58 protein-coding genes are annotated in these 55,564 nt (G+C 57.7%); 20 read left to right on the forward strand and 38 right to left on the reverse strand.

Features of this window, described 5'->3' with window-relative positions:
• From ACR6AS_RS17905 to fkpA, 9 genes are all read right to left on the reverse strand, one after another.
• Positions 1-751, reverse strand: a 751-nt coding sequence (locus ACR6AS_RS17905; RefSeq protein WP_434163355.1) for an elongation factor Tu, incomplete at its 3' end; no start/stop codon positions are given.
• A 67-nt stretch (positions 752-818) separates the two neighbouring features.
• Entirely contained in the window at positions 819-2,933 is a 2,115-nt protein-coding gene (gene fusA / locus ACR6AS_RS17910) for an elongation factor G (protein ID WP_111139691.1), read from the reverse strand.
• 90 nt (positions 2,934-3,023) lie between these two features.
• Complete coding sequence (gene rpsG, locus ACR6AS_RS17915; RefSeq protein ID WP_009087603.1) at positions 3,024-3,494, reverse strand: 30S ribosomal protein S7; 471 nt, start codon at positions 3,492-3,494, stop codon at positions 3,024-3,026.
• Between the two features lie 96 nt (positions 3,495-3,590).
• On the reverse strand, positions 3,591-3,965 hold the full coding sequence (rpsL, locus tag ACR6AS_RS17920; RefSeq protein WP_003852912.1) for a 30S ribosomal protein S12: 375 nt from the start codon (positions 3,963-3,965) through the stop codon (positions 3,591-3,593).
• Positions 3,966-4,089: 124 nt separating this feature from the next.
• Positions 4,090-4,377, reverse strand: a complete 288-nt coding sequence (gene tusB / locus ACR6AS_RS17925; protein WP_111139692.1) for a sulfurtransferase complex subunit TusB — start codon at positions 4,375-4,377, stop codon at positions 4,090-4,092.
• Between the two features lie 9 nt (positions 4,378-4,386).
• Complete coding sequence (gene tusC, locus ACR6AS_RS17930; protein WP_434163358.1) at positions 4,387-4,746, reverse strand: sulfurtransferase complex subunit TusC; 360 nt, start codon at positions 4,744-4,746, stop codon at positions 4,387-4,389.
• Entirely contained in the window at positions 4,746-5,132 is a 387-nt protein-coding gene (gene tusD / locus ACR6AS_RS17935; protein ID WP_111139694.1) for a sulfurtransferase complex subunit TusD, read from the reverse strand. Before tusD ends, tusC begins: the two co-directional genes overlap by 1 nt.
• Positions 5,132-5,854: a helix-turn-helix transcriptional regulator gene (locus ACR6AS_RS17940; RefSeq protein ID WP_111139695.1), complete on the reverse strand. Its 723-nt coding sequence runs from the start codon at positions 5,852-5,854 to the stop codon at positions 5,132-5,134. Before ACR6AS_RS17940 ends, tusD begins: the two co-directional genes overlap by 1 nt.
• A gap of 166 nt (positions 5,855-6,020) precedes the next feature.
• The gene (fkpA, locus tag ACR6AS_RS17945) at positions 6,021-6,869 is read right to left on the reverse strand and encodes an FKBP-type peptidyl-prolyl cis-trans isomerase (protein ID WP_111139696.1); all 849 of its coding nucleotides are present in this window, start codon (positions 6,867-6,869) and stop codon (positions 6,021-6,023) included.
• Between the two features lie 269 nt (positions 6,870-7,138).
• Here fkpA and ACR6AS_RS17950 point away from each other — a divergent pair, with 269 nt between their 5' ends.
• On the forward strand, positions 7,139-7,357 hold the full coding sequence (locus tag ACR6AS_RS17950) for a SlyX family protein (protein WP_111139697.1): 219 nt from the start codon (positions 7,139-7,141) through the stop codon (positions 7,355-7,357).
• 93 nt (positions 7,358-7,450) lie between these two features.
• On the opposite strand, the gene slyD is transcribed toward ACR6AS_RS17950, so the two are convergent.
• The 4 genes from slyD to kefG all read right to left on the reverse strand — a co-directional run bounded on the left by slyD (position 7,451) and on the right by kefG (position 10,784).
• Positions 7,451-8,011 carry a peptidylprolyl isomerase gene (gene slyD / locus ACR6AS_RS17955; protein ID WP_111139698.1) on the reverse strand — a complete coding sequence of 187 codons (561 nt, stop codon included), beginning with the start codon at positions 8,009-8,011 and terminating at the stop codon, positions 7,451-7,453.
• Between the two features lie 197 nt (positions 8,012-8,208).
• Positions 8,209-8,403, reverse strand: a complete 195-nt coding sequence (locus ACR6AS_RS17960; RefSeq protein ID WP_010253033.1) for a YheV family putative zinc ribbon protein — start codon at positions 8,401-8,403, stop codon at positions 8,209-8,211.
• A gap of 23 nt (positions 8,404-8,426) precedes the next feature.
• Positions 8,427-10,232 carry a glutathione-regulated potassium-efflux system protein KefB gene (kefB, locus tag ACR6AS_RS17965; protein ID WP_111139699.1) on the reverse strand — a complete coding sequence of 602 codons (1,806 nt, stop codon included), beginning with the start codon at positions 10,230-10,232 and terminating at the stop codon, positions 8,427-8,429.
• Entirely contained in the window at positions 10,233-10,784 is a 552-nt protein-coding gene (gene kefG / locus ACR6AS_RS17970; protein ID WP_111139700.1) for a glutathione-regulated potassium-efflux system ancillary protein KefG, read from the reverse strand.
• Positions 10,785-10,896: 112 nt separating this feature from the next.
• Here kefG and ACR6AS_RS17975 point away from each other — a divergent pair, with 112 nt between their 5' ends.
• Positions 10,897-12,801, forward strand: a complete 1,905-nt coding sequence (locus tag ACR6AS_RS17975) for an ABC transporter ATP-binding protein (protein ID WP_111139701.1) — start codon at positions 10,897-10,899, stop codon at positions 12,799-12,801.
• A 42-nt stretch (positions 12,802-12,843) separates the two neighbouring features.
• Here the strand turns inward: ACR6AS_RS17975 and tauD are convergent, their stop codons facing one another.
• The 4 genes from tauD to tauA are packed head-to-tail and all read right to left on the reverse strand — an operon-like array spanning position 12,844 to position 16,258.
• Entirely contained in the window at positions 12,844-13,683 is an 840-nt protein-coding gene (gene tauD / locus ACR6AS_RS17980) for a taurine dioxygenase (RefSeq protein WP_111139702.1), read from the reverse strand.
• Positions 13,680-14,507 (reverse strand): taurine ABC transporter permease TauC, encoded by an 828-nt coding sequence (tauC, locus tag ACR6AS_RS17985; RefSeq protein WP_293773439.1) that lies wholly within the window; start codon positions 14,505-14,507, stop codon positions 13,680-13,682. Before tauC ends, tauD begins: the two co-directional genes overlap by 4 nt.
• Entirely contained in the window at positions 14,504-15,271 is a 768-nt protein-coding gene (gene tauB, locus ACR6AS_RS17990; protein ID WP_111139704.1) for a taurine ABC transporter ATP-binding subunit, read from the reverse strand. The genes tauC and tauB overlap by 4 nt, the downstream gene beginning before the upstream one ends.
• A 9-nt stretch (positions 15,272-15,280) precedes the next feature.
• On the reverse strand, positions 15,281-16,258 hold the full coding sequence (tauA, locus tag ACR6AS_RS17995) for a taurine ABC transporter substrate-binding protein (protein ID WP_434163362.1): 978 nt from the start codon (positions 16,256-16,258) through the stop codon (positions 15,281-15,283).
• Positions 16,259-16,493: 235 nt separating this feature from the next.
• Between tauA and ACR6AS_RS18000 the strand changes: the two genes are divergently transcribed.
• Entirely contained in the window at positions 16,494-17,474 is a 981-nt protein-coding gene (locus ACR6AS_RS18000; RefSeq protein WP_111139706.1) for a LacI family DNA-binding transcriptional regulator, read from the forward strand.
• 1 nt (position 17,475) lies between these two features.
• On the opposite strand, the gene ACR6AS_RS18005 is transcribed toward ACR6AS_RS18000, so the two are convergent.
• Positions 17,476-18,078 carry a LysE family translocator gene (locus tag ACR6AS_RS18005; RefSeq protein WP_418804118.1) on the reverse strand — a complete coding sequence of 201 codons (603 nt, stop codon included), beginning with the start codon at positions 18,076-18,078 and terminating at the stop codon, positions 17,476-17,478.
• Positions 18,079-18,136: 58 nt separating this feature from the next.
• On the opposite strand from ACR6AS_RS18005, the gene ACR6AS_RS18010 reads away from it, so the two are divergent.
• From ACR6AS_RS18010 to ACR6AS_RS18020, 3 genes are all read left to right on the forward strand, one after another.
• Positions 18,137-19,153 carry a hydrolase gene (locus tag ACR6AS_RS18010; protein ID WP_111139708.1) on the forward strand — a complete coding sequence of 339 codons (1,017 nt, stop codon included), beginning with the start codon at positions 18,137-18,139 and terminating at the stop codon, positions 19,151-19,153.
• A 4-nt stretch (positions 19,154-19,157) separates the two neighbouring features.
• Positions 19,158-19,376 carry a YheU family protein gene (locus ACR6AS_RS18015; protein ID WP_111139709.1) on the forward strand — a complete coding sequence of 73 codons (219 nt, stop codon included), beginning with the start codon at positions 19,158-19,160 and terminating at the stop codon, positions 19,374-19,376.
• Between the two features lie 61 nt (positions 19,377-19,437).
• Positions 19,438-20,307, forward strand: coding sequence for a phosphoribulokinase (locus ACR6AS_RS18020; RefSeq protein ID WP_111139710.1), 870 nt, complete (start codon positions 19,438-19,440; stop codon positions 20,305-20,307).
• A gap of 243 nt (positions 20,308-20,550) precedes the next feature.
• Here the strand turns inward: ACR6AS_RS18020 and ACR6AS_RS18025 are convergent, their stop codons facing one another.
• Positions 20,551-20,955, reverse strand: a complete 405-nt coding sequence (locus ACR6AS_RS18025) for an OsmC family protein (RefSeq protein ID WP_003852949.1) — start codon at positions 20,953-20,955, stop codon at positions 20,551-20,553.
• A 304-nt stretch (positions 20,956-21,259) separates the two neighbouring features.
• On the opposite strand from ACR6AS_RS18025, the gene crp reads away from it, so the two are divergent.
• Complete coding sequence (gene crp, locus ACR6AS_RS18030) at positions 21,260-21,892, forward strand: cAMP-activated global transcriptional regulator CRP (protein WP_003852956.1); 633 nt, start codon at positions 21,260-21,262, stop codon at positions 21,890-21,892.
• A gap of 57 nt (positions 21,893-21,949) precedes the next feature.
• On the forward strand, positions 21,950-24,025 hold the full coding sequence (locus ACR6AS_RS18035; RefSeq protein ID WP_111139711.1) for a YccS/YhfK family putative transporter: 2,076 nt from the start codon (positions 21,950-21,952) through the stop codon (positions 24,023-24,025).
• Between the two features lies 1 nt (position 24,026).
• Here the strand turns inward: ACR6AS_RS18035 and argD are convergent, their stop codons facing one another.
• The 5 genes from argD to ppiA form a co-directional block, all read right to left on the reverse strand.
• Positions 24,027-25,247 carry a bifunctional acetylornithine/succinyldiaminopimelate transaminase gene (gene argD / locus ACR6AS_RS18040; protein ID WP_293773422.1) on the reverse strand — a complete coding sequence of 407 codons (1,221 nt, stop codon included), beginning with the start codon at positions 25,245-25,247 and terminating at the stop codon, positions 24,027-24,029.
• Positions 25,248-25,328: 81 nt separating this feature from the next.
• A complete protein-coding gene (locus tag ACR6AS_RS18045) occupies positions 25,329-25,904 on the reverse strand; it encodes an aminodeoxychorismate/anthranilate synthase component II (protein ID WP_434163365.1) in 576 nt (191 codons plus the stop codon).
• Between the two features lie 41 nt (positions 25,905-25,945).
• Positions 25,946-26,539: a putative adenosine monophosphate-protein transferase Fic gene (locus ACR6AS_RS18050; RefSeq protein ID WP_111139714.1), complete on the reverse strand. Its 594-nt coding sequence runs from the start codon at positions 26,537-26,539 to the stop codon at positions 25,946-25,948.
• Positions 26,529-26,699 (reverse strand): YhfG family protein, encoded by a 171-nt coding sequence (locus tag ACR6AS_RS18055; protein WP_111139715.1) that lies wholly within the window; start codon positions 26,697-26,699, stop codon positions 26,529-26,531. The genes ACR6AS_RS18050 and ACR6AS_RS18055 overlap by 11 nt, the downstream gene beginning before the upstream one ends.
• A gap of 100 nt (positions 26,700-26,799) precedes the next feature.
• Positions 26,800-27,372: a peptidylprolyl isomerase A gene (ppiA, locus tag ACR6AS_RS18060; protein WP_111139716.1), complete on the reverse strand. Its 573-nt coding sequence runs from the start codon at positions 27,370-27,372 to the stop codon at positions 26,800-26,802.
• A 261-nt stretch (positions 27,373-27,633) separates the two neighbouring features.
• Here ppiA and tsgA point away from each other — a divergent pair, with 261 nt between their 5' ends.
• A complete protein-coding gene (tsgA, locus tag ACR6AS_RS18065; RefSeq protein WP_111139717.1) occupies positions 27,634-28,812 on the forward strand; it encodes an MFS transporter TsgA in 1,179 nt (392 codons plus the stop codon).
• A gap of 35 nt (positions 28,813-28,847) precedes the next feature.
• Here tsgA and ACR6AS_RS18070 read toward each other — a convergent pair whose 3' ends face one another.
• The gene (locus tag ACR6AS_RS18070) at positions 28,848-30,125 is read right to left on the reverse strand and encodes a cytosine deaminase (RefSeq protein ID WP_111139718.1); all 1,278 of its coding nucleotides are present in this window, start codon (positions 30,123-30,125) and stop codon (positions 28,848-28,850) included.
• 221 nt (positions 30,126-30,346) lie between these two features.
• Between ACR6AS_RS18070 and nirB the strand changes: the two genes are divergently transcribed.
• The 3 genes from nirB to cysG are packed head-to-tail and all read left to right on the forward strand — an operon-like array spanning position 30,347 to position 34,622.
• Complete coding sequence (gene nirB, locus ACR6AS_RS18075) at positions 30,347-32,887, forward strand: nitrite reductase large subunit NirB (RefSeq protein WP_111139719.1); 2,541 nt, start codon at positions 30,347-30,349, stop codon at positions 32,885-32,887.
• Positions 32,884-33,210, forward strand: a complete 327-nt coding sequence (gene nirD, locus ACR6AS_RS18080; RefSeq protein WP_111139720.1) for a nitrite reductase small subunit NirD — start codon at positions 32,884-32,886, stop codon at positions 33,208-33,210. Before nirB ends, nirD begins: the two co-directional genes overlap by 4 nt.
• Positions 33,211-33,257: 47 nt before the next feature.
• Positions 33,258-34,622 carry a siroheme synthase CysG gene (cysG, locus tag ACR6AS_RS18085; RefSeq protein ID WP_434163368.1) on the forward strand — a complete coding sequence of 455 codons (1,365 nt, stop codon included), beginning with the start codon at positions 33,258-33,260 and terminating at the stop codon, positions 34,620-34,622.
• Positions 34,623-34,679: 57 nt separating this feature from the next.
• Here the strand turns inward: cysG and trpS are convergent, their stop codons facing one another.
• The 12 genes from trpS to pilM form a co-directional block, all read right to left on the reverse strand.
• Positions 34,680-35,681, reverse strand: coding sequence for a tryptophan--tRNA ligase (trpS, locus tag ACR6AS_RS18090; protein ID WP_111139722.1), 1,002 nt, complete (start codon positions 35,679-35,681; stop codon positions 34,680-34,682).
• 16 nt (positions 35,682-35,697) lie between these two features.
• Entirely contained in the window at positions 35,698-36,375 is a 678-nt protein-coding gene (locus ACR6AS_RS18095; protein ID WP_111139723.1) for a phosphoglycolate phosphatase, read from the reverse strand.
• Complete coding sequence (gene rpe / locus ACR6AS_RS18100; RefSeq protein ID WP_111139724.1) at positions 36,359-37,042, reverse strand: ribulose-phosphate 3-epimerase; 684 nt, start codon at positions 37,040-37,042, stop codon at positions 36,359-36,361. Before rpe ends, ACR6AS_RS18095 begins: the two co-directional genes overlap by 17 nt.
• Before the next feature lie 67 nt (positions 37,043-37,109).
• The gene (dam, locus tag ACR6AS_RS18105; protein WP_111139733.1) at positions 37,110-37,925 is read right to left on the reverse strand and encodes an adenine-specific DNA-methyltransferase; all 816 of its coding nucleotides are present in this window, start codon (positions 37,923-37,925) and stop codon (positions 37,110-37,112) included.
• 93 nt (positions 37,926-38,018) lie between these two features.
• A complete protein-coding gene (locus tag ACR6AS_RS18110) occupies positions 38,019-39,053 on the reverse strand; it encodes an SPOR domain-containing protein (protein ID WP_434163369.1) in 1,035 nt (344 codons plus the stop codon).
• A gap of 72 nt (positions 39,054-39,125) precedes the next feature.
• Complete coding sequence (aroB, locus tag ACR6AS_RS18115; RefSeq protein ID WP_434163372.1) at positions 39,126-40,214, reverse strand: 3-dehydroquinate synthase; 1,089 nt, start codon at positions 40,212-40,214, stop codon at positions 39,126-39,128.
• Positions 40,215-40,252: 38 nt separating this feature from the next.
• Positions 40,253-40,774 (reverse strand): shikimate kinase AroK, encoded by a 522-nt coding sequence (gene aroK / locus ACR6AS_RS18120; protein WP_003852989.1) that lies wholly within the window; start codon positions 40,772-40,774, stop codon positions 40,253-40,255.
• A 362-nt stretch (positions 40,775-41,136) separates the two neighbouring features.
• Complete coding sequence (gene hofQ / locus ACR6AS_RS18125) at positions 41,137-42,408, reverse strand: DNA uptake porin HofQ (protein ID WP_111139728.1); 1,272 nt, start codon at positions 42,406-42,408, stop codon at positions 41,137-41,139.
• Complete coding sequence (locus ACR6AS_RS18130; RefSeq protein WP_111139729.1) at positions 42,344-42,730, reverse strand: DNA utilization family protein; 387 nt, start codon at positions 42,728-42,730, stop codon at positions 42,344-42,346. The genes hofQ and ACR6AS_RS18130 overlap by 65 nt, the downstream gene beginning before the upstream one ends.
• On the reverse strand, positions 42,720-43,211 hold the full coding sequence (locus ACR6AS_RS18135; RefSeq protein WP_434163376.1) for a HofO family protein: 492 nt from the start codon (positions 43,209-43,211) through the stop codon (positions 42,720-42,722). The genes ACR6AS_RS18130 and ACR6AS_RS18135 overlap by 11 nt, the downstream gene beginning before the upstream one ends.
• Complete coding sequence (locus ACR6AS_RS18140; protein WP_293773391.1) at positions 43,201-43,746, reverse strand: PilN domain-containing protein; 546 nt, start codon at positions 43,744-43,746, stop codon at positions 43,201-43,203. The genes ACR6AS_RS18135 and ACR6AS_RS18140 overlap by 11 nt, the downstream gene beginning before the upstream one ends.
• On the reverse strand, positions 43,746-44,546 hold the full coding sequence (pilM, locus tag ACR6AS_RS18145) for a type IV pilus biogenesis protein PilM (protein WP_293773388.1): 801 nt from the start codon (positions 44,544-44,546) through the stop codon (positions 43,746-43,748). The genes ACR6AS_RS18140 and pilM overlap by 1 nt, the downstream gene beginning before the upstream one ends.
• Positions 44,547-44,662: 116 nt before the next feature.
• On the opposite strand from pilM, the gene mrcA reads away from it, so the two are divergent.
• The 4 genes from mrcA to ACR6AS_RS18165 all read left to right on the forward strand — a co-directional run bounded on the left by mrcA (position 44,663) and on the right by ACR6AS_RS18165 (position 50,197).
• Complete coding sequence (gene mrcA / locus ACR6AS_RS18150) at positions 44,663-47,212, forward strand: peptidoglycan glycosyltransferase/peptidoglycan DD-transpeptidase MrcA (RefSeq protein ID WP_434163378.1); 2,550 nt, start codon at positions 44,663-44,665, stop codon at positions 47,210-47,212.
• Between the two features lie 541 nt (positions 47,213-47,753).
• Positions 47,754-48,164 carry a GNAT family N-acetyltransferase gene (locus ACR6AS_RS18155; RefSeq protein WP_111140881.1) on the forward strand — a complete coding sequence of 137 codons (411 nt, stop codon included), beginning with the start codon at positions 47,754-47,756 and terminating at the stop codon, positions 48,162-48,164.
• A gap of 24 nt (positions 48,165-48,188) precedes the next feature.
• Positions 48,189-48,878, forward strand: coding sequence for a helix-turn-helix transcriptional regulator (locus ACR6AS_RS18160; protein ID WP_111140880.1), 690 nt, complete (start codon positions 48,189-48,191; stop codon positions 48,876-48,878).
• Positions 48,879-48,898: 20 nt separating this feature from the next.
• On the forward strand, positions 48,899-50,197 hold the full coding sequence (locus ACR6AS_RS18165) for a cytosine permease (protein ID WP_367395881.1): 1,299 nt from the start codon (positions 48,899-48,901) through the stop codon (positions 50,195-50,197).
• 41 nt (positions 50,198-50,238) lie between these two features.
• Here the strand turns inward: ACR6AS_RS18165 and nudE are convergent, their stop codons facing one another.
• Complete coding sequence (nudE, locus tag ACR6AS_RS18170) at positions 50,239-50,802, reverse strand: ADP compounds hydrolase NudE (RefSeq protein ID WP_111140878.1); 564 nt, start codon at positions 50,800-50,802, stop codon at positions 50,239-50,241.
• A gap of 391 nt (positions 50,803-51,193) precedes the next feature.
• Here nudE and ACR6AS_RS18175 point away from each other — a divergent pair, with 391 nt between their 5' ends.
• The 4 genes from ACR6AS_RS18175 to hslO are packed head-to-tail and all read left to right on the forward strand — an operon-like array spanning position 51,194 to position 55,365.
• Positions 51,194-53,329, forward strand: coding sequence for an intracellular growth attenuator family protein (locus tag ACR6AS_RS18175; RefSeq protein WP_434163383.1), 2,136 nt, complete (start codon positions 51,194-51,196; stop codon positions 53,327-53,329).
• 57 nt (positions 53,330-53,386) lie between these two features.
• The gene (yrfG, locus tag ACR6AS_RS18180) at positions 53,387-54,034 is read left to right on the forward strand and encodes a GMP/IMP nucleotidase (RefSeq protein WP_111140876.1); all 648 of its coding nucleotides are present in this window, start codon (positions 53,387-53,389) and stop codon (positions 54,032-54,034) included.
• A 13-nt stretch (positions 54,035-54,047) separates the two neighbouring features.
• On the forward strand, positions 54,048-54,449 hold the full coding sequence (gene hslR / locus ACR6AS_RS18185) for a ribosome-associated heat shock protein Hsp15 (protein ID WP_111140875.1): 402 nt from the start codon (positions 54,048-54,050) through the stop codon (positions 54,447-54,449).
• A gap of 49 nt (positions 54,450-54,498) precedes the next feature.
• On the forward strand, positions 54,499-55,365 hold the full coding sequence (hslO, locus tag ACR6AS_RS18190) for an Hsp33 family molecular chaperone HslO (protein WP_111140874.1): 867 nt from the start codon (positions 54,499-54,501) through the stop codon (positions 55,363-55,365).
• Positions 55,366-55,564 lie beyond the last annotated feature (199 nt).

Below are 55,564 nucleotides of genomic sequence, written 5' to 3' on the forward strand. Positions count from 1 at the left end.
TATCTTTGATACCAACGATTTCAACTTCGTCGCCGACTTTAACGATGCCGCGCTCAACACGACCGGTAACAACGGTACCACGGCCAGAGATTGAGAATACGTCTTCGATTGGCAGCAGGAACGGCATATCGATTGCACGCTGTGGTTCCGGGATGTAGTTGTCCAGGTGTTCAGCCAGCTCGATGATTTTTGCTTCCCACTCAGCGTCGCCTTCCAGCGCTTTCAGCGCAGAACCACGAACGATTGGGGTGTCGTCGCCTGGGAAGTCATAAGCTGACAGCAGGTCACGCACTTCCATCTCAACCAGTTCCAGCAGCTCTTCATCATCAACCATGTCACACTTGTTCAGGAACACGATGATGTAAGGAACGCCAACCTGACGGCCCAGCAGGATGTGCTCACGGGTCTGTGGCATCGGGCCATCAGTCGCAGCAACAACCAGGATCGCGCCGTCCATCTGCGCAGCACCGGTGATCATGTTTTTCACATAGTCGGCGTGGCCTGGGCAGTCAACGTGTGCGTAGTGACGAGTCGGGGTTTCATACTCAACGTGTGAAGTGTTGATGGTGATACCACGAGCTTTCTCTTCTGGTGCGTTATCGATCTGATCGAATGCACGCGCCTGGCCGCCGTAAGTTTTAGACAGTACGGTGGTGATAGCTGCAGTCAGGGTGGTTTTACCGTGGTCAACGTGACCGATGGTGCCCACGTTTACGTGCAGTTTGTTACGCTGAAATTGCTCTTTCGCCATGGCGATAATTCCTTACGTTGTGCCTTCACCCTCGGGTGAAGGCATCAGTTCAAATTTAAACCGTAGCTTATTTGCTACGAGCTTCAATAACGGCCTGCGCTACGTTGTTCGGCGCATCGTCATACTTCAGGAACTCCATGGAGTAAGAAGCACGACCTTTGGTCAGAGAACGCAGCTGAGTTGCGTATCCGAACATTTCAGACAACGGAACTTCAGCGTGAATCTGAACGCCAGTAGCGTTAGATTCCTGCCCTTTAAGCATACCACGACGACGGCTAAGGTCACCGATGACATCACCTGTGTTCTCTTCCGGCGTTTCAACTTCAACCTTCATGATAGGCTCAAGCAGAACAGGTTGCGCTTGTTTAAAGCCCTGTTTGAAGGCGATAGACGCGGCCAGTTTAAACGCCAGTTCTGAGGAGTCGACATCATGGTAAGAACCAAAGTGCAGACGAATACCCAGATCCACAACCGGATAACCAGCCAGTGGGCCTGATTTCAGCTGCTCCTGGATACCTTTATCAACCGCAGGGATGTATTCACCAGGAATCACACCACCTTTGATGTCGTTGATAAATTCGTAACCTTTCGGGTTCGAACCTGGCTCCAGTGGGTACATGTCGATAACAACATGACCATACTGACCACGACCACCAGACTGCTTGGCGTGTTTACCTTCAACATCGGTAACTTTGGTGCGAATTGCTTCACGGTAAGCAACCTGTGGTTTACCCACGTTTGCTTCAACGTTGAACTCACGCTTCATGCGGTCAACGATGATGTCGAGGTGCAATTCACCCATACCGGCGATGATGGTCTGGTTAGATTCTTCATCAGTCCATACGCGGAATGATGGGTCTTCTTTTGCCAGACGGCCCAGAGCCAGACCCATTTTTTCCTGGTCAGCTTTGGTTTTTGGTTCCACGGCGATAGAGATTACCGGCTCCGGGAACTCCATGCGCTCAAGGATGATGACGTTGTCTGGGTCACACAGGGTATCACCAGTGGTCACATCTTTCAGGCCGATCGCAGCTGCGATATCACCTGCACGAACTTCTTTGATTTCTTCACGCTTGTTAGCGTGCATCTGAACGATACGGCCCAGACGCTCACGGTTTGACTTAACCGGGTTGAACACGGTGTCACCAGTGTTAACCACACCAGAGTAAACGCGGAAGAAGGTCAGGTTACCCACAAACGGGTCGGTAGCGATTTTGAACGCCAGTGCAGCAAACGGCTCGTTGTCGTCAGAGTGACGAACAGCCGGCGTGTCTTTACCGTCGTCCAGCATACCGTTGATCGCGGTAACGTCAGTTGGTGCTGGCAGATATTCAACCACTGCATCCAGCATCGCCTGAACACCTTTGTTCTTAAATGCAGAACCACAGGTTACCAGGATGATTTCGTTGTTCAGAACACGCTTACGCAGAGATGTTTTGATCTCTTCTTCAGTCAGTTCTTCACCACCGAAGAATTTCTCCATCAGCTCATCAGAGCCTTCAGCAGCGGCTTCAACCAGCTTCGCACGCCATTCTTCAGCCAGTTCCTGCATATCAGCTGGAATATCTTCGTAGTCGAAGGTTACGCCCTGATCGGCGTCGTTCCAGTTGATTGCTTTCATTTTCACCAGGTCAACAACACCGGTGAATTTCTCTTCTGCGCCGATAGCCAGCTGCAGAGGAACTGGAGTTGCACCCAGACGAACTTCCATCTGGTTAACAACTTTCAGGAAGTTAGCACCCATGCGGTCCATTTTGTTAACGAACGCAATGCGTGGAACTTTATATTTGTTAGCCTGACGCCATACGGTCTCAGACTGTGGCTGAACGCCACCAACTGCACAGTAAACCATTACCGCGCCATCAAGCACACGCATAGAACGTTCTACTTCGATGGTGAAGTCAACGTGTCCTGGGGTGTCGATGATGTTGATGTGGTGTGGTTCAAACTGCTTAGCCATACCAGACCAGTAACAGGTGGTCGCAGCGGACGTGATGGTAATACCACGTTCCTGTTCCTGCTCCATCCAGTCCATGGTTGCTGCGCCGTCGTGTACTTCACCGATTTTGTGGTTTACACCGGTGTAGAACAGAACGCGTTCGGTAGTGGTAGTCTTACCGGCGTCGATGTGCGCACTGATACCGATGTTACGGTAGCGAGCAATGGGTGTTTTACGAGCCATTTGATTCCTCTGATTCTCGGACGTTCAAGGTAAGTCGACCCCAGCGGGTTGGCTATCTGAGCGCCCGCTGGTTTAACAACTACGTGGTTATTACCAACGGTAGTGAGCGAACGCCTTGTTGGCTTCTGCCATGCGGTGAACGTCTTCACGTTTCTTAACTGCAGTACCTTTGTTCTCTGCAGCATCAGAAAGTTCGTTCGCCAGGCGAAGAGCCATTGATTTATCACCGCGTTTACGAGCAGCATCTACGATCCAGCGCATTGCCAGGGCATTACGACGAACCGGACGGACTTCAACAGGAACCTGATAAGTAGAACCACCAACGCGACGTGACTTAACTTCGACAGTCGGACGCACGTTTTCCAGTGCTACTTCAAAAGCTTCCAGAGAGTTTTTACCTGAACGCTGAGCCAGGGTCTCAAGCGCGGTATAAACGATAGATTCTGCAGTAGATTTTTTACCATCTACCATCAGGATATTTACAAATTTGGCCAGCAGCTCTGATCCGAACTTAGGATCTGGCAGAATTTTACGCTGACCAATGACGCGACGACGTGGCATGGAAATACTCCGTTGTTAATTCAGGATTGTCCAAAACTCTATGAGTTTATTTTGACATTTAATTTAAAACGTTTGGCCTTACTTAACGGAGAACCATTAAGCCTTTGGCTTCTTCACGCCGTACTTGGAGCGAGCCTGCTTACGGTCTTTAACACCTGAGCAGTCCAGCGCGCCACGAACGGTGTGGTAACGCACACCTGGCAGGTCTTTTACACGACCGCCACGGATCAGGATCACGGAGTGTTCCTGCAGGTTGTGACCTTCACCACCGATGTAGGAGGTGACTTCGAAACCGTTGGTCAGACGCACACGGCAGACTTTACGCAGTGCGGAGTTTGGTTTCTTAGGAGTGGTGGTGTACACACGAGTACAAACGCCACGTTTTTGCGGGCAAGCTTCCAGCGCCGGCACGTTGCTCTTTGCAACTTTGCGGACGCGTGGTTTGCGAACCAGCTGGTTAACTGTTGCCATTAAATAGCTCCTGGATTTGCTTTTGCTTCGTAAACACGTAATAAATCGCCTCGTAGAATTACGAGGAGGCAGAATTTTAGGGCTGCGTCAAAGGGGTGTCAAGAAATAACCAGGTTTTAGCCGATCACCAGACCATTTGTTGCGGATGCCTGATCGTTAGCGTGACAAACCCATTATAGTCTACGGATTGCACGCTGGTCGAAATTTGTCCAGCGAGACCGCGCGCCTGGACGTCCTCCTCCAGCACCCACAGCGTTGCAGGGCTGGCGGCCAGCCGCTGCAGCGCGCGACTGCCCGCCACGGCTGCCAGTACCCCATCCTGCAGTAGCAGCAGGTCATCTCCGGCTTCTGTCATGGATATCAGCGTTTCAAGATCGCTGTGTGACGGAGAGTGCAGTAAAGTGTGCAGCATTCGCGCCTCTTAAAAAGTCAGGATACGGTCGTAACGGGCCAGAGTCTGGCGCAACGCAGGCGCATCCAGCAGCGTAACGTCCAGCAACCGTTTTGCCTCAGCATCCAGCCCCCGCGCCAGCAGCGATGTCCGGCAGAGATAGCACTGATCAATGTCATACAAAGCCAGTACGCCAAAGGTCGCCGCGTAGTGACGGCTCTTAATTGCCTCGGGTTGTTGATGCAGATTGAGCTGCAGTACGCCATCGCCGATAAAGAACAGGCCAATATCTTCACTGAGCGCGCCCGTTGCCAGTGCCGCGTCCAGCCCTTCGCGTCCGGCACTGCTGCCGTGCGGTGCCTGCGTAAAAACAAATGCGATGCGATTCATCAGAACTGCACCAGACGTTCGCAGCGCAGCGCCGCCTCGGCCAGCGCCCCCAGCCCGCTCAGGGTAAAGCCCGGCTGCAGGTTACTCCCAGCCAGCTGAAGCCGTGCCGACTCCTGCGCATCGCTTATGCCACGCCGCAGCGCGGCCGCCACACAGATATTCAGTGCCACGCCCTGCTCCTGATGTAATGTCTGCCACGCCCGGACCAGATCGAACTCATCGCTGGCTGGCGCAGTCAACTGATTCGCGTTCAGTACGCCTTCCCGGTAGAAGAACACGCTCTCCAGCTGATGGCCTGCCGCTAACAGCGCACGGGCAAAGAGCCACGCGCTGGTCGCCTGTTGCGTACCATAGGCCGGGCCGGTGACCAGCAGGGTGTAACGCATTACCGCTCCTGCCCCTGAAAGTCGCCATTTTTAAACTGGCGGATATAGAGATAGACCGTGTGCTTCGAGATGTTCAGGCGATCCGCCACCTGGTTTATCGCATCCTTGATGTCGAAGATCCCCTTCTCATAGAGATTCAGCACAATCTGACGGTTCTTGGCGTTGTTCGAGACATTGCGGTCCGCACTCACCTCTTCGATGGTGAACTCCAGCGTCTGCATCACCAGATCATCTACCGAGCTGGCGAAGTTAACGCTGGAATCGACCTGCTGCATCTCCGGTGGCATAAAGGTCGACATGATCTGCGAGAACGGCACATCAAGGTTCATGTTGATACAGAGCAGGCCAATCACCCGCTGCTGACGGTTACGGATAGCGATAGTGACCGACTTCATCAGCACACCGCTTTTGGCCCGGGTGAAATAGGCGCGCGACACATTACTGTCCGCCCCATGCATATCGTGCAGCATCCGCAGGGCTAAATCGGTAATCGGCGAACCGACTTTACGCCCCGTGTGCTCGCCATTGGCGATGCGCACAGCCGAACACTTAAGGTCTTCAAGCGAATGCAGGACAATCTCGCAATGGGAGCCAATCAGCATGGCAAGGCCATCCACGACAGCCTCGTACGATTTCAGAATATCGTAATCAGTTTGTTCGAACGGGCGCTGCTCAAGCAGATCGAAGTCGCTCAGTTCACCCGGATTGAATGGATTAGACATTGAAGAGTTTCACCCTGAATGGCTGGAGCCTGTCACAGCGGCTTATGGGCAGACTCAATATTGGGATAATTCGGCAGGCATTAGTCTGGCAAATGTCACCGGCTTATGCCAGAGGTTTGTCGTGAAGCGGAAATGAAACCGCCGCCCGGAGGCGGCGGCTGGCAGATTACTGCGCTTTCGGTGCAGCGGCAGCAGGCGCTGGCGCCTGTGCTTTTTCATCGGCCTTTGGTGCCGGTTTGATATCCAGCAGTTCGACATCGAACACCAGAGTGGAGTTAGCCGGGATGCCCGGAACGCCATTTTTACCGTAGGCCAGCTGTGGTGGGATCACCAGCTTGATCTTGCCGCCTTTCTTCACATGCTTCAGACCTTCAGTCCAGCCCGGGATTACGCCATCCAGACGGAACGAAAGTGGCTCGCCACGGGTGTAAGAGTTGTCGAACTCCGTACCGTCGATCAGCGTACCTTTATAGTTCACGACTACGGTGTCGCTGTCTTTAGGTGCGTCGCCGGTGCCCTCTTTCTCGACTTTATAGAGCAGGCCGGTTTCAGATTTCTTCACGCCGCTCTCTTTAGCAAATTTGGTTGCGTAAGCTGCGCCCTTATCGGCGTTCTCTTTCGCATCTTTTTCCATTTTCGCTGAGGCTGCGCCTTTCACGCGACCTTCGAAGGATTGCAGGGTCTGCTCGATCTCTTCATCAGAGAGTTTGCTCTTGCCACCGAATGCATCCTGAACACCTGCGATCAGCTGCTGCTTGTCCAGCTTAATGCCCAGTTTTTCCTGCTCCTTCAGGGAGTTGTCCATGTAGCGACCCAGTGAAGCACCCAGTGCGTAAGCAGACTGCTGGTCTTCATCTTTGAAGGCTGCATTTTTCGGTGCCTGCGGCGCAGACTGGGGTGCCGCGGCTGGTGCAGCCTGTGGCGCCGCAGCCGTCTCTGCCGCCATTGCCAGCGGAGCATTCAGCGCAACAGCCATTGTGGTAGCTAACAATGTGACTTTAAACAGTGATTTCATCCTTTCTCCAAAACCGAAGCGTCTAACCTCGGGAAACATTGCGGACCTGGGAGTCCACACTATAACTTTACGTGGCAGTGTCGAACACTCCCACAATGTAATTACCCGGTCTACCTCCGACCTTTATAACATCGGGAAGTTTCATCAGAGATGATGGCGCGCCCCGTTTTTTCAAGCGCAACGCCGGAGATCGTGAAAAAAACAGGTGATTCCTGGCAGTCAGGTCGTAGAATCACGCCCCGAGTCGCACCTTAACAGAGGAACAGGTCATGCAACAATCTGAGTGGGAACAGCGTCTGGAGACGTTAGAGAGCAAACTGGCCTTTCAGGAGATGACGATTGATCAGCTGAACAATGCGGTCGTCGAGCACGAACTGCAGATGAGCAAGCTGCGGGAGCAGATGCGGATTTTAACCGACAAGCTCAAGGCGAATGCGCCCTCTATGGTCGCCTCGCAATCGGAAGAGACACCCCCGCCGCACTATTAAGCGCAGCCTGTCTGGCGTTTCTCAGATGCGCCGGACCCGATGAGCGCCAAAAGAAAGGCCACCCGGAGGTGGCCTTGAACGGTCTGTTGAGACTTAGTGGCTGCAGCCACAGCCGCCTGTGCCACAACCGCCTTTGCCGTGATCGTGGTCGTGATCATGGCCGTGATCGTGGTCATGATGATGGCCATCAGCACCGTGAACATGGCCATGAGCCAGTTCTTCCGGGGTGGCTTCACGGATAGCAACCACTTCAACGTTGAAGTTCAGGTTCTGACCCGCCAGCATGTGGTTACCATCAACCACAACGTGATCATCTTCCACTTCGGTAATTTCTACCGGTACCGGACCCTGATCGGTTTCTGCCAGGAAGCGCATGCCGACCTGCAGTTCGTCAACGCCCATGAACACGTCTTTAGGAACGCGCTGCACCAGGTTGTCGTCATACTGACCGTAGGCATCGTTTGCCGGGATATGCACGTCAAACTTGTCGCCGGCAATGTGGTTTTCCAGCGCATTTTCCAGACCAGAAATCAGGGAACCATGACCGTGCAGGTAGTCCAACGGTGCACTCACCGGTGACTCGTCAACTAACACGCCGTCTTCTGTACGTACCTGATAGGCCAGGCTTACCACCAGGTCTTTTGCTACTTTCATGATATCTCCTAACCGTTGAGAGCTGAGATCCCGTCTCATTGGTCTATTCTTGCGTGCAATAACACCAACCAGAAAGGTTCGGGGCTGAGTACAAGAGGGGTTTCACTTTCTCTTGCGACTCCAGCCTTAATGGCGTCAATTGTAACGGAATTCAATGCCGCTGTAAGTTTAAGCGTAAAAAAAGCTGGTCGTTTACGCTATTCCGGGTGGAAAATGCCGATCACCTGCTCATTCGTGCGAACCTGATCGCGGGCCTGTTTATCGGCCTCACGCATCTGGTGACCACATTTCACGCACTCCACCACATCGACATTATTTTCACGCCACATCGCCAGCGTGTCCTTCTCCTGGCAGTGCGGGCATGTCGCACCTGCAATAAAACGTTTACGCATCAGCTTCTGCCTGTTTAAAGAGATTATTGATCATCGTCCCAGCCGTCGATCTGCCGCTTCTCGCGCTGCATTTCGCGCTGGAAGATATCTTCCAGTTCACGCCGCGCTTCACGGACGCGTGAAGCCTGGGCGCTTTCAGCCGGATTGGGCATCAGCTCGCGCAGCATCCGCATGTCCAGCCGGCGGAAATGCTGCTGGGCGCGGTGCGCCTGATGCGGATGCATCCCCAGCGACATCAATGTCTTGCGCCCCAGCTCCAGCGCACTGGAGAAGGTTTCGCGCGAGAACTGTGTGACGCCCGCCTGTAACAGCTCATGCGCTTCCACACGACCACGGGCGCGCGCCTGAATCTGCAACTGCGGAAAGTGCTGCTGGCAGAGATGCACGATGGTCATCACATCTTCCGGCTCGCTACAGGTAATCACTATCGACTGGGCGCTGGCCGCACCGGCGGCCCGCAGCAGCTCCAGCTCGGTCGCGTCGCCGTAATAGACCTTATAGCCATATTTCCGCATCAGATTGACCGCACTGATGTCGCGCTCCAGCACGGTGATGCGTTTGTTGTTCGCCATCAGCAGACGACCCACCACCTGCCCGAAGCGGCCAAAGCCCACCACAATCACCTGCGGCTGATCGTCCTCAACGAAGTGCTTTTCCGCCTCGTCATCCGGCTCATTGAAGCGTCGCGCCAGCAGACGGTCGATCCCCTGCATCAGCAGCGGCGTGGTCATCATCGACAGCGTGACGGTGACCAGCAGCATTGGCAACTGATCGCCAGCGAACAGTTTTGCCGACGACGCGGCGGAAAAGAGCACAAAGGCGAACTCGCCGCCCTGACTCAGCACCCCTGCAAACTGCTGCCGCTCGGAGCTGCGCAGACCATAAATGCGGGCCAGCAGATAGAGCACCACCGTTTTCACCGCCACCAGCGTGATCACGCCCAGCAGGATGGTCACAATATGGGTATAGAGCACCCCGAGGTTAAGCGCCATGCCTACCGAGATAAAGAACAGCCCCAGCAGTAACCCCTTAAACGGCTCGATCGCGACTTCCAGCTCGTGACGATATTCGCTTTCCGCCAGCAGGATACCGGCGATAAAGGTGCCCAGCGCCATCGACAGCCCCAGCGCATCCATAAAGAGCGCCGAGCCAAGAACCAGCAGCAGTGACGCCGCCGTAAAGACCTCGCGCACGCCCGATGCGGCGATATAGCGGAAGATGGGCCGCAGCAGATAGCGTCCGCCCACCAGCATCCCGGCGAACGCCACGACCTTCATGCCGACTTTCATCCAGTCGATATGGCCGCTGTCGGTGCCCGCCAGCAGCGGGATCAGCGCCAGCGCAGGGATGACCGCGATATCCTGAAACAGCAGAACCGAAAAGCCCAGCTGCCCCGCTTCGCTGCGGTTCATCCCCTTGTCCATCATCAGCTGCAGCGCCATCGCGGTCGAAGACATCGCCAGCCCGATGCCGCCGATGATCGCCGCCTGCCAGCTAAAGTCTGTCAGCCACAACAACCCGCCGAGGATCGCGGCGGAGAAGATAACCTGCGCCGCGCCGACCCCAAAAATGGAGCGGCGCAGCGCCCACAGCTTTGCCGGGTTCAGCTCCAGCCCGATGATAAACATCAGGAAGACCACGCCCAGCTCCGAGAAATGAAGAATCTCTTCGACGTCACTGATAAAGCCCAATCCCCACGGGCCGATAGCGATACCCGCAACCAGATAGCCCAGCACGGCACCAATCCCGAGACGAGCGGCCACCGGAACCAGCAAGACCGCCGCGACCAGATAGATCACCCCGGCGGTCAGCAGCGTTTGTCCTTCCATCTATACTCCTCCGTTCGGCAGCGGTGCTGCCAGCCAGTCGCCATAGGCGCGGGCGTAGTTTTTCATTAATTCCGGCCCCTGACGACGCGCCCAGTAGACGATCATCGGCGGCATCCAGTGCATCCGGCACATCTGCGCGGTCAGCTCAAAAGGACGCATAATGTCATTGAGCGAGTAGCGGTTCAGCCCCTGCTGTTTAAAGGCACTTTCCGGTTCGCCAGTGGTGACGACGCTGCGCCAGTACTTTCCTTCCAGCGCATTGCCATCCACGCCGTTGGCGAAGCCGCGCGACAATACGCGATCCAGCCACTCTTTCAGCAGGGCCGGACAGCTATAGGTATAGAGCGGATGTTGAAAAATGATGACATCGTGCTCACGCAGCAGCTGCTGTTCGTGATGAATATCGATAAAAAAATCCGGATAGGTCGCGTACAGATCGTGCACGGTGACATGTTCCAGCGCCTGAGCCGGCTGCAGCAGAATCCGGTTAGCCACCGAATCCTGTAATTCCGGATGAGCAAAAAGCAGTAATACCCTGGGTGGCTGCGACATCCTTTCCCTCCAAAGCGTCGTCATTGAGGCGGATTTCCGCTACCATGCACGACGCAGCAAAATCTCATTATGTTGCCAGTAAATTAACATATTCTGACGATACGGCGCTTACATGATTGTCTTCTCTGCCTTACAAATTCGCCGCGGCATCCGCGTCCTGCTCGACAACGCCACCGCCACCATCAATCCGGGTCAGAAGGTCGGGCTGGTGGGAAAAAACGGCTGTGGTAAATCCACGCTGCTGTCGCTGTTAAAAGGTGAAATCACCAGCGATGCCGGCACCGTTACGCTTCCGGCACACTGGGCGCTGGCCTGGGTGAATCAGGAAACCCCGGCGCTCGACAAAGCCGCGCTGGAGTACGTCATCGACGGTGACCGCGTCTATCGCCAGCTGGAGGCGGAACTGGCGGACGCCAATCTGCGTGACGATGGCAACGCCATCGCGCTGCTGCATGGCAAGCTGGATGCGGTGCAGGCGTGGAGTATCCATGCGCGCGCCGCAAGCCTGCTGCACGGTCTGGGCTTCAGCCAGGAGCAGCTGCAACGCCCGGTCAGCGACTTCTCCGGTGGCTGGCGCATGCGACTGAACCTGGCGCAGGCGCTGATTTGCCGCTCCGATCTGCTGCTGCTGGATGAACCGACCAACCACCTGGATCTCGATGCCGTGATCTGGCTGGAGCGCTGGCTGAAGAGTTATGAAGGCACGCTGATCCTGATCTCGCACGATCGCGACTTTCTCGATCCGGTCGTCGACAAAATCATTCATATCGAACAGGCGTCGATGTTCGAATATACCGGCAACTACAGCTCCTTTGAGCGGCAGCGCGTCGCCAAACTGGCGCAGCAGCAGTCGCTGTATGAGAGCCAGCAGCAGAAAGTGGCGCACCTGCACAGCTACATCGATCGCTTCCGCGCCCAGGCGACCAAGGCGAAGCAGGCGCAGAGCCGCATCAAGATGCTGGAGCGTATGGAGATGATCGCGCCCGCCCATGTCGATAACCCGTTCAGCTTCACCTTCCGCAAGCCGGAAAACCTGCCCAATCCGCTGCTGAAGATGGAGAAGGTCACCGCGGGTTATGGCGATCGCATCATTCTGGACGCCATCAAACTTAACCTGGTGCCGGGTTCACGCATCGGCCTGCTGGGGCGCAACGGTGCCGGTAAATCGACGCTGATCAAGCTGCTGGCGGGCGAGCTGGAGGCGATGGAGGGCAGGATCGGGCTGTCGAAAGGGATCAAGCTCGGCTACTTCGCCCAGCATCAGCTGGAATATCTGCGGGCCGATGAATCGCCGCTTCAGCATCTGGCGCGCATTGCGCCCAACGTGCTGGAGCAGCAGCTGCGCGACTATCTGGGCGGTTTCGATTTCCGTGGCGACAAGGTGACTGAAAACACGGAGCGTTTCTCCGGCGGCGAAAAAGCGCGGCTGGTGCTGGCGCTGATTGTCTGGCAGCGCCCTAACCTGCTGCTGCTCGATGAACCGACCAACCACCTCGATCTCGATATGCGTCAGGCGCTGACCGAGGCGCTGATCGACTTTGAAGGTGCGCTGGTGGTGGTCTCGCACGACCGTCATCTGCTGCGCGCCACCACCGACGACCTCTATCTGGTACACGATGGCAAAGTCGATGTGTTTGCCGGCGATCTCGAAGATTATCAGCAGTGGCTGAGCGACCTGCAAAAGCAGCAGGCGCAGCAGGAGGCCGCGCCGAAAGCGGATAATGGCAACAGCGCCCAGGCACGCAAAGATCAGAAACGCCGCGATGCCGAACTGCGCACCCAGACGCAGCCGCTGCGTAAAGAGATCGAGAAGCTGGAAAAGCAGATGAGCAAGTGGCAGAGCCAGCTCGCCGAGGCGGAAGCGCAGCTCTCCGACAGTGCGATTTATGAGCCGGGGCGTAAAGCCGATCTGACCACGGCGCTGCAGCGTCAGGCGGAGAGTAAATCGGCGCTGGAAGAGGTGGAGATGGCGTGGCTCGACGCGCAGGAACAGCTCGAACAGATGATGAGTGCCTGACACGCAGGCGTTCTCCCTGCCCGCAGGGAGAACGCGGCGCGTTTAGCGCGGTCTGTCACCCAGCACCGTCGCGCGCTGCATGACCCGCCGGGCAGGATAGTAGTCAGCATTGGCATAATGCTGTGTCACCCGGTTATCCCAGATAGCCAGATCGTCCGGCTGCCAGCGCCAGCGCACCTGAAACTCCGGTTTGGTGGCGTGGGCAAACAGAAAGCTCAGCACCGCATCGCTCTCCTTCTCGCTAAGATCCACAATCCGCGTGGTAAAGCCCTCATTCACAAACAGCGCTTTCCTGCCGCTGACCGGGTGGGTACGGATCACCGGATGCTGCACCGGCGGATGCTTCGCCACCGCCTGCTGCCAGCGCCGATGCTCCTCTTCCGTTTTGCGGTATTTAAACTCCTGGAAGGACTTTTTGAAATCATGTTCGGCGTGGAGATTGGCCAGCAGCTGCTTAAAGGGTTCAGAGAGTGCCTCGTAAGCCGCAATCCCGCTGGTCCAGAGCGTGTCGCCACCTGCTTCCGGCAGCACCTTTGAGGCCAGCAGAGCGATGGCCGGAGGCGTGTCGATAAAGGTGACATCGGTGTGCCAGTTGTCGTTGTCCGGCGGATTATCCTGGTGGGTATCCAGCACGATAATCTCCTCGACGCCCTCCGCATGAGGGTAGACCGGATGGATGTGCAGATCGCCAAAGCGGATCGCCAGCGCCCGATGCTGTTCCGGCGTTATTTTCTGGTCGCGCAGAAACAGCACCTGATGACGCAGCAGGCCGTGATAGAGCTGCTCAAACTGCGCATCGCTCAGCGGGCGGGAGAGATCCAGGTTTGACACCTGCGCGCCAATCCAGGGACCAAGCGGGGTAAAACTAAGACGTTCATTCATGACTGTTCTCCACTCCAGGGCGTCAGGCGACGCTGCAACGCGCGCAGCCCGAGTTCTAAACTAAAAGCGATCAGGGCGATCACTGCGATCCCCGCCAGCACCACATCCGTGGCGAGAAACTCTCCTGCTGACTGCACCATAAATCCCAGGCCCCGCGTGGCGGCAATCAGCTCCGCCGCTACCAGGGTGGACCAGCCTACTCCCAGGCCAATACGCAGGCCGGTCAGGATCTCCGGCAGCGCACCGGGCAGAATCACCCAGCGCAGCAGCTGCCAGCGATTCGCCCCCAGTGAACGGGCCGCCCGCAGTCGTACCTGCTGCGTGTTACGCACCCCCGCCAGGGTCGAGAGCGTGACCGGCGCGAAGATGGCCAGATAGATCAGCAGGATCTTCGAGGTTTCCCCGATGCCGAACCAGATCACCATCAGCGGCAGATAGGCGAGCGGTGGAATCGGCCGATAGAGTTCGATCAGCGGATCGAGCAGCCCGCGGGCAACCGGGCTGAGCCCCATCAGGATCCCCACCGGAATACCCATCGCCGCCGCTGCCGTCAGCGCAATCAGCATCCGCGTCAGGCTGGCGGCCAGATGCTGCCACAGCGTGGCATCCATAAAGCCCTGCGCGCTGGCGATCACCAGCAGCTTGCTGAACACCTGCTGCGGCGACGGCAGAAAGAGCGGCGCGATCAGGCCCAGCGCGGTTACGCCCCACCAGATCAGTAGCAGCAGTGAAAGACTCAGCAGGCTTAGCGTAAAGGGGATCGAAAAGGGCCAGCGCAGGCGGCGACGAGCCGGCAGCGACTTGTCGTGCGTGAAGGCGCTCATGCAAACGCCTCCCGCTGGTCGAATACCCGGCTCAGCACATATTCACGCTGAGCAATAAAGTCCGGATCGGATTTGATGCTGCGGCACGACTCGCCCGCGGCAAAGCGCTGACCGAAGCCGGGGCGCAGCCGCTCAACGATGCGGCCCGGCCCCGGCGACAGCAGGATCAGTTCACTGGCGAGAAAGATCGCCTCTTCTATATCGTGGGTAATCAGCAGGATCTGTTTGCCGCTGTCGCGCCACAGCGTCAGCAGCAGGGTCTGCATCTGCTCACGGGTAAAGGCATCCAGCGCGCCGAAGGGTTCATCCAATAGCAGCAGTTGCGGATCGGTGGCCAGCGCACGCGCGATACCGACCCGCTGCCGCTGACCGCCGGAGAGCTGCCAGATGGCGCGCTTTTCTGCACCCTCCAGGCCGACCTGCCTGATAAGCCTCCGTGCGATAGTCTCGCGTGCCTCGCGTGCCATCCCCGCCAGCTGCAGGCCAAAGGCCACGTTCTCCAGCACGTTACGCCACGGCAGCAGACCTTCGTGCTGAAACACCACGCCGCGCTCCGCGCCAGGGCCGGTCACCGGCTGGTTATCCAGCGTGATGCTGCCCGACTCCACCGGCAGAAATCCGGCAACCAGATTGAGCAGGGTCGTTTTGCCGCAGCCGGAGGGGCCGAGCACCACCAGCAGTTCATGGCTCTCCAGCTGCAGGTTGATATCCTGCAATACCGGCTGTCCGGCATAACGAGCATTGAGGTGAGCGATGCGCAGCATGGTGCCTCCTTAAGGTTTCACGAGTGGTGCGACAAAGCGCGAGGTCACGTAGCTGCTGTAGTCGTTGTCCGCCTGCGGCACTCTGCCCTGCGCTTTCAGAAAGTGCGCGGTATCGACGATCGCTTGATTAACTGGTTTGCCCAGCTGCTCAACCTGCTGCTGCGCCGTGAGATAGGTGTTGCCCTTAACCAGGCCCGGCACCTGCGCTTCCGGCACACCGCTCAGACGGGAGAGCTTACTGAGGTTCTCCGGCTGCTTCAGCCAGCTGTCGGGGCTGTTAAGATAGGCCTGCTGAGCCTCGATCGCGCTGCGGGCGAAGGCGGTAACGATCTCAGGATGTTGCTCCGCAAAATCTTTGCGCACCACCCAGACATCCAGCGTTGGCGATCCCCAGCGGCCCACGTCTGCCGAGTCGGTTAACACCCGGCCCTCTTTTTCCAGCTCGTTCACCGCCGGTGCCCAGACGTAGGCGCCATCGATATCGCCCCGCTGCCAGGCCGCGATAATGGCGGGCGGCTGCAGGTTCACCAGCTGGACCTGCGACGGTTTAACGCCCCAGTGTTTCAGGGCCGCCAGCAGGCTGTAATGGGTGGTGGAGATAAAGGGTACGGCGATACGCTTGCCGATGAGATCCCGGGGGTTCGTGATGCTCTTCTTCACCACCAGCGCTTCAGAGTTCCCCAGCTGAGAGGCGAGTAAAAAGGCTTCGATCGGCAGCTTCTGCGCCGCTGCGACCGCCAGCGGGCTGGAGCCGATATTGCCGATCTGCACGTCGCCGGAGGCCAGCGCGCGGAGCACGCCCGCGCCGCTGTCGAATTTGCGCCAGTCAACGCTGGCTCCGCTCGCTTTAGCAAAAGTGTTGTCGGCCTGCGCCACCTTTGCCGGTTCCGCTGAGGTCTGCCAGGCGACGGTGACGTTGACCGCCTCTGCCCTGAAAGCCAGCAGCGCCAGCGCCGCCGCTAAAAATGTTAAACGTGTTGCTGCCATGATCGCGTCCCCCTGTTTTTATCGTGGGGGCAGTGTCTCCGGGCGCTATAATTTCATAAAGGAATTAAAAATTATCCCCTATAGAAATAAGTTCTTAGATCACTATCTGCAAACGTAAGTCGGAAATCGCAATTGCTGAAAAAGGCTAAAGTAAGCAAAAATGTCAGGCGCTCACATTGTCCCTGTGTTATTGATATGCATTCCCAATTACTGCCTGTTAAGGTCTCTGTATCTGATGTCGATCGAGAAAGTCGCTCAGCTGGCTGGCGTCTCTAAAGCCACGGTATCGCGGGTTCTCAACGCGAATCCCGGCGTAAAGCCTCATACGCGTGAAAAAGTTCTGGCGGCCATCTCTGCCTGCGACTATCAGCCTAACCTGCTGGCGCGTCAGCTGCGCACGGCGCAGAGCCACATGCTGCTGGTGCTGATCTCGGATATCACCAACCCCTTCTGTTCGCGCGTGGTTCAGGGCATTGAGGCCGAAGCCGAACTGCATGGCTACCATATCCTGCTCTGCAACTCCGCCTCGCAGCTTCAGCGCGAAGCCGCCTATCTGAGTCTGCTGACCGGCAAAGTGGTGGATGGCGTGATCACGATGGATGCGGCGTCCGGCTTACAGGATCTGCAGGCGCTGATTGCGGGTGCGCCCTGGGTGCAGTGCTGTGAATTCGATCCTGCCATCCCCGCCTCTTCCGTCAGTATCGACCACCTTGAGGCGGCGCGTGACACCGTCCACTACCTCGCGGGCAAAGGGCGACAGCGCATCGGGCTGGTGAATGGCGACATGCGCTACCTCTATTCGCATCATCGGGAAAAGGGTTACCGGCAGGCGATAGAGGAGCTGGGCCATGCGTGGTCTGCCGTCGCCTATACCTATGAAATTACGCCCGAAGCGGGGAGTCAGGCGCTGCGCGAACTGATGGCGCTGCCGCAGCCGCCCGATGCGGTGTTTGCCGTGTCCGATGTGCTGGCAGTAGGCGTGGTTCACGCGGCGCTGGAGGCGGGCCTGCGCGTGCCGGAGGATCTGGCGGTCGTCGGATTCGATGGCGTGCCCTTTACCCGCAGCCTTAACCCGCCGCTGACCACCATCGAGCAGCCGATGAACGAACTGGGCGCACGCAGCGTGCAGTTGCTGCTGCAGAAGATCCGTCAGCCTAACGCGCCAGTGATCCATGAGGTATTGCCCTGGACGCGCGTTGAACGCGCATCCAGCTGACTCAGTGCCAGATTAACAGGACGCAGGCGGCAGTCAGCAGCCCCATCGCCAGATTAAAGATTTTCCAGGCGCGACGGCTGCGCAGGATGCGGCCAATCATCGCGCCAAATCCCATCCAGATGACGCCCGAGACCAGGTTAACCAGAAACATGCCGACGCTAATCGCCATTACAGAGTGACGATAGGCGTCACCGGCCAGGCTGAAGCTGGCGACCGCGCCCAGCGCCATCAGCCAGGCCTTGGGATTGATCAGCTGCAGCAGCCCGCCCTGCCAGAACGGCATAGGCGCATCCGGTGCCTGGTCAGTCTCCAGCTTCTCGTAGCTGGCGGTGGCGATTTTCCACGCCAGCCAGAGCAGATAGAGGCTGCCGGCAATTTTCAGCACCAGATGCAGCGAAGGATAGAGCAGGATCAGCCCCCCCACGCCAAAGGCCACCATCAGCAGCATCATCTGCATCCCGATCATGATGCCAATCATCAGTGGAAAGGTGCGCACGAAGCCAAAATTAGCACCCGAGGCGGTGAGTAACATATTATTGGGGCCGGGCGTAATCGCCGCGACCCAGAGAAAGCCCAACATTGAGAAGAAAAGACTCAGTTCCATGACAATCGGGTACTCCCTGCCCCGGTAAGAAAAAACCTCTCGAAGCTAACAGTGTGATATGGAACAGACAAGCTTTTACCACATGAAATTTACCGGACCGGAAAACGAGCAGTTCACGCCGCCTGCCGGGCTGCGTAACGCGCATCTGCAGACGATGCTGCCGCGTCTGTTACGCCGGCGCAGCACGCTGGTTCCCCACTGGCAGCGTCTCGATCTGCCGGATGGCGATTTTGTCGATCTCGCCTGGAGTGAAGATCCGCACTCTGCGCAGCATAAGCCACGCGTGGTGCTGTTTCACGGGCTGGAGGGAAGTTTTCACAGCCCCTATATTCACGGCCTGATGACGATCTGCCGCGCGCGCGGCTGGCTGGCGGTGGTGATGCATTTTCGCGGCTGCAGCGGCGAACCTAACCGGCTGAACCGCATCTATCACTCTGGTGAAACCGACGACGCCCGCTTTTTCCTGCGCTGGCTGCACACTCGCTGGGGCCGCGTGCCTACCGCCGCCGTGGGGTTTTCGCTGGGCGGCAACATGCTGGGCTGCCTGCTGGGTCAGGAGGGCGCCGCCGCAGAGGTCGACGCTGGCGTGATTGTTTCAGCGCCGCTGCTGCTGGAGCCCTGCAGCGTAAAACTGGAACGCGGTTTTTCGCGCTTCTATCAATACTATCTGCTGGCACAGCTCAAGAAGAATGCCCGCCGTAAGCTGCACGCCTGGCCGGATACGCTGCCGGTGAATCTGGCAGAGCTCAAGGGGCTGCGGCGACTGCGCGACTTCGATGATGCGATTACGGCGCGCGCCCACGGTTTTATGGATGCGGCAGATTACTATCATCGGGCCAGCGCCATGCCCTGGCTGAAGCAGATAGAAAAACCGCTGCTGATCCTGCACGCCCGGGACGATCCCTTTATGAGTGATGAGGTGATCCCGCAGAGCAGTCAATTATCTGCCACTATTACGTATCAACTGACATCACACGGCGGCCACGTAGGGTTTGTCGGCGGCACATTACGCCAGCCTGAAATGTGGCTGGAACAGCGCATCCCTCAGTGGATCGCCCCTTTTCTGGATAACTGATCTCGTGATTATTCCCTGGCAACAGGTCTCGCCTGAGACCCTTGAAAACCTGATTGAAACCTTTGTGCTGCGCGAAGGCACAGACTACGGCGAGCAGGAGCGCAGCCTGCTGGACAAAGTGGCGGACGTGCGACGTCAGCTGGAAAGCGGTGAAGTGGTGCTGGTATGGTCAGAACTGCATGAGTCGGTCAATATTATGCCGCGCAACGCCTTTCGTGGCTGATGCACCCGCCGCCATTTCATGCTAACAATGCCTGTTACCCGATCTCACAGGGAGCTTCTCTATGTCTGCACGTCATCCTATTATCGCGGTGACCGGTTCCAGTGGTGCAGGAACCACCACCACCAGCCTGGCGTTTCGCAAAATCTTTCAGCAGCTTGATCTTCATGCGGCGGAGCTGGAGGGCGACAGCTTTCACCGCTTTACCCGTCCTGAGATGGATATGGCGATTCGTAAAGCGCGCGATTTAGGACGCCACGTCAGCTACTTCGGCCCCGAAGCCAATGACTTTGGCCTGCTGGAGCAGAGCTTTAAAGAGTATGGCTATAGCGGACAGGGGCAGTCGCGCAAATATCTGCACACTTACGATGAGGCGGTGCCGTGGAATCAGGTGCCAGGCACCTTTACGCCGTGGCAGCCGCTGCCGCAGAACACCGATATTCTCTTCTATGAGGGGCTGCATGGCGGTGTGGTAACGGCGCAGCACAATGTGGCGGAGCAGGTTGATCTGCTGGTTGGCGTGGTCCCGATTGTAAACCTGGAGTGGATCCAGAAGCTGGTGCGCGACACCGGCGAGCGCGGCCACTCCCGTGAAGCGGTGATGGACTCGGTGGTCCGGTCGATGGAGGATTACATCAACTTCATCACGCCCCAGTTCTCCCGCACCCATATCAACTTTCAGCGTGTCCCGACCGTAGATACCTCCAACCCGTTCGCTGCCCGTGCCATCCCATCGCTGGATGAGAGTTTTGTGGTGATTCATTTCCAGGCGCTGGAGGATATCGACTTCCCCTATCTGCTGGCGATGCTGCAGGGCTCCTTTATCTCGCACATCAATACCCTGGTGGTGCCGGGCGGCAAAATGGGTCTGGCGATGGAGTTAATTATGGGCCCGCTGGTGAAGCGGCTGATGCAAGGCAAACGGATAGAGTAAGGGACGGCATGCGCAGGCTTCAGGAAGGTCGCTACAGGCAAAACCCGGACACAAAGGATCTGACAGCAGCCCATAAGCTCAACACGCAGGGAACCGGATCAGAAGAGGAAAGCGTCCCCCGCCAGGGACAGCGCGGGACGAGCGGTCAGGGACTGGCTCAGGCGACCTTCTGATCTGACCCGGTTCTCTGTGCAGGCAGGGTCTTACAACAGCGTGCCGGCAACGTTAAAAATCCTGCGGCTATTACAGTTCAATCACTTCGTAGCTGTGGGTAATCGTTACGCCTTTACCCAGCATGATGGCGACCGAGCAATATTTTTCCGCCGAAAGATCGACGGCGCGTGAGACCGCTTTATCCTGGAGTGCTTTGCCACTGACGATAAAATGCAGGTTGATGTGCGTAAAGATTCGCGGCGCCTCTTCACGACGTTCTGAGGTCAGTTTTACTTCACAATCAGCCACATCGTTGCGGCCTTTTTGCAGAATTGATACCACGTCGATTGCGCTGCATCCGCCCGCCGCCATCAGCACCATCTCCATTGGGCTGGGCGCTTTATCCCCTGAATTGCCATCCATCAGGATCTGATGGCCCGATGAGGATTCTCCGAGGAATGTCAGCCCTTCTACCCATTTCACTCTTGCCTGCATGATTTTTGCTCCGGAATATGCTGTTTTGTCGTCAGAGTACGCTTTCCCCTGGTAAACAGCAATCCGGAGAAATCCGCCCGTAGCTGAAGCGAGACAACAGAAGACAGTCGGCTTAAGCTGTGCTACAAACAGTGCTGAAAATATTTTTCGTCACCCGATGACGAAGCCGGGAAGAATGATGCGCACTGCGCCTGATGCGGCCCGAATAATTTCCTGAAATGGAAAACGCTTGAAGCTTTCACCGCCTGACAGGGAAAACTGCCCCCTGTGTTTTGGGCACGATTACAACAGAGGATAATAGCGAATGGTTCTCGGCAAACCGCAAACAGACCCTACACTCGAATGGTTCCTGTCCCATTGCCATATTCACAAGTATCCATCCAAAAGTACGCTGATTCATCAAGGTGAAAAAGCCGAAACGCTTTACTACATCGTGAAAGGTTCCGTTGCGGTTCTGATTAAAGATGAAGAAGGCAAGGAGATGATTCTTTCCTACCTGAATCAGGGTGATTTTATTGGTGAGCTTGGCCTGTTTGAAGAAGGCCAGGAGCGCAGCGCCTGGGTACGTGCGAAAAGCGCATGTGAAGTGGCAGAGATTTCTTATAAGAAGTTCCGTCAGCTGATCCAGGTTAACCCTGATATCCTGATGCGACTCTCGTCGCAGATGGCGCGTCGCCTGCAGGTCACGTCTGAAAAAGTGGGTAATCTCGCTTTCCTTGACGTGACCGGGCGCATTGCACAGACCCTGCTTAACCTGGCGAAACAGCCAGATGCCATGACGCATCCCGACGGCATGCAAATTAAAATCACTCGTCAGGAAATTGGCCAGATTGTTGGTTGTTCACGCGAAACCGTGGGCCGTATTCTGAAGATGCTGGAAGATCAGAACCTGATCTCCGCACACGGCAAAACCATCGTCGTTTACGGCACCCGCTGATTCCTGTCACCCACGGCGTGATGGCAACATCACGCCGTTATTGTTTGTGCTGAGCCGATGTGGCGTCGAATAATCTACCACCCTGAAGTGAACTACGCCCTGCGGCAAACGCTGGTGCTCTGCCTGCCGGTGGCGCTGGGCTGGCTGGCGGGCGACCTGCAAAAAGGCCTGCTCTTCTCGCTGGTGCCCGCCTGCTGCAATATCGCTGGTCTGGATACCCCGCATAAACGCTTCTTCAAACGCCTGATCGTGGGCGGCAGCCTGTTTGCCCTCGGCAGCTTCCTGATCCAGTGGCTCACCCTGCAGGCGGTGCCGCTGCCGCTGATCCTGTTCGCCATGTCGCTGTTGCTCGGAGTAACCGGAGAGATCAGTCCACTGCATGGCCGTCTGCTGCCCGGCACCCTTATCGCCGCCATCTTTACCCTGAGCCTGGTGGGTCGCATGCCGATCTATGTTCCGCCCCTGCTCTATATCGGCGGCACGCTCTGGTATGGGCTGTTTAACTGGTTCTGGTTCTGGCTGTGGAAAGAGCAGCCGATGCGCGAGAGCCTGAGTCTGATCTACCGCGAACTGGCTAACTACTGCGACGCCAAATATACCCTGCTGACACAGCTGACCGATCCGGAGAAGGCCCTGCCGCCGCTGCTGGCTCGCCAGCAGAAAGTGGTCGACCTGATCAACACCTGTTATCAGCAGATGCATATGCTGTCGGCCAGCCGCGACCACAGTCATAAGCGGCTGACGCGCGCCTTTCAGGTGGCGCTGGATCTGCAGGAGCATATCTCAGTCAGCTTGCATCGGCCGGAAGAGGTGCAGAAGCTGGTGGAGCAGAGCCACGCCGAAGCGGTGATCCGCTGGAATGCCAAAACGATCTCGGCCCGGCTGCGGGTGCTGGCGGATAATATTCTTTATCACCAGTTACCCGAACGCTTTGCGATGGACAAGCAGCTCGGCGCGCTGGAGAAAATCACCTGGCAGCATCCCGACAACCCGGTCGGGCACTTCTGCCTCTATCACTTCAACCGGATTGCCCGGGTCCTGCGCACGCAGAAACCGCTCTATCAGCGCGACCTGATGGCCGACCGCCAGCGCCGCCTGCCGCTGCTGCCTGCCCTGCGCAACTATCTCTCCCTGCGCTCCTCGGCGCTGCGCACCGCCGGTCGTTTTGCGGTCATGCTGATGCTGGGCAGCGCACTGGCGCTGTTCTTCAACATTCCCAAGCCCTACTGGATCCTGATGACCATCATGTTCGTCAGCCAGAACGGCTACAGCGCCACCCGTGTCCGCATCCAGCACCGGGCGCTGGGCACGTTTGCCGGGCTGGTGATCGCGGCCGCTACGCTGCGCCTGGCGGTGCCGGAGTCACTGGTGCTGCTGATCATGCTGGCGATTACCTTTATCAGCTATCGCTTTACCCGTCAGTTTTATGGCTGGTCGATGATTGGCTTCACGGTGACTGCTGTTTATTCGCTGCAGCTGCTGTCGCTGAACGGCGCACAGTTTCTGCTGCCGCGCCTGATGGATACGCTGATGGGCTGTCTGATCGCTTTTGGCGGAATGCTCTGGCTCTGGCCGCAGTGGCAGAGCGGCTTACTGAGGCAGAACGCGCATGATGCGCTGGAAACCTATCAGGATGCGCTGCGTCTGCTGCTGGGCGATGAGCAATCACCCGACAAACTCGCCTACCAGCGCGTGCAGGTGAATCAGGCGCACAATGCGCTGTTCAACTCCCTGAATCAGGCGATGCAGGAGCCGGCATTCAACGCCCAGTATCTGAAAGATATGCGGCTCTGGGTAACGCACAGCCAGTTTATCGTCGAGCACATTAATGCGATGACGATTCTGGCGCGCGAACACACCATGCTCACGGCCTCGCTGGCCCAGCGCTATCTGCAATCCTGTGAAATCGCGCTGCAGCGGTGTCAGCAGCGGCTGGAATATGATGGGGCAAGCTCACAGGTTAATCTGCTGGATGAGCTGGAGAATATCAGTGAGGGGCCGGTGACGGTCGTGGAGCAGCATGTGCGGCGCATTCTCGATCATCTGAGCGTGATGCACACTATCTCTTCACTGGCGTGGAGCCAGCGACCGCAACATGGCCGCTGGCTGATCCGTCATTTACGGAAAAGCTGATTCAGCCGTTGAGCACCCTGCCGACCGCCGTTGCGAAGCGATGCATGCCCTCTTCGATGTCAGCCGGTTCAATGATCAGCGACGGCGCGAAACGCATTACGTCAGTCCCGGCGACCAGCACCATCACCCCTTCTGCCGCAGCGGCATTCAGGATGTCGCGCGATTTACCGGCATGCTGAGGCTTCAGCGCCGCACCAATCAGCAGGCCTTTGCCGCGGATATCGCTGAACAGATCATACTTCGCGTCAATCGCCTGCAGCGCCGTCACAAAGTGCTGACGACGCGCTTCCACGCCCGCCAGCACCGCCGGGGTGTTGATGATATCCAGCGCGGTTTCGGCGATGGCGCAGGCCAGGGGATTCCCGCCATAGGTGGTACCATGCACGCCCGGTGCCATCGTCGAGGCGATCTCATTGGTGGTCAGCATGGCGCTGACCGGGAAGCCGCCGCCCAGCGCTTTGGCAGAGGTCAGGATATCGGGCTGAATGCCATAGTGCTCATAGGCAAACAGCTTGCCGCTGCGCCCCATGCCGCTCTGCACCTCATCCAGCACCAGCAGCGCCTGATGCTGATCGCAAAGCTCACGCAATCCCTGCATAAAGGCCGGAGTGGCCGGCATCACGCCGCCTTCGCCCTGAACAGGCTCAACCACGATGGCGCAGGTATGGTCGTCGATCACCGCTTTTACCGCATCCAGATCGTTGAACGGCACATGAACGATATCCGCCGGTTTAGGCCCGAATCCGTCTGAATATTTTGGCTGCCCGCCGACCGTGACGGTAAAGAGCGTCCGGCCATGAAATGCGTTGTGGAAGGCGATGATCTTGCTTTTGAACGGGCTGTGACGCTTGCAGGCGTAATAACGCGCCAGCTTAAACGCCGCTTCGTTGGCTTCGGCGCCGGAGTTCGCGAAGAAAACGCGCTCGGCAAAGGTCGCGTGTATGAGTTTACTGGCAAGACGCAGCGCCGGTTCGTTGGTGAAGACGTTGCTGGTGTGCCACAGCGTCTCACCCTGGCTTTTCAGCGTCTCCACCAGCGCAGGATGGCAGTGTCCAAGTGCGGTGACGGCGATGCCACCCGAGAAATCGATATACTCTTTGCCCTGCTGATCCCATACACGGCTGCCCTTGCCTTTTACCGGCACGAACTGCGCAGGTGCATAAACAGGCAAAATAACGTTATCGAACGTCTCCCGCGTGACCGCAATTTTTTCGGCTGCCATTGATGACCCCATTTGAATGATGTTTGTGCAATCATGAAATAATAATCACAAAATATGCATAAAAAATCACTCAAAGGCAACTTATTGCGTCAGGAAATTGCGCAGCAGCTGGTGCCCCTGCTCGCTGAGAATGCTCTCGGGATGGAACTGCACGCCCTCCAGCGCAAGGGTTTTGTGGCGGAATCCCATGATTTCGTCGGGTTCGCCGTCACGCACTGTCCAGGCCGTTATCTCGAACGCCTCCGGCAGGGAGTCGCGTTTGACGATCAGCGAATGGTAGCGGGTCACCGTAAGGGGATTGTTGAGATGGCGGAACACACCCTGACCGGTGTGCTGAATGGCGGACGTTTTACCGTGCATCACCTGACGCGCCCGTACTACCTGTGCCCCATACGCCTGGGCGATAGCCTGATGCCCCAGGCAGACGCCCAGCAGCGGCAGCTTCCCGGCAAAGTGCCGGATCGCCGCCAGCGAAATGCCTGACTCCGACGGCGTGCAGGGACCTGGTGAGATCACCAGATGAGTCAGCGGTAAGGCCGCCATCTGCGCCAGGGTGATAGCATCATTGCGCACCACCTGCACCTCTGCACCCAGTTCGCAGAAATATTGATAAAGATTCCAGGTAAAGGAGTCGTAGTTGTCGATAAGCAGCAGCATGAACCATCCAGAGTGATAACCCGCGCGGCTATTCTACGCGGTTACGCCGCCTCACTCACCACTTTCGCAAACACCTGCTCCAGCGGCTCCAGGTCTCCGGCTACGCCAGCCTGATTCGCCGCTTTCCAGCTTTCCGCATCCGTCTCATCCCACGACAGCAGATAACCGGCATGCAGCGCCAGCTGTTCGAAGAAGATGCGCTGTGCGCGGCCATTTCCATGACGGAACGGATGCAGCATATTGATTTCACAATAGTAGTGCGCGATGCGGCGGATAAACTCCTCGCGCGGCAGCTCCGCCAGCCCCTTCTCCTCCTCCAGCGCGGCCATCAGTGCGTTGCCCTCTTTTTCGATATATTCGAAATGGCAGAACGGCGTCTCATCACGCCAGATATCGATGGTGCGCAGCTCACCGGCCCAGCTGTAGATATCCTGGAACAGCGTGCGGTGGATCAGACGCAGGTAGGGCAATCCCGGATTGCGCGGGCCCAGCTCCAGTGTCGCGGCCCGCGCCGCGCTGAAGCTCAGCTCCGCCTTGCGCAGCTGGGCGGCATCGTGAATATCGGCCAGGTTTTTCAGGACGTTGTCATGCTGCCACAGGTAAGGATCCTGACTGACGGCGCTGTTAGAGTCCATATTGCCTCCTCAGGGACGCCAGGCGTGCCGCCGCATCATCGCTGTTAACGCTGGTTTCAGTCGGTGCAAAGCCCTCCAGACGGCAACTGGCCTGATAGCTGGCGCTACGCCGCTGTTGCCACAGGGTGACTTTCTGTTTTTCGGTGAGTCTGTTCGCCATACCGCCTCCTGCTCAGGTTTTTTGCCCTAAGTATAAGAGCAAATTCTGGCTTTGCCGGAGACGGCAGGCCGTCGCCATCCGCAGATGGCGATCCGGAGGCTTAAGGCAGGACTTTGGCGGAGAGAATGACGACCGGTTTTGACGGGACATTCTGGTATGGACCGACATCTTTGGTCGGCACCTGCGAAATTTTTTCTACCACATCCTGACCTTTCACGATCTTACCAAACACGGCATAGCCAAAGTCGCGCTGTCCGTGGTCCAGGAACGCATTGTCCGCCACGTTCAGGAAGAACTGGCTGGTCGCGCTGTCTTTGTCTGCGGTACGCGCCATCGAGATAGTGCCACGCAGGTTACGCAGGCCATTATCCGCTTCATTTTTGATCGGCGCGTTAGTCTGCTTCTGCTGCATGTCGGTGGTGAATCCCCCGCCCTGCACCATAAAGCCCGGGATCACGCGATGAAAAATAGTGTTGTTATAGAAACCGCTGTTCACGTAATCAACGAAGTTTTTCACGGAGACCGGCGCTTTCTGATTATTCAGTTCGAGTTCGATATTGCCGGCAGAAGTGGTGAGCAGAACGTGCGTGTCGCCTTTGGCGGCCAGCGCCTGGGCGGAAACGGAAGAGAGCGCGAACAGGGTGAAGGCCGCTGCTAAAGTACGTTTAAACATGAAAGATTCCTTACCTGGGAGAGCGGGCACAAAAACGTGATTGATTGTAAAGAGACTCTATTCCAGGAGCCAGTGTTTTACCTATATTTACGCTGTGGCGGTAAAAGCCGGGAGCAAACGATAAACCAGGGCTACAGCGTGATTAAAATCACACAACACATGAAATATGGATCTCATGTTTCACTGCTTGTTTATTAAGATCACAGTTCCGTTTACACTTTCTGACACTTTTTGCCACCCGGTTCTCAACAGGTTCAGAACATGACAAACCGTAATCGTATTGGCCTCACCTGGATAAGCTTCTTCTCCTACGCGCTGACCGGCGCGCTGGTGATCGTTACCGGTATGGTGATGGGCGATATCGCCAAAGATTTTCAGATCCCCATCTCCAGCATGAGTAACACCTTCACCTTCCTGAACAGCGGCATCCTCGCGGCCGTTTTCCTGAACGCCTGGCTGATGGTCATCGTGCCACTGAAGCGTCAGCTGATTTTTGGCTTCGTCCTGATGGTGCTGGCGATCATCGGATTAATGACCAGTCGCGATCTGACGGTCTTTTCGCTCTGTATGTTCGTGCTGGGCGTGGTCAGCGGCATCACCATGTCGATCGGGACCTTCCTGATCACCCACCTGTATGAAGGCCGTCAGCGCGGTTCCCGCCTGCTGTTTACCGACTCCTTCTTCAGCATGGCAGGCACGCTGTTTCCGGTGCTGGCAGGCATTCTGCTGGCGCGTCAGCTGCCCTGGTACTGGGTCTATGTCTGCATCGGCTTTATCTACGTCGCCATCTTCATCATGACGCTGTTTGTGGAGTTCCCGGTGCTGCGTAAACCCGAGAACAGCCCGACGGTTGAGAAGGAAAAATGGGGCGTGGGCGTCCTGCTGCTGGCGGTGGCGGCACTCTGCTACATTCTGGGCCAGCTCGGTTTCATCTCCTGGGTGCCGGAATATGCCACCAAAGTGATGGGCATGAATATTGATGACGCCGGACAGCTGGTCGGCAGCTTCTGGACCGCGTACATGGTCGGCATGTGGGCCTTCAGCTTCCTGCTGCGTTTCTTCGACCTGCAACGCATTCTGATGGTGCTGGCGGGTCTGGCTACCCTGCTGATGTACTGGTTCGTCAGCAGCAGCGATGCCGGGATGCTGAAATGGATCATCATGATTCTGGGCTTCAGCTCCAGCGCCATCTACACCACCATTATCACCCTGGGTTCGCTGCAGACCCGAGTGGCCTCGCCGAAGCTGGTAAACTTCATTCTGACCTGCGGCACGGTCGGCACCATGCTGACCTTCGTGGTGACCGCGCCTATCGTGGAGAAGAGTGGTGTGCATACTGCACTGGCAACGGCGAACGCGCTCTACGCTGTGGTGTTTGTGATGTGTGCCCTGCTTGGCTTTGTCAGCCGTCACCGCTCTCACGGTCACGTCATGCACTAATTGTTCGGGGCGGCGTTCTGGCGCCGCCCTGCCCGTTAACGCCGGAAGTCCACCCGCTCCCGCGCCCGCCAGTAAATCTCGCTCTCTGCCGGCTTCGTCTCTGCCACTACCGTACCCTGACGCAGCGAATAGCGCACCGGCACCTGCCTTCTTACCGCATCAAAACCACTCTCCGCAGGCAGAATCACCAGGCTGGCGTCATGGCCGACCTCAATGCCGTAACCCGGCAGCTGCAGCGTCCTGGCGCTGTGATGCGTAATCAGATCCAGGCCCGCATTGATCTGCTCATAGCCCATCAGCTGACAGACATGCAATCCCATATGCAGCACCTGCAGCATGCTGGCGGTGCCCAGCGGATACCAGGGATCAAACACATCGTCGTGACCGAAGCAGACGTTAATCTCCGCCTCCAGCATCTCTTTTACCCGCGTGATGCCGCGCCGTTTTGGATAGGTGTCAAAACGCCCCTGCAGATGGATATTGACCAGCGGGTTAGCGACAAAGTTGATGCCGGAGAGTTTCAGCAGCCGGAACAGCCGCGAGGTGTAAGCCCCGTTGTAAGAGTGCATCGCGGTGGTATGACTGGCCGTCACCCGCGCTCCGTTGCCATCGCGATGCGCCAGCGCCGCCACGGTTTCAACGAAGCGCGACTGCTCATCGTCGATCTCGTCGCAGTGAACATCGATCAGGCGATCGTAGCGGTTCGCCAGCGCAAAGGTCTTATGCAGCGATTCGACGCCATATTCGCGGGTAAATTCGAAGTGCGGGATCGCGCCGACCACATCCGCGCCCAGCCGCAGTGCCTCCTCCAGCAGCGCTTCGCCGTTGGGATAGGAGAGAATCCCCTCCTGCGGAAAAGCGACGATCTGAATGGTGATCCAGGGGGCCATCTCTGTCTTCAGCTCCAGCATCGCTTTCAGGGCCGTCAGCGACGGGTCGGAGACATCGACGTGGGTGCGGACAAACTGGATGCCGTTGGCGATCTGCCACTTCAGCGTCTGCAGCGCCCGCTGTTTCACATCTTCGTGGCTGAGCAGGGCTTTGCGCTCGGCCCAGCGTTCGATCCCCTCAAACAGGGTGCCGGACTGATTCCAGGCAGGCTCACCCGCCGTCTGGGTCGTATCCAGATGAATATGCGGCTCAACAAAGGGGGCGCAGGCCAGGCCGCCCTCTCCATCCAGCACCTGCTCTGTCGCCGGGAGCGGCTGCGGCTGGGCCGAAAGCCGGGTGATTTTGCCGTCGGCGATGTCGATTTGCCACAACCCTTCCCGTCCGGGCAAGCGCACGTTATTGATTCTGCCGGGTGACTGCATGGCTGATTCCTTATCCGATTAACCTGTGTGGTTAAAACTAGCACGATTCATACCAGGAACAGCAATGCAGGTTATTCAGCAGGTTAGCCGCATCCGATAAAATCAATGAAAATCATATATATACCTCTTAATAGGTATATGGCGTTGTGGTTGATGCATATCAATAAGCGTCAGAAACGGCGCGCTATTGTAGCCGCAGATATCGCAAATTTGAGGCAAAAATGAGCAAGCACAATGTCGTCGTTATCGGTAACGGCATGGTCGGCCACCGCTTCATCGAAGAGTTACTGGAGAAAGCGGAACCCGACCAGTTTTCGCTGACCGTCTTTTGTGAAGAACCCCGCGTCGCCTACGATCGTGTCCATCTGTCCGCTTACTTCTCCCATCATACTGCTGAAGAACTGTCGCTGGTCCGGGAAGGCTATTACGACAAACATCAGGTCACCCTGCTGCTGGGCGAGCGCGCCATCACCATTAACCGTGATGAGAAGCTCATCCACTCCAGCACCGGACGCGCGGTGCACTACGACACGCTGATTTTTGCGACCGGCTCCTATCCGTGGATCCCACCCATTACCGGGGCAGAAGGCAGCGACTGCTTTGTCTATCGCACCATCGAAGATCTCAACGCCATTGAAGCCTGCTCACGTCGCTGCAAACGCGGTGCAGTGATTGGCGGTGGGCTGCTGGGGCTGGAAGCGGCGGGCGCGCTGAAAAATCTGGGCATCGAAACCCACGTTATCGAGTTCGCGCCGGTACTGATGGCGGAGCAGCTGGATCAGCAGGGCGGAGAACTGCTGCGTCACAAGATTGAACAGATGGGCGTGCGGGTACATACCAGTAAAAATACCCGGCAGATTGTGCATCACAAGCACGGCGGCAAAACGCTGGAATTTGCCGATGGCAGTGCGCTGGAGGTCGATTTTATCGTCTTTTCCACCGGCATTCGTCCGCAGGACAAACTGGCAAAACAGTGTGGGCTGACCCTGGGGCCGCGCGGCGGCATCGCCATTGATGACCAGTGCCGCACCAGCGATCCCTCTATCTATGCGATTGGTGAGTGCGCCGCCTGGCAGAATCGCGTCTATGGCCTGGTGGCCCCGGGCTACAAAATGGCGCAGGTCGCCAGCGACCACCTGCTGGGCCGCGATAATGCCTTTACCGGCGCGGACATGAGCGCCAGGCTGAAACTGCTGGGTGTGGATGTGGGCGGCATTGGCGATGCCCGCGGCACCACGCCCGGCGCACGCAGCGTGGTCTGGCTGGATGAAGGCAAATCAATCTACAAACGTCTGGTGATCAGCAACGACCAGAAAACCCTGCTGGGTGCCGTGCTGGTGGGCGACACCCGCGACTATGGCAACCTGCTGCAACTGGTGCTGAATGCGATTCCGCTGCCGGCCAATCCGGAGGCGCTGATCCTGCCTGAAGGCAGCGGGGACAAACCGGCGATTGGCGTCGATTCCCTGCCGGATAGCGCGCAGATCTGCTCCTGCTTCGACGTCAGCAAAGGCGATATCGTGAAGGCGGTTCAGGGCGGCTGTCATACCGTGGCGGCCCTGAAAAGCGCGACCCGCGCGGGCACCGGCTGCGGCGGCTGTATTCCGCTGATTACCCAGGTGCTGAACAGCGAACTCAGCCGTCAGGGGATTGAAGTCACTAACCATCTCTGCGCCCATTTCGCCTGGTCACGTCAGGAGCTTTATCACCTGATTCAGGTGGAGGGGATCAAAACCTTTGATGAGCTGCTGGCGCGCTACGGTCAGGGTTACGGCTGTGAAATCTGCAAGCCAGCGGTGGGTTCACTGCTCGCCTCCTGCTGGAATGAGTATGTGCTGGCGCCTCAGCATACGCCGTTACAGGACAGCAACGACCTCTATCTGGGCAATATCCAGAAAGATGGCACCTATTCGGTGATCCCGCGTTCACCCGGCGGTGAGATTACGCCGCAGGGCCTCAAGGCGATCGGTGAGGTCGCCGAACGTTATCGCCTCTATACCAAGATCACCGGCTCCCAGCGTATTGGTCTGTTTGGCGCGCAGAAAGATGACCTGCCTGCGATCTGGTCCCAGCTGATCGACGCCGGATTTGAAACCGGCCAGGCCTACGCCAAGGCGCTGCGTATGGCGAAAACCTGCGTCGGCAGCGCCTGGTGCCGCTATGGCGTGGGCGACAGCCTCGGCCTTGGCGTGATGCTGGAGAACCGCTACAAAGGGATCCGGACGCCGCACAAGATGAAGTTTGGCGTTTCCGGCTGCACCCGCGAATGCGCGGAAGCACAGGGCAAAGATGTCGGCGTAATCGCCACGGAAAAAGGCTGGAACCTCTACGTCTGCGGCAACGGCGGCATGAAGCCCCGCCACGGCGATCTGCTGGCGGCCGATCTGGATCAGCAGTCGCTCATCACCTTTCTTGACCGCTTCATGATGTTCTACATCCGCACCGCCGACCGTCTGCAGCGTACCTCGCTGTGGCTGGAGAGTCTGGAAGGCGGCATCGATTATCTGCGCGACGTGATCGTGAATGACAGGCTCGGCCTCAACAGCCAGATGGAAGAGCAGCTGGCCGCGCTGCGCGCTACGGCGCATTGTGAATGGAAAACCACGCTGGAGGATAAAGCGCATCTGACGCGCTTCGCCCACTTTATCAACTCATCACAGCGCGATCCTGATGTGCAGTGGGTTGCCGAGCGCGATCAGCATCGCCCGGCACGCGTTGATGAACGTATCGCTGTGACCCTGATTGAGGAGACTGAACGATGAGCCAGTGGAATCCGGTTTGCCCGCTGACGCAGATCCTGCCCGCCACCGGCGTCTGTGCGCTGATAGCAGGCCAGCAGGTTGCGATCTTCCGTCCCCGCGACGATGAACAGCTCTATGCCCTCAGCAATATTGACCCCTTTGCTCATGCCAGCGTACTGTCACGCGGCATTATTGCCGAACACGAGGGCACGCTCTGGGTCGCCAGCCCGCTGAAGAAGCAGCGGTTTCGCCTCAGCGATGGCTACTGCATGGAGGATGAGGCCCGCTCCGTCGCGGCCTGGCCGGTGCGGGTCAACGCCGGACAGGTTGAAGTCTGCCTGTAACGCCCGTCAACAGCCCGCCTGCGCGGGCTTTTTATTAAGGACGCCTGATGGACTACTTTCCCCTGTTCTGCCGTCTGCAGGGCAGACGCTGCCTGCTGGTAGGCGCAGGTTATGTGGCGGAGCGAAAAGCCCGCCTGCTGCTGGCGGCCGGGGCCGATCTCTGGGTCGGCGCGACTGATTTCTCCCCCGTGTTCCGGCACTGGGCACAGCAGCAGGCTGTGACGCTGCTGCATGGCCCTTTTGAGCCGCACTGGCTGAAGGACTGCTGGCTGGTCGTGGCGGCCACCAGCGACAACGCCGTGAATCAGCAGGTCGCTGACGCGGCGGAAAAGCAGCAGATCTTCTGCAATCTGGTGGATGCCCCGCAGCAGGCCAGCGCCATTATGCCTTCCGTCATCGACCGTTCACCGCTGATGGTCGCCGTCTCTTCCGGCGGACGTGCGCCGGTGCTGGCGCGTCTGCTGCGGGAGAAGCTGGAGGCGATGCTGCCGCAGCATCTCGGCAAGCTGGCGCAGCGGGCAGGTACTCTACGCGACCGGGTGAAAACGCAGTTCGCCTCTCTCAATGGCCGCCGCCATTTCTGGGAGCGCTTTTTCAACAGCGAACGACTGGCGCAGACGCTGGCAAACGGTGATGAGGATCGCGCCGCGCAGATCACGGAGACGCTCCTGAGTGCCGATCCTGCCGTGCGGGGAGAAGTGGCGCTGGTGGGTGCTGGTCCTGGCGATGCCGGACTGCTGACCCTGAAAGGCCTGCAGCTGATCCAGCAGGCGGATGTCATCGTCTATGACCGGCTGGTTTCTGATGCGATTCTGAATCTGGTGCGTCGCGATGCCGAACGCATTTTTGTCGGTAAACGGGCCGGATACCACTGCGTGCCGCAGGAGGAAATCAATCAGTTACTCTGCGAGCAGGCGCAGCGCGGTAAACGGGTGGTGCGGCTGAAAGGGGGCGATCCCTTTATCTTCGGGCGCGGCGGCGAAGAGCTGGAGGCGCTGGCGCAGCGGCAGATCCCGTTCAGCGTGGTGCCCGGCATCACCGCCGCTTCGGGCTGTGCCGCCTACAGCGGTATTCCCCTGACCCACCGAGATCATGCGCAGAGCGTGAGGCTGATTACCGGGCATCTGCAGAAAACGGGCTCGCTCGAATGGCAGACGCTGGCGGCGGAACAGCAGACGCTGGTGTTTTATATGGGCCTGACCCAGGCCGCAGAGATACAGCAGCAGCTGATCACGCACGGTATGCGCCGCGATATGCCGGTGGCGCTGGTAGAAAACGGCACCTCGCCCCGTCAGCGTGTGGTCAGTGGAACACTCGGCGAGCTGGAAGCACTGGCGGCTCAGGTCGCCAGCCCCAGCCTGATGATTATCGGCAGCGTGGTCGCGCTGCGTGACACGCTGCGCTGGTTCTGAGCCTGTAAATAAAAACGGCGGGCACCATGCCCGCCGTTCTGTCTGTCGCTTTCGCCGTTACGGCATCGCGACAAAGCCCACCGCTTCATACACCTTCTTCAGCGTTTCCTGCGCCTGGGCGCGGGCTTTGGCCGCGCCATCACGCATCACCTGCTCCAGCAGCGCTTCATCGTTGCGGAAACGGTGATAACGTTCCTGCAGCTCAGAGAGCATACCGGAGACGGCATCCGCCACTGCGCCCTTCAGGTGGCCATACATCCTGCCTTCGAACTCCTGCTCCAGCTCGGCGATGGTTTTGCCGGTCACGCCTGACAGAATGTCCAGCAGGTTAGAGACGCCCGCTTTCTCTTTGATGTCGTAACGCACGACAGGCGGCTCTTCAGAGTCGGTCACGGCACGTTTAATCTTCTTCACCACCGCTTTAGGATCTTCCAGCAGGCCGATAACGTTGTTGCGGTTATCGTCAGACTTGGACATTTTCTTCGTCGGCTCCAGCAGCGACATTACGCGCGCGCCGGACTTCGGAATAAACGGCTCCGGCACCTTGAAGATCTCGCCATAAAGCGCGTTGAAGCGATGCGCGATATCGCGGCTCAGCTCCAGATGCTGTTTCTGATCTTCACCGACCGGCACCTGATGGGTCTGATAGAGCAGGATGTCAGCCGCCATCAGCACCGGATAGTCGAACAGACCAGCGTTGATGTTCTCTTCGTAACGCGCGGATTTATCCTTGAACTGAGTCATGCGGCTCAGCTCACCGAAGTAGGCGTAGCAGTTCAGGATCCAGCTCAGCTGCGTGTGCTCCGGCACATGTGACTGCACGAAGATGGTGCTTTTTTCGGGGTCGATACCACAGGCCAGATAGAGCGCCAGCGTATCCAGCGTCGCCTTACGCAGTGCAGCAGGATCCTGACGCACAGTGATCGCATGCAGATCCACGATGCAGTAGATGCAGTGGAAATCATCCTGCATCTGCACCCACTGACGCAGTGCTCCCATGTAGTTGCCGATGGTCAGTTCGCCGGACGGCTGTGCGCCGCTGAAAACGATGGGTTTCATACTTATGTCCTGATATTTACAGCCCCAGAGCGGGCAATAGTTCGTCGAAAGAGTCGAGGGTTAAATCGGGCTGGCTGGTGGCAATCGGCTCGCCATAGTTGTAGCCAAAGGTCAGGCCGACATGCGGAACGCCCGCCGCCTGCGCAGCCTGGATATCATTGCGGGAATCACCGATAAACAGCAACTCCTTCTGCAGCAGACCAAAGGTGCCCAGCACCTTAAAGATCGCCGCCGGATGCGGTTTTTTAACCGGCACATCGTCGCCACCGATAATCAGTGAAAACGCATCCTCAATACCCAGCGACGCGAGCAGCGGTGCCACAAACGGCGTCGGCTTGTTGGTGACAATCGCCATCGGCAGCCCGGCGGCTTTGAAGGCGGCCAGCGTCTCCTTCACCTGCGGGAACAGCGTACTGCCCGCCTCGACGGTGTCGGCATAATGACGGTCAAACAGCGCCCGGGCATCACGCTGCTCTTCTGGCTGCGGCTCGCGGCCCAGCGCGAAGGTCAGCGCGCGGGCCATCATGATATCGGCACCGTTACCAATCCAGGTTGACACACGCGCCAGACCCGCCTGCGGCAGACGAAGGTCGTTCAGCGTGCGGTCGATTGCATCGGCCAGGCCTGGCGCGCTATCGACCAGCGTGCCGTCCAGATCGAACGCCAGCGCACGGATATCAGTGAAATGAGCCATTGGTCTTCTCCAGTTCGTTGCGCATATCGTCGATCACTTTCTTGTAATCGGGATGACCAAAGATGGCCGAGCCGGCCACAAACATATCCGCCCCGGCGGCCGCGATCTGGCCGATGTTGTCGATCTTGACGCCGCCATCCACTTCCAGACGAATGTCGTAGCCGCTCTGATCGATACGTCTGCGCGCTTCGCGCAGCTTATCCAGCGTGCCGGGAATAAAGGACTGACCGCCAAAACCAGGGTTGACGGACATCAGCAGAATGATATCCAGCTTGTCCATCACGTAATCGAGGTAGCTCAGCGGCGTCGCCGGATTAAAGACCAGGCCCGCTTTGCAGCCATGCTCTTTAATCAGTTGCAGGGTACGATCGACATGTTCGCTGGCTTCGGGATGAAAAGTGATATAGGTGGCGCCCGCTCTGGCGAACTCGGGGATAAGCGCATCCACCGGTTTCACCATCAGATGCACATCGATGGGGGCGGTGATGCCATAGTCGCGCAGGGCTTTCAGCACCATCGGACCCATGGTCAGGTTAGGGACGTAGTGGTTGTCCATCACGTCGAAGTGAACCACGTCACCTCCGGCCGCCAGCGCTTTGGCCGTATCTTCGCCCAGGCGAGCAAAGTCTGCCGAAAGGATTGAAGGGGCCAGCAAATATTGTTTCATCCGATTCTCCCACTGTTGTGCGCCAGCCCTGCGGCTGGCGTAATGCGTTGGTCGCGGACGAAACAGACTAGCGATAAAGTGCCAGCAGTTCGTCGACCTTGGTGCGACCGGTTATGCTCCGGCTGATAGAACGCCGGGCTTTGACCACATGTAACACTGCACCCTGATACCACAAACGCGTCAGTGCAGTGTCGTGGTTGGAAATCAGTACCGGAATCCGGTGCTCCGATGAAGAGATCTCTGCGGCCAGCGCCGCCAGATTCTCCTGCTCACGCAGGCTGAAGCTGTTGGTGTGGTAAGCCGTAAAATTGGCCGTTGCCGACAGCGGCGCATAAGGCGGGTCGCAATAGACCACCGATCCTTTACCGGCACTCTTCAGGGTAACATCGTACGATTCACAGACAAACGTCGCTTTCTGTGCACGCTCAGCAAACCATAACAGTTCTGCTTCGGGAAAGTAGGGTTTGCGATAGCGGCCGAACGGGACGTTGAATTCACCCCGCAGGTTATAGCGGCACAGACCGTTGTAACAGTGACGGTTCAGATAGAGGAACAGCAGCGCACGCTGATAGGCGTCCGTGCTGGTATTAAATTCAGTGCGGTGCTGGTAATAACAGATTTCGTTGTTATTTTCTGGCGTGAAGAGCCGCTGCGCATCGCGGATAAAGTCCGACGTGCGCGTTTTAACGATGTTGTAGAGATTGATCAGGTCACTGTTAATATCGGCAAGATGATAGCGATCAAATTCAGTGTTCAGAAACACCGAACCTGCGCCAACAAATGGCTCGACCAGACAGTCGCCCTGCGGCAGATGGCGATGGATCTCTTCTACTAAGGGAAATTTTCCCCCTGCCCATTTCAGGAAAGCGCGATTTTTTTTCATGCTGTCGTGGTTATTACATCTTATTGTGAGGCTGTGGCTGAACCGACAGCAGATCTGCGCTTTAAACGGGGCCAGCGAGTGGCCCCACATCCGCTATTGGCTGGCTTCTTTCTTCACCTGGCTGACGGGCTTCACCCACGGGTTCTTCGCACGCACGTCTGCAGGCAGTGAGGCCACTGCCCGTTTAGCATCCGCTGGCGTCGCGTAGGAGCCACTGACCAGCACGTACCACGGCTGACCGCTGCGGGTGGTTTTGTAGACGTGATAGCCACTCAGATTCTGCTGCTTCGCCCAGGCGTTCAGACTTTCCGGCTTCGACGCGCCGCTCAGTTGCAGCGTGTAGCTGCCGCCAGGCAGGGATTTGCTGGCCGTACCGCTGCCGGCGACGGACGTAGCAGGCGCAGAAGTGGCAGGTGTCCGCGCGGGCGTCGTGTGGGTTCTGCTGTCACGGGTAACCGGCTTCGACGCGGTGGCCGTTTTGTGCGATGACTCGTGCGCCGGACGGGCCGCAGTAGTGGTGCGGTTTGGCGTCTGGCGGCCCGGTGCGGTAACCGGGTTGGCTGCCGTGCCGGACGTGCCGCTGACGGTCGCAGGCGCGGTTGGCAGAGAGCTGCCCCCCTGCGAGCCCATCGCGGCGTTATCGACCTGCTGCTGCTGATTGGTCAGCGCGCTGTTGAGGTCGCCCGGCAGCGTTACACGCTGCTGACTGGCGGGCGTATCAACCGGTGCTGCCTGCGTCGGCGTGGAGGCTACAGGCGGCATCGAGATGTCGCGCTGCGCGTCAGATCCACTATTTGCGCTGGTCGCCGGGCTGTTTTCGGTCGTGGCCGGGCTATTCTGTGCACCTGACATAGAGGAGGAACCGGTCAGATCGATATTTTTCTCGCTGCCGGAACCGCCACCCGCCGCCGTGGTGTTAGCCGCCGTGGTGGATTTCTTCTCATCCGGGCCATTCAGTGCCGATCCAATGCCCAGCACCAGTAACAGCAGGACCAGGATCCCGACACCCATCATGATACGCTGGCGCGAAACCGGTATTCTGGCTGCGGTAGACGACTTACGAGGGCGCGAGGGACGGCGGTCGCTGGCGTCAGGTTTTAACTCGTCTTCCGGTTTAAACTCATCCATTTTGCCTCCTCCGTAAAGCGGCATTCCGCACTGCGCACCCTGCGCGCCGCGTCACCACTCAACTGCTTAATCTCAGGGTTGCTGACAATCGTTAATTGCAGCCAGCACCATATCATGTGCCACGCCGCCACGCACTTCAGAGCGGCCAATCGACAGCGGGAGTATCAGCCGCAATTCGCCCGCCAGAACTTTTTTATCGCGCATCATGTGTGGCAGGTACATCTCTGCACTCATCGCCCGCGGCCCGTGTACCGGTAAACCGGCACGTCGCAACAGAGCAATAATGCGGTCTGTCTCTTCCGCACTGAACTGTCCCAGACGTTCCGCCGTGCGCGCCGCCATCACCATGCCTGCGGCAATCGCTTCGCCATGCAGCCAGTTGCCGTAGCCCATGTGGGCTTCAATCGCATGGCCAAAGGTATGACCCAGATTGAGCAGCGCCCGCTGACCGTTTTCACGCTCATCGGCAGCCACCACGTCCGCTTTCAGCTCACAGCAGCGACGGATGCAGTAGGCCAGCGCCTGCGCATCCAGCGCCAGCAGCGCATCCAGGTTCTGCTCCAGCCACTGGAAAAATGCGCCATCAAGGATGATGCCGTATTTGATCACTTCGGCCAGACCGGACGCCAGTTCGCGCGCGGGTAGCGTCTGCAGACAGGTTGTATCGATCACCACCGATGCGGGCTGATAAAACGCACCGATCATGTTTTTGCCCAGCGGGTGGTTAACGGCCGTTTTGCCACCAACCGACGAGTCAACCTGCGACAGTAAGGAGGTCGGCACCTGAATAAAGCGGACGCCACGCTGATAACTCGCCGCAGCAAAACCGGTCAGATCGCCAATGACGCCGCCGCCTAAGGCGACAAGCGTCGTATCACGACCGTGCGGTTTTTGCAGAAGGGCGGTAAAGACCTGATCCATCACGGCCAGCGTTTTGTACTGCTCGCCGTCGGGTAAGATCACCTGATCCACATTGACCCCTGCCGCTGTCAGCTGCGCTATCAGCGGGTCAAGATAGAGCGGGGCCAGCGTCTGGTTTGTCACCACCATGGCGTTTTCGCCCGCCTTCAGCGGCCAAAAAGAAGCCGGATCGTTAAACAGTCCGGCGGCGATAGTGATGGGGTAACTGCGTTCCCCCAGTGAGACGGTGATCTTCTCCATGATGCCCGATACCTGTTAAAGAGTCTTCGAACGTTGGATCAACTTTTTTCCAACATGTGGATAATCTGATTCGCCACCACTTTGGCACTCTGATCATCGGTGCGGATGGTGACATCGGCGATCTCTTCATAGAGCGGATTACGTTCACCGGCCAGTGCTTCGAGCACTTCGCGCGGCGGCGAATCCACCTGCAGCAACGGACGTTTTTTGTCACGCTGGGTGCGCGCCAGCTGCTTCTCGATGGTGGTTTCAAGATAAACCACAACACCGCGGGCGGAGAGACGATTACGCGTTTCCCGGGATTTGACGGAACCCCCGCCTGTCGCCAGGACGATGCCTTGCTTCTCGGTCAGTTCGTTAATGATTTTTTCTTCGCGATCGCGAAAGCCAGCTTCGCCTTCGACATCAAAAACCCAGCCCACATCCGCTCCGGTGCGTCGCTCAATTTCCTGATCGGAATCGAAGAACTCCATGTTGAGTTGCTGAGCCAACTGACGGCCAATAGTGCTTTTGCCGGCACCCATCGGCCCAACCAGAAAGATATTGCGTTTCTCTGCCATTTTGTCGGTATTACTAAGAATTCGTTAATGATACCCCGCGTTCAGCATTTGCTGGCGGGACAGGAACTGAGACCTCATGAGCGTTAGCAAGAGTCAGATGAAAAATTATCTCAACACTCAAGGCTGTTTGGCAACCGATTATATTGCCTTCAGCACATCCATTTCTGGATTGGCCTGTGTTCGCGAAACTGTAACGCGCCAGCGCTGCGTCTTTACAACGCGGCTTACAGAGGAGTTTACTAATCTGCTTGCCTGGATTTACCGGGCATAGACGGTTACACCGTATTGAAAATCGCTAAACCTTGTAAGCTAATTCCTCTCCGGCGTCAACGCAGTTGGCCTTCAGGAACACATTTTCCGTTTTATCCACCCGTAAGCGCTGATTCCCTGACCAATCGCGGCGTAATGAAGATGACCAGCTCTCTTTTTTTGCGCTGTTCCGAATGCTGGCGAAACAGCCCGCCAATCAGCGGCACGTTTCCCAGCAGCGGCACCTGATTCTGCCCGCGCGTGCGCTGCTGCTGAAAGATACCGCCTAATGCCAGCGTTTGCCCGTCGCTGACCGTGACCTGCGTCTCAATTTCCTGTTTATCAATAGATAATATGTCGCTGTCGCCGCTTCGGATGGTGCGACCCGGCATATTCTGGCTGATATGGATTTTCAGCTGAATGCGGCCCTTGCCGGAGATGGCGGGCGTCACCTCCATGCCCAGCACCGCCTCTTTAAACTCAATACTGGTGGCGCCGCTGTTGCCTGCCGACACGGCATAGGGAATTTCGGTGCCCTGCTTGATCGAGGCGGTCTGCTGATGCGAGGTAAAGAGACGCGGACTGGCGATAATTTCAATCTGGTTCTCCTGCTCCAGCGCACTGAGCTCCAGATCCAGAAGCCCGCCGCCGATGCGCGCCAGCGCCATCCCTACGCTGATGCCCGGAGAACTCACCGCCAGCGGAATAGCCAGCCGGGGATGATGCAGGATGTCGGTCACCGCCGCATCACCCGCCTGCAGCCCCCACTTTACCCCCAGCTCCTGCAGATGCTCTTCGCTGATGGTCACGATGTGCGCCGAAAGCTCGATCTGCTCCAGCGGCCGATCCAGCGCCCGTATCCAGCGCTCCGTCTCTTTTAACGCGGCCGCCGTATCGCGCAACAGCAGTGCATTGGTGCGTTTATCGATTGTTACGCTGCCGCGCGGCGTCATGAGTGTCTGCCGTTCACTCAGCAGACTCGCATGGACCTCACTGGCGCTGGCATAGCGCAACAGTACGCTACGCTGCTGCAGGGGGCGCTGCTGTAACGCTTCCTGCTGCTCAGCCTGACGCGCCTGTTGCTGAGCCTGCTGCCAGCTGGCCGGGTAGACCATCAGGACATTGTCCTGTTCGATCAGCGTCAGCTTTGCCATGCGCGCCACCAGATCCAGCGCCTGATGCCAGGGCACATTATCCAGCCGCAGAGACAGCGTCCCCTCCACGTCCGGCGCAATCAGCAGGTTGATCTGCTGATAATCCGCCAGTGCCTGCAGAATACGCGTCACCGGCGCATGATCAAACGTCAGGCTGAGCGGCTCTTCATCGGCGGCGTAAACCGGCAGCAGGCCGCTCAGGGCCAGCAGCAGCAGGGCTATCCTTGTCATGCGCTCCTCCTTTTAAATAGATCCGGGTCTGTTGTGCCTCGCAGCTATCCGGCACCACCAGGGTGATACTGTGACGGCGGATATCAGCAGGCTGCCAGGGGGCAACGGGAAACGGCCTGCCGCTGCGGGCCATTATGCTCTGCCCCTGTGGGGTCAGCAGCCAGGCGTGATAATGCGCCTCGCGCCCGACGATCCCCTGCAGCCGCCAGCCGGTCAGGGGCGCGACGACGGCCTTGCAGAGCGACGTTGCGACAGGCTGAAACGGATCCCGCGCCAGCACGCCGCCACCGCAGAGCAGCAGAATCAGCAGGCTATAGCGCATCGTCAGGGTCCAGCCAGAGCTGCGCGACCAGAAACGGCGGCTGTGAGCGCAGCTGAAAATGGTGCGGAAAAGGCGCATCACCTTCGGCAAGCTCGGCAAACAGCGACTGGAACGCCGGCCACTGCAGATGCAGCGTCAGCGTGCGCGAAGCGGTATCGGGCTGCCACGCCTCAAGCTGGTGATGACGTGCGGCCAGAATCGCGTCCATGGCCCCGTCCGAATCGGGTCTGGCGCGCTGCAGGGCCTGCAGTTGCGCCTTCAGCTGCGCACTAGCGGGATGCTGCTGCCACTGCTGCTGGCGTTGCTGCAGAGAGTGGGTTAACTGCGACAGCATCTGCTGTTCCACGATCAGCGCCTGCTGCCGGGGGCGTAACAGAGCGACCCCGAAGAGCAGCAACAGCCCGGCAGAGACGATCGCGAGCAGCCCGTAGCGTGGCAACGCAGTCATCTGCCACCAGCGATCCCACCACTCACTCATCATTCACCTCCCGCAACGTCAGTTGCAGTGAAAAGTGATAACGGCCATCAGGCTGGCGCTTAACGCCGCCCTGCTTCACCTGGTCAAACAGGGTGACAGTGGTTAACTGCTGGCGGAACTGCCGGATCGCCACCATATCCTGTGCCATTCCCTCCAGCATCAGACGCTGGTCGCGCTTCTCCAGCCGGGTCAGCCAGGCGCTGTCGGGTAACAATGCGGGTAAATCCAGCCAGAACTGCTGCCAGGCGACCCGCTGCGCCCGCTGCCTGCGCTGCTTCGCCTGCTGCTTCTGTACGACCGCGAGCTGCGCCAGCAACGCCTTCTGCTCCGCCAGCTGTTTTGCCAGATGGTTCAGCGCCTGCTGCTGCACACCGGTAGCCTGCGCCACATGCTGACGCGCCTGCTGGATACGCCATGCCTGCTGCATCACCGCCAGTAAGAGGCTGATGGCCACCAGTAACAGCACCGCCAGGCTCTGCCGTCGCTGCTGCTGAAGACGTCGCTGCCGCCAGGGCAGCAGATTAACCGCGATATGCATTATTCGTCCCCGCGCAGCGCCAGTCCGGCGGCCAGCACAAACGCGCCCGGATTTTCCGGCAGAGGCGGCTGTTGATAGCGAAAGAGATCGAAAGGAGAAAACAGAGTGGCGTCAGCCGGCAGCACCGCTTCTCCGGCTGCACACCAGGCGACAGCTGGCGCGTCAGGAAAAGCCTGCCGGAGAGCCTCGGGCGTGGCAACCCCGGCGGTATCGACAGCGGTATGCGCATCGCTCCAGAGCCAGCGTTCATCCTGATGCAGGGCCAGCACCGCGCCCGGCGGCCATGCTGCCTGCCGGACCAGTCGCTTCAGCGCGTCGGTCGTGAGTTCAAACACCTGCGGCGTGAGTCCCGCCTGTAACAGGGGAGTCATCCACTGTTCGATGATCTCCAGCCGTGCTGCCGTCACGCAGAGCTGACCTTCCTGTGCCGCCGGGCGATAATCCAGCGCCAGCGCGGCAGGCTCCAGCGGAAAGAGACGGCGCGCAGCCGCCTGCACATAGTGTTCCAGTGCCTGCGCCTTCAGCGGCTGCGCGGGCAGCGGGAGCTGACGCTGCAGCACCAGCCGGGCGGGCAGTGCGACCCGCAGCGAGTAACGGCGCGGCAATCGCTGACGCCAGGCGGTTAAGGCCGCCAGTAACTCAGGTGAAGATTGCAGCACGCCGTTTCTTAACGTATCTTGCGGCAGCCGCTGCTGCCACCAGTGGCGTAGCTGCCAGCCATCACGACGGGGCTGGAGGGCCAGGGCGCAAATCTGCCTATTCTGAATATCCAGCCCAATTTGCCAGGTATGAAAAGCCATCCGCGCGATCTCCTTATCGTCCGGGAAAATGGACATATCAAAGCGTCTGGCTTGCCTTTATACTACCGCGCGGTTGTTTATAAACTGCTCAAACGACAACAGATGGGAAATTCCAGGTGAAGTTCGTAAAGTATTTATTGATCCTTGCAGTGTGTTGCATCCTGTTGGGAGCTGGCTCGATTTATGGTTTATACAAATACATAGAGCCGCAGCTGCCTGACGTCAACACGCTGAAAGATGTGCGTCTGCAGACCCCTATGCAGGTTTACAGCGCCGATGGCGATCTGATCGCCCAGTATGGCGAGATGCGCCGTATTCCTTTGACGCTGCAACAGGTGCCACCGGTGATGGTGAAAGCTTTTATCGCCACCGAAGACAGCCGCTTTTATGAGCATCACGGCGTGGACCCGGTGGGAATTTTCCGTGCGGCCAGCATTGCGCTGGTTTCCGGTCATGCCTCACAGGGTGCCAGTACCATTACGCAGCAGCTGGCCCGTAACTTCTTCCTGAGCCCTGAACGCACCCTGATGCGTAAGATAAAAGAGGCGTTCCTGGCGATCCGCATTGAGCAGTTGCTGAATAAAGATGAGATTCTTGAGCTCTATCTGAACAAGATCTATCTGGGCTACCGGGCTTATGGCATCGGAGCCGCCTCGCAGGTCTATTTTGGTAAGCCGGTGGACCAGCTGTCGCTGAGTGAGATGGCGATGATTGCCGGACTGCCGAAGGCGCCCTCAACCTTCAACCCGCTTTACTCACCGAGCCGCGCCCTGTCGCGCCGCAACGTCGTGCTGGCGCGTATGCTGGATCAGCATTACATCACCCAGCAGCAGTATGACGAAGCCCGCAACACGCCACTGGTCGCGAAGTATCACGGTCCTGAAATTGCGTTCTCTGCCCCCTATCTGAGCGAAATGGTGCGTCAGGAGATGGTGAAGCGTTACGGTGACAGCGCCTACACCGACGGTTATAAGGTCTACACTACCGTGACCCGTCGTCTGCAGGAAGCCGCACAGACTTCGGTGCGCAACAACGTCATGGCCTACGATATGCGTCATGGCTATCGCGGGCCGACTCGTGTGCTGTGGAAAGTGGGTGAACCCGCCTGGGATCAGACAAAGATTGAGAACACGCTGAAGCCGCTGCCGGTCTACGGTCCGCTCCATCCGGCAGTGGTCACGGATGCGCGCAGCGATGAAGCGACGGTGATGCTGAAAGATGGCAGCAACGTATTGCTGACGTTAGCCGGTGTACGCTGGGCGCGTCCCTACAAGTCCGACACCGTGCAGGGGCCGACGCCGAAGAGCGTGACGCAGGTCCTGCAGGCCGGTCAGCAGATCTGGGTGCGCAAAGTGGGTGACGACTGGTGGCTGGGCCAGGTGCCGGATGTCAATTCAGCGCTGGTTTCACTGAATCCTGATGATGGTGCGGTACGTGCGCTGGTGGGCGGTTTCGCCTTTAACCAGAGCATGTTTAACCGTGCCACCCAGGCGCTGCGACAGGTCGGTTCTAACATCAAGCCTTTCCTCTACACCGCTGCGATGGATCGCGGGCTGACGCTCGCCTCGATCCTTAACGATGTGCCGATCTCACGCTGGGATGCAGGAGCCGGTGCGGACTGGCGTCCCAAGAACTCACCGCCAACCTATGATGGTCCGATTCGTCTGCGTCAGGGCCTGGGGCAGTCGAAAAACGTCGTGATGGTGCGGGCGATGCGTGCGATGGGCGTGGATTACGCCGCAGAGTATCTGCAGCGCTTTGGTTTCCCGGCGCAGAACATCATTCACACCGAGTCGCTGGCGCTGGGCGCCGCCTCGTTCACCCCGCTCCAGGTGGTGCGCGGCTACTCCGTGATGGCGAATGGTGGCTTCCTGATTGACCCCTACTTCATCAGCCGGATTGAGAATGAACAGGGCAACACCGTGTTCGAAGAGAAACCGAAGATCGCCTGTCCACAGTGCAATCTGCCGGTGATCTACGGTGAAACCAGGAAAGCGCTGGCGCTGAACGAAGAGAGTGTAGAGAACGTCGCAGCCTCAGACGCTAAGCAGAATCAGGCGGCGCCTCAGCCTGCACTGGAGCAGGTGCCGGCTCAGGCCCAGCAGGGCGGTCAGGCGTATGCGCCACATGTCATCAACACCCCGCTTAGCTTCCTGATCAAAAGTGCGCTGAACAGTAATATCTTCGGCGAACCGGGCTGGATGGGCACCGGCTGGCGTGCCGGCCGTGACCTTAAACGTAATGATATCGGCGGTAAAACCGGTACCACCAATAGTTCGAAAGACGCCTGGTTCTCGGGCTACGGCCCGGGTGTGGTGACCTCCGTCTGGATCGGTTTCGATGATGCGCGCCGTGATCTGGGCCGCAGCACGCTCTCCGGTGCCATTCCCGATCAGATTTCGGGCTATGAAGGCGGCGCGAAGAGTGCGCAACCGGCATGGGATGAGTTCATGAAGAGCGCGCTGGAAGGCGTCCCGGTGCAGCCGTTAACGCCGCCGGACGGGGTGGTGACGGTCACCATCGACCGCAGCACCGGCAAACTGGCTAATGGTGGCGGCAATACCCGTCAGGAATATTTCATCAATGGCACCCAGCCGACCGAATATTCGGTTCATGATGTGGGCACCACCATCATGGACAATGGCGAGAGTCACGAGCTGTTCTGACGTAACCGCTGGCGTGTGAAATCAACAAAGCCGATCGCTCTGACGATCGGCTTTTTTTTTGCGTAAAAAGGGGATGGCCCAGGGGTTTAAAAAAGGATACGCAACGCTGCGTTTTCACATCACTGCCCTCCTCTGCTTTGCTGCCATCAGCAGGGAGTATCAGAGCGTAGTCTGGATCGATGGGGATAAAGTAGCGGGGGGACAGAATCAAATCAGAGGTTCAGCGGCGACACGCATAAAAAAATACCGCCCACATCAGTGACCGGCATTTTTTGTGCCTTATGTTATAAGGCGACAGCGTCCTGGCTTATTTGTGACTGTCACGAAAAAAGTCAATCGCATGTTATTATAGTGCTGAAAATCGCATTTCCCTGGCGCCAGCGGATAAAACAGATTGCATGGCAACGCAATACGTCGGGCCAGCATAATAGTTACCGCTTCGGATAACAGGGGGGATATTGGCTCTTGCGCCTCGCTTTTTATCGTGATAAGAAGCCTGCCAGATTGCTCATATTTAATTATTCGCGGAAACTGTTTATATATGGAAATTGAAATTGGCGATGTGCCGGACCAGAAGAGTGAAGAATATATTATTCAGCAACTCTGGCAGCATAATAGTGCTTTCGCTGACATCAACATGAAAACATTGAATGTTATCCTGTATGACGATGAGAAAAATATTCAGGGTGGCCTGTTAGCGCACACCTGGTGCGGTACGCTGGATATCCACTATTTCTGGATAGCCGAGGCGCAGCGCATGCATGGCACAGGGCGTAAGATGATGCAGGCAGCGGAAGAAGAGGCGCGTAACCGACACTGTCATATGGCAGTGGTAGACACACTGAGTTTTCAGGCTCGCGGTTTCTACGAGAAATTAGGTTATCGCGTTTATGGCGAACAGGAAGGCTATGCAGAGCGCTACGCACGCTACTATCTGGCAAAACGATTATAACCTGAATGATTTCAGCGAGGTGCCATGGATAGCCCCTACCGTAGTATCGATGAGTTTATTGCCCCATTCGCCACAACAATGGATCTGTTACCGACCCCGTGGGGATTTAAGGATGCGGCTTCACAGCATCTTTATATGAATGAAGCGGCCAGAAAGTACACGGCGACGCCTGAAAATTATCGCTTAGAGGGTAAGAGGGACAATGAATTCCCTACCCCCTGGAGCGATTGTGCCGATCAATTCTGCGAGCACGATCAACAGGCTGAAGCGGCAAAAGGCAGCGTTGCCGTGATTGAAACACATTACTGGTACGGCAATAACTACCTCTCCCCTTTTATCAGCGAAAAATATCCGGTGTTCGACCACAATAAGCAGCTGCTGGGCTGTATCTGGAATGCACGTCCGGTCGATAATCTCTCCGCGATGCGCTTTATCGATCAAAAGAAGGCGTCCGTTCTGACCACGCGGCTGGCGCATCCCCTGTTTACCTCCGCCGAACTGGATGTCATCTTCCTGCTGCTGCGGCGGTTCAATGCCAAAGAGATCGCGCGTATCTATAACCTGAGCGTAAAAACCATCAGCAACCGCATCACGACGCTTTATCAGAAAGCCGGAGTCCATTCGCTTCAGCAATTTGAGAGCTACTGCTACGCGGAATCGCTGGAAAGTTATCTGCCAGAGCGCTTTCTCAGCGCTGGCGTTATTTTTATTTAAATCGGTAAGGAAACCCTGTAGTGAGTAAATTTGACGATTACCCCCTGAGTCGCGTGCCTGAAAATAAACGACTTTCGCTGCTGAGCGTGGCGATTGTGCACATGGGTATGCTGACGGCGCTGGACCAGTTTATGCTCGGGGCCGTGCTGGGCAACGGTATGTCCACGGGTGAAGCTTTTACCGCGATTACCCTGGCCAGCCTGCTGTTTGGTGTGCTGACGTTTGCGCTCGGCTATGCCGGAATGCGCGAAGGTCTGCCCGGTAGCCTGCTGGCACGCTGGTGCGGCTTTGGCCGTCACGGTTCGGTGCTGATTGGCCTGCTGGTGGCAATCAGCCTGCTGGGGTGGTTCGGCATCCAGAATGCGGTCTTCGCCCGGTCGCTGAGCTATGCGCTCGATGGCCGGCTCAGCTTCGCCGAAGCGGCAGCCCTGTCAGGGGGTGTCCTGACCCTGCTGGTGACCTTTGGTTTCCGGGCGCTGCGGTTTACCGCCCGCATTGCCGTACCACTCTTTATTGCACTGGTGGGCTGGATTTTCTGGCACGCCTTTCACGGTCAGGCTGGCCCTGTTGCTCAGCCAGCGGTAGCGGCTGATCCCATTACCGTGAGCGCCGCAATTACCATGGTGATTGGCGGCGCAATCCTGGCCAGCCTGATGACGCCCGATCTGACCCGTTTCTCACGCAACGGAAAAGATGTGTTTGCCATTACGCTGCTGACTATTCTGGCGGGCGAATATGGGATCAATGGCCTGGCGATTCTGGTCGCCAGAGAGCTGCAGACTGCCGACATTATTGCCATCATTACGCAGACCACCAGCACCCTGGGGTTGTTTGCGGTAGTCTTTTCAACCCTGCGCGTTAACGATCTGAATCTCTACTCCTCCACCCTGGGCATCAGCAATGCGATCGAGGGCGTGACGGGCTATAAGCCGCGCTATCAGGTGATTACGCTGCTGCTGGGGGTGCTCGGCACGCTCTGTTCTATTCTGGGGATCCTCGACCGGTTCGTCGATTTTCTGGAGCTGCTGGGTGTGGTCTTCCCGCCGGTTCTGGGGGTGATGATTATTGATTACTACGTGCTGAAAACCAGCCGTCAGACGCTTGCGCTGGGCCGCACGGAGAATGCCCTGCCGCCCGTCTCGGTGTCGATTGGCTGGCCGGCACTGATCGCCAGCCTCGCGGGTGCGGCCACCGGCCTGTTTATTGAGCGCGGCGTCCCGGTCTTCAACTCGTTAATCGTCGCCTGCCTGGCTTATCTGGTGGCGGCGCCTCTGTCCAGGCGGCTATCAGCGCGGCAGACAGGCGCGCTGACGGACTGATTACGCTCCTTCTCTGCTGATTGCGCCGCTGGCTGGCGCAATCAGTAGCTCAGCCGTCCCTGTCTGACCAGCCATTCACGGGCCATAAACAGCGCACTGACGTTGCGCGCCTCGCGGAAGTCGGGCTCTGCCAGCAGCGACATCATATCGCTCAGCGGCCAGCGATGAACAATCAGCGGCTCCGGCTCATCCCCTTCCAGCCTTTCGGCGTAGAGCCCTTCCGCTACCACAATATTCATTTTGCTGGAGAAATAGGAGGGGGCCAGCGTGAGTTTGCCCAGCGTCGTCAGCGCGTTTGCGCCAAAACCGACCTCTTCCTTCAGTTCACGCACCGCGGCCTCGTTGACGGTTTCCCCGGCGTCGATCAGCCCTTTCGGAAAGCCGAGCTCATAAGTTTCCAGTCCGACAGCATATTCCTGAATCAGGATCAGATGATCATCGATAATCGGTACAATCATCACAGCTTCCCGTTCTGAGGGCTTCATGCGCTCATAAACGCGACGTGCGCCATTACTGAAGGCCAGGTCGACCGATTCAATCGTGAATAACCGCGAACGCGCCACGGCAGTGATATTGAGGATGTCAGGTTTTTTTGGAATTTTCATATCAGCCTCAAAGTAATCTGCGCCTCCTGGCGGGAGCAAATTAGCATACCTAACCACAGACAATTGTGCGACAGTCAGACAAGAACGTTATCGTTGCATAGATTCTGACGATTGAATAACAGCCTTTAGTTACCAGTTAAGACTAAATTTGCATTAGTCAATATGCTGCGATAAGTTTCAGATAATACCGATATTTAATCCAGTCTGGGCCGGTTACCATTCGGACAAGGCATGGTTTAACAAATGCTAATCAGATATACGCTGGCACTATTTCATCAGATGCCTGACACCCTGGGGTTATATAATCTTCCGCTGTGCCGCGCTGACCGTGCGCACGACCGGAAGCGTAAGTTAAAAGTGAAGGCAGCATTTTGGCTGAGTTGAGCAGAGCATGAGCACAATCTTTATGATCCTGGCCATAGTGCTGACCTGTTCAATCCTGGCAGGTATTGGGTTCTGGTACGCGATGCGGCATCGCCCGCCCCTGGCGAAACCACTGCCATTTATCAGCCCGCCCTGTCGTAAACTCTCTGCTCAGGAGCGGGAGGCCGTCGACAAGTATGTCGCCGCGCTGGAAAAGCAGTCCCGCACTACGGTAACCACCGATAAACGCAGGGCATCTGAACGTCTGGCGCTGACCGCACAGAGCAATAACGTCTATCCGGTTACCCGGGCGATCACCCGCTACGGCCTGTCAACGGACGACCCCCACAAATGGCGCTACTACCTGGATGAAGTCGAAGTTCATCTGCCGCCGCTGTGGGAGCAGTACATCACCGACGAAAACTACGTTGAGTTAATCCGCACCCAATCCATTCCGCTGGTGATCTCGCTGAACGGCCATTCGCTGGCCGATTACGCCGTGGATCAGCAGTCGCTGCCGACGCTGATGCGTCCGATGTCGACCAACGCCTCTATCCGCAAAGCAGAAACGGAAAATATTGAGCTGCTGAAGGTGCGCAAAGAGACGCCGGAAGAGTATCGACTGTCACGCCCTGACGGCACCCGTGAAGCGGTGATGATCTCCCTGGCCTTTCTCCTGTTCTTCTTCAGCCTGTTAGTGCCCGCCTCCCTGATGATCTGGCTGGTGCTGACCGGTGCCCTGATGATTGCAGCCAGCCTGTGGCTGCTCTACCGCATTCCCGGCGAGCGCGGCCTGCGCGATATCCACTGTCTGCGCGGTGCGCCGAAACGCTGGGGCCTGTTCAGCGAGTCGAACCAGGAGCAGAGCAACATTACCCTGGGGATTATCGACCTCGCCTATCCGCCGCACTGGCAGCCTTACGTGGCGCACGATCTCGGTCAGATCACCGATGTGGAGATCTACCTCAATCGTCAGGTAGTGCGTCAGGGCCGCTTTCTGTCACTGCAGGATGAAGTGAAAAACTTCCCGATTCAGCGCTGGCGGAAAAATGTAGTGCTGGCCTGCGGTTCACTGATGGTGCTGACCCTGCTGGTCACCTGGATCCCGCTCGGGATGCCGGTGAAGCTCAGCCTGGCCTGGGCCAGAGGCACAGACAGCCTGGAAGTCAGCAGCGTCGATAAACTCAGCGGTGTGGCGCTGAACATTGGCGACAGCCTTAAAGTCAGCGGCACCGGGATGTGTTCGGTACCGGATAACTATCAGAGCAACCGCAATTACGCCTATATGCCCTTTGACTGCTCTGCAGTCTACTGGAACAACGCTACGCCGCTGCCGCAGCCTCAGTCGGACATTATCGACAAAGCCTCGGCGCTGCTGGATACCACGACAAAGCAGCTGCATCCGGAAACTAATACCGATCCCAAACTGAACCCGCAACTGGCCTCGGCGATTCAGAAGTCCGGGATGATCCTGCTGGACGATTTCTCCGATCTGGTGATGAAGACCCAGGACCTCTGTAATCAGCCGCAGGATTGCCTGCGCCTGAAGAATGCGCTGGTGAATCTGGGTAATGCCAAAGACTGGGAGGCGCTGATGCGCCGGGCGGACTCCGGCCAGCTCAACGGCATGAATGTGCTGCTGCGTCCGGTCAGCGCAGAAGCGCTGGAAAACCTGGTGAATACCGCCACCTCGACCTTCTTTTTCCGCGAAACCCGCCGGGCGGCAGAGAATCTTAACAGCCCGCCGCCGGGTGGCTTCCTGATCGTCAGCGACGAAGGCCGTCAGCTGGTGAATCAGCCTCAGCCAACCGTATCGCTGTTCGACCTCGATCCCCCTTCTCAGTGGCGCGAGCTGCAACGGCTCTCCGCCATGCTGCTGCACACGCCTTTCAGCGCCAGCGGCATTATCACCAGCATCTCCACCGATGCCAACGGAACACGGCATATCGCGCTGCACAACGAGCCGGATGCCATGGCGCAGTGGCGCTACCTGGGCACCGTGTTGCTGCTGCTGGTGCTGATGATCTGCGGTGTGTTTAACGGCGTGATGGCGCTGCGCCGTATGCACCGCAACCGTCAGCGCATGATCGATATCCAGCAATATTACGATAAGTGCTTCAACCACAACCTCGGGACTTTACAGGGCGTGCGCTCGATATTCTGAGCCCTGCCCTTCTGTGCTACCCTGTCGCCCGGTTTTTTTTCAGGGTGAGACCCCGCAATGCTTAACTGGTCTGAGATTGATACCGTGCTGCTCGACATGGACGGCACGCTGCTGGATCTGGCGTTTGACCGTCACTTCTGGCTGGAGCATGTGCCTGAACAGCTCAGCCAGCAGCGCGGCATCGCCCGGGCAGAAGCCGATGCGATCATCGCGGAAAAGTATCAGGCCGTCGCCCATACGCTAAACTGGTATTGTCTCGATTACTGGGCCGGGGCGCTGGCGCTGGACATCCGCGCCATGACCTGGGCGATGCGCAGCCGGATCGCGCTGCGTGACGATACGCTGCCTTTTTTACAGGCACTGCGGCGCATGGGTAAGCGCACCATCCTGCTGACCAATGCGCATCCTTACAATCTTGACGTCAAACTGGCGCAGACAGGTTTAGCGCCGCACCTTGATTTATTACTTTCCACCCATACCTTTGGGTATCCGAAAGAAGACCAGCGCTTATGGCAGGCGGTACAACAGCACACCGGCTTTTCTGCGCCGCGCACGCTGTTTATCGATGATAGCGAAGTGATTCTGGATGCTGCGGCGTTATGGGGCATCGGCGGGTGCTTAGGCGTAAAAAACCCCGATTCGGGTCGTCCTGAGCAAATCTTTCAGCGTCACCGCGCCACCGGCGATTACCGGACGCTGATCTGAGTCAGGAGCAGCAATGAAAGAGAAAAGCAGCGAAGAGGTACGCCTCGACAAATGGCTGTGGGCCGCGCGCTTCTACAAAACCCGGGCGATTGCGCGGGAGATGATTGAAGGCGGCAAAGTGCATTACAACGGTCAGCGCAGCAAACCCAGCAAAGTGGTGGAGCTGAATGCAGAGCTGACGCTGCGTCAGGGCAACGACGAACGCACGGTGATCGTGGCAGAAGTCAGCACTCAGCGCCGTCCTGCCAGCGAAGCTCAGCTGCTCTATCGGGAAACCGAGGCCAGCATCGAAAAACGCGAAAAAGTGGCGCAGGCGCGCAAGCTCAATGCGCTGACTATGCCCCATCCCGATCGGCGACCTGATAAAAAAGAGCGTCGCGATTTGATGAAATTTAAATTATCGGGTGATGAATAACGTCGTCTTCGCTGACGCGCCATCACCCCGTTCCAGTGAGAGAAAAAATATGTCAGTCCAGGATCAACTGCACCGTTATCTGTTTGAAAATGCCGCTGTGCGCGGCGAGCTGGTGAACGTCTCTGACACCTGGCGTGAAACCGTGAAGAACCATGACTACCCGGCTCCGGTGAAAACCCTGCTGGGTGAGATGCTGGTCGCCACCAGTCTGCTGACCGCCACGCTGAAGTTCGATGGCGAAATCACCGTGCAGCTGCAGGGCGATGGCCCGCTGTCGCTGGCGGTCATTAACGGCAACAACAATCAGGAGCTGCGCGGCGTCGCGCGTCTCAAAGGCGACATTCCCGCTGACAGTACCCTGAAAAGCATGGTCGGCAATGGTTATCTGGTGATCACCATTACCCCGGAAAAGGGTGAGCGTTATCAGGGCGTGGTCGGTCTGGAAGGGGATACCCTGGCGGCGTGCCTGGAAGATTACTTCATGCGCTCAGAGCAGCTGCCGACGCGTCTGTTTATCCGCACCAGCGACAAAGGCGCGGCCGGGATCCTGCTGCAGGTACTGCCTGCGCAGGATACGGAAAAAGAGGCGTTTGAGCATCTGGCCACGCTGACCGAAACCATCAAAACGGAAGAGCTGATCGACCTGCCCGCCAATGAAACGCTCTGGCGTCTCTACCACCAGGAGGAGGTCACGCTCTACGATCCGCAGCCGGTGATCTACAAATGCACCTGTTCACGCGAACGCTGTGGCGAAGTGCTGACCACGCTGCCGCAGGAAGAGGTGGATGAGATTATTGCGGAAGATGGCAAAATCGAAATGCACTGCGACTACTGCGGTTCAGACTATGTGTTTGACGCGGTCGATATTGCCGCTATCCGCAGCCACTCGCACGAAAACAGCGACCGACTACACTGATTTTCCGGGCGGCCTCTGCCGCCCCTTTTCTCCCGCCCCGCTATCCCCATAATTTTTCAGACAAATTATCTTTTTTTACTTTCATAACATCTTTTAAACGTTCGAAATATGGCCTTAACGCGCCCTGAGTCGCATTTTTGGATCACTGCCCTTTTTCCCGAAACGCAGAAGAGTAAACTGCGCGCGATCGTGCAAACGC

Source organism: Pantoea phosphatilytica (genome assembly GCF_051025615.1).
Lineage (GTDB): Bacteria > Pseudomonadota > Gammaproteobacteria > Enterobacterales > Enterobacteriaceae > Pantoea.

What these genes read in the sequence shown, in the direction of transcription:
- ACR6AS_RS18095 (WP_111139723.1), bottom strand. Translation starts at nt 36,375, where the DNA reads ATGGCTCATTTCACTGATATCCGTGCGCTGGCGTTCGATCTGGACGGC.
- ACR6AS_RS18025 (WP_003852949.1), bottom strand. Translation starts at nt 20,955, where the DNA reads ATGCAGGCAAGAGTGAAATGGGTAGAAGGGCTGACATTCCTCGGAGAA.
- kefB (WP_111139699.1), bottom strand. Translation starts at nt 10,232, where the DNA reads ATGGAAGGACAAACGCTGCTGACCGCCGGGGTGATCTATCTGGTCGCG.
- ACR6AS_RS17975 (WP_111139701.1), top strand. Translation starts at nt 10,897, where the DNA reads ATGATTGTCTTCTCTGCCTTACAAATTCGCCGCGGCATCCGCGTCCTG.
- trpS (WP_111139722.1), bottom strand. Translation starts at nt 35,681, where the DNA reads ATGAAACCCATCGTTTTCAGCGGCGCACAGCCGTCCGGCGAACTGACC.
- ACR6AS_RS18155 (WP_111140881.1), top strand. Translation starts at nt 47,754, where the DNA reads ATGGAAATTGAAATTGGCGATGTGCCGGACCAGAAGAGTGAAGAATAT.
- aroK (WP_003852989.1), bottom strand. Translation starts at nt 40,774, where the DNA reads ATGGCAGAGAAACGCAATATCTTTCTGGTTGGGCCGATGGGTGCCGGC.
- ACR6AS_RS17950 (WP_111139697.1), top strand. Translation starts at nt 7,139, where the DNA reads ATGCAACAATCTGAGTGGGAACAGCGTCTGGAGACGTTAGAGAGCAAA.
- tauD (WP_111139702.1), bottom strand. Translation starts at nt 13,683, where the DNA reads ATGAATGAACGTCTTAGTTTTACCCCGCTTGGTCCCTGGATTGGCGCG.
- ACR6AS_RS18070 (WP_111139718.1), bottom strand. Translation starts at nt 30,125, where the DNA reads ATGCAGTCACCCGGCAGAATCAATAACGTGCGCTTGCCCGGACGGGAA.
- rpsL (WP_003852912.1), bottom strand. Translation starts at nt 3,965, where the DNA reads ATGGCAACAGTTAACCAGCTGGTTCGCAAACCACGCGTCCGCAAAGTT.
- ACR6AS_RS18110 (WP_434163369.1), bottom strand. Translation starts at nt 39,053, where the DNA reads ATGGATGAGTTTAAACCGGAAGACGAGTTAAAACCTGACGCCAGCGAC.
- fkpA (WP_111139696.1), bottom strand. Translation starts at nt 6,869, where the DNA reads ATGAAATCACTGTTTAAAGTCACATTGTTAGCTACCACAATGGCTGTT.
- hslO (WP_111140874.1), top strand. Translation starts at nt 54,499, where the DNA reads ATGTCAGTCCAGGATCAACTGCACCGTTATCTGTTTGAAAATGCCGCT.
- ACR6AS_RS18130 (WP_111139729.1), bottom strand. Translation starts at nt 42,730, where the DNA reads ATGCGCTATAGCCTGCTGATTCTGCTGCTCTGCGGTGGCGGCGTGCTG.
- ACR6AS_RS18005 (WP_418804118.1), bottom strand. Translation starts at nt 18,078, where the DNA reads ATGGAACTGAGTCTTTTCTTCTCAATGTTGGGCTTTCTCTGGGTCGCG.
- rpsG (WP_009087603.1), bottom strand. Translation starts at nt 3,494, where the DNA reads ATGCCACGTCGTCGCGTCATTGGTCAGCGTAAAATTCTGCCAGATCCT.
- ACR6AS_RS18140 (WP_293773391.1), bottom strand. Translation starts at nt 43,746, where the DNA reads ATGCATATCGCGGTTAATCTGCTGCCCTGGCGGCAGCGACGTCTTCAG.
- tusB (WP_111139692.1), bottom strand. Translation starts at nt 4,377, where the DNA reads ATGCTGCACACTTTACTGCACTCTCCGTCACACAGCGATCTTGAAACG.
- slyD (WP_111139698.1), bottom strand. Translation starts at nt 8,011, where the DNA reads ATGAAAGTAGCAAAAGACCTGGTGGTAAGCCTGGCCTATCAGGTACGT.
- yrfG (WP_111140876.1), top strand. Translation starts at nt 53,387, where the DNA reads ATGCTTAACTGGTCTGAGATTGATACCGTGCTGCTCGACATGGACGGC.
- tauA (WP_434163362.1), bottom strand. Translation starts at nt 16,258, where the DNA reads ATGGCAGCAACACGTTTAACATTTTTAGCGGCGGCGCTGGCGCTGCTG.
- tusC (WP_434163358.1), bottom strand. Translation starts at nt 4,746, where the DNA reads ATGAATCGCATCGCATTTGTTTTTACGCAGGCACCGCACGGCAGCAGT.
- ACR6AS_RS18020 (WP_111139710.1), top strand. Translation starts at nt 19,438, where the DNA reads ATGTCTGCACGTCATCCTATTATCGCGGTGACCGGTTCCAGTGGTGCA.
- ACR6AS_RS18050 (WP_111139714.1), bottom strand. Translation starts at nt 26,539, where the DNA reads ATGGACTCTAACAGCGCCGTCAGTCAGGATCCTTACCTGTGGCAGCAT.
- tsgA (WP_111139717.1), top strand. Translation starts at nt 27,634, where the DNA reads ATGACAAACCGTAATCGTATTGGCCTCACCTGGATAAGCTTCTTCTCC.
- ACR6AS_RS18175 (WP_434163383.1), top strand. Translation starts at nt 51,194, where the DNA reads ATGAGCACAATCTTTATGATCCTGGCCATAGTGCTGACCTGTTCAATC.
- ACR6AS_RS18000 (WP_111139706.1), top strand. Translation starts at nt 16,494, where the DNA reads ATGTCGATCGAGAAAGTCGCTCAGCTGGCTGGCGTCTCTAAAGCCACG.
- fusA (WP_111139691.1), bottom strand. Translation starts at nt 2,933, where the DNA reads ATGGCTCGTAAAACACCCATTGCTCGCTACCGTAACATCGGTATCAGT.
- ppiA (WP_111139716.1), bottom strand. Translation starts at nt 27,372, where the DNA reads ATGTTTAAACGTACTTTAGCAGCGGCCTTCACCCTGTTCGCGCTCTCT.
- kefG (WP_111139700.1), bottom strand. Translation starts at nt 10,784, where the DNA reads ATGTCGCAGCCACCCAGGGTATTACTGCTTTTTGCTCATCCGGAATTA.
- tauC (WP_293773439.1), bottom strand. Translation starts at nt 14,507, where the DNA reads ATGAGCGCCTTCACGCACGACAAGTCGCTGCCGGCTCGTCGCCGCCTG.
- pilM (WP_293773388.1), bottom strand. Translation starts at nt 44,546, where the DNA reads ATGGCTTTTCATACCTGGCAAATTGGGCTGGATATTCAGAATAGGCAG.
- tauB (WP_111139704.1), bottom strand. Translation starts at nt 15,271, where the DNA reads ATGCTGCGCATCGCTCACCTCAATGCTCGTTATGCCGGACAGCCGGTA.
- ACR6AS_RS17960 (WP_010253033.1), bottom strand. Translation starts at nt 8,403, where the DNA reads ATGCGTAAACGTTTTATTGCAGGTGCGACATGCCCGCACTGCCAGGAG.
- nirD (WP_111139720.1), top strand. Translation starts at nt 32,884, where the DNA reads ATGAGCCAGTGGAATCCGGTTTGCCCGCTGACGCAGATCCTGCCCGCC.
- argD (WP_293773422.1), bottom strand. Translation starts at nt 25,247, where the DNA reads ATGGCAGCCGAAAAAATTGCGGTCACGCGGGAGACGTTCGATAACGTT.
- cysG (WP_434163368.1), top strand. Translation starts at nt 33,258, where the DNA reads ATGGACTACTTTCCCCTGTTCTGCCGTCTGCAGGGCAGACGCTGCCTG.
- rpe (WP_111139724.1), bottom strand. Translation starts at nt 37,042, where the DNA reads ATGAAACAATATTTGCTGGCCCCTTCAATCCTTTCGGCAGACTTTGCT.
- aroB (WP_434163372.1), bottom strand. Translation starts at nt 40,214, where the DNA reads ATGGAGAAGATCACCGTCTCACTGGGGGAACGCAGTTACCCCATCACT.
- nudE (WP_111140878.1), bottom strand. Translation starts at nt 50,802, where the DNA reads ATGAAAATTCCAAAAAAACCTGACATCCTCAATATCACTGCCGTGGCG.
- crp (WP_003852956.1), top strand. Translation starts at nt 21,260, where the DNA reads ATGGTTCTCGGCAAACCGCAAACAGACCCTACACTCGAATGGTTCCTG.
- ACR6AS_RS17940 (WP_111139695.1), bottom strand. Translation starts at nt 5,854, where the DNA reads ATGTCTAATCCATTCAATCCGGGTGAACTGAGCGACTTCGATCTGCTT.
- ACR6AS_RS18035 (WP_111139711.1), top strand. Translation starts at nt 21,950, where the DNA reads ATGTGGCGTCGAATAATCTACCACCCTGAAGTGAACTACGCCCTGCGG.
- dam (WP_111139733.1), bottom strand. Translation starts at nt 37,925, where the DNA reads ATGAAAAAAAATCGCGCTTTCCTGAAATGGGCAGGGGGAAAATTTCCC.
- ACR6AS_RS18055 (WP_111139715.1), bottom strand. Translation starts at nt 26,699, where the DNA reads ATGGCGAACAGACTCACCGAAAAACAGAAAGTCACCCTGTGGCAACAG.
- hofQ (WP_111139728.1), bottom strand. Translation starts at nt 42,408, where the DNA reads ATGACAAGGATAGCCCTGCTGCTGCTGGCCCTGAGCGGCCTGCTGCCG.
- ACR6AS_RS18135 (WP_434163376.1), bottom strand. Translation starts at nt 43,211, where the DNA reads ATGATGAGTGAGTGGTGGGATCGCTGGTGGCAGATGACTGCGTTGCCA.
- hslR (WP_111140875.1), top strand. Translation starts at nt 54,048, where the DNA reads ATGAAAGAGAAAAGCAGCGAAGAGGTACGCCTCGACAAATGGCTGTGG.
- tusD (WP_111139694.1), bottom strand. Translation starts at nt 5,132, where the DNA reads ATGCGTTACACCCTGCTGGTCACCGGCCCGGCCTATGGTACGCAACAG.
- ACR6AS_RS18160 (WP_111140880.1), top strand. Translation starts at nt 48,189, where the DNA reads ATGGATAGCCCCTACCGTAGTATCGATGAGTTTATTGCCCCATTCGCC.
- ACR6AS_RS18010 (WP_111139708.1), top strand. Translation starts at nt 18,137, where the DNA reads ATGGAACAGACAAGCTTTTACCACATGAAATTTACCGGACCGGAAAAC.
- nirB (WP_111139719.1), top strand. Translation starts at nt 30,347, where the DNA reads ATGAGCAAGCACAATGTCGTCGTTATCGGTAACGGCATGGTCGGCCAC.
- ACR6AS_RS18045 (WP_434163365.1), bottom strand. Translation starts at nt 25,904, where the DNA reads ATGCTGCTGCTTATCGACAACTACGACTCCTTTACCTGGAATCTTTAT.